The following is a 57,671-nucleotide window of genomic DNA, read 5'->3' as shown; positions in this document are numbered from 1 at the left end:
TACCAGTCCCCACACGAGACTTGATAACGGCCAAGAAAACCTAATGAATCCTGGTCGTTAAAAGAGGCCTTGGCATGCAGAAAGCAAGTTCGCTATGATGTCTAACCAAAAAATACACAACAATTTTCTCCAAGAATTAAAAACAAAGTTGAATTAGCATCAAATCCACAAATTCCCAACTGTTAAAAGACATAACGTACCTACCTAGACGAGTAAACAGTACGCCCTGACCTTCAATGTCTAGTCAATTTAAAAGAGAAATATCAACCCTGAGCGAAAACAGGCTATCTGACCAGTGATTTGGCGATTCCTACCGAACCAACAGCAATTCGCCAAACTGTAATATAGAATATTATGCCAACGAGGCAACCTAACAGAGCATATCTATTGCGTGGGATCTTTGAAGAAGGAAACGAATAAAGGTAAAAAACCAGCTAGAAACTCAGCAAGACCCTCCATCCTTAATAGATTGCCGCAATTTCTTAAAGGGAATATTGGTTTACTCGAAAAAAGAGAACAGGCCTCCGGGGTATATCTCCGATAACAAAGACTCCTATTGGTCAATGTATGGCCCACTTACAGTAATAAATAAATCTAAATATGTCTCGCATCATGAAAAAAATTATTGCAATTATCGTTCTATTGGCCAGTGCAGAAAGCGTATTTGCACAAAGCACGTTTAAACCAGGAGTTGGAGTAAATTTTACAAATATATCTGGAACGGCAGATGATGTCAGTGGCAACATAGGCTGGCAAATCGGTGCTTCCATCGAATTTGGTAAAAAGCTGTATTTCGAGCCTGGGTTATTTTATTTGACTGAAAATGCAGAGGCTTCAACCATCGACAATGGTGTAACTACCTTTACAGATGCCAAATTTAGTGGGCTAAGAGTTCCATTGACTGTGGGTTTAAATGTGCTTGGAAACACCGAGTCCACGTTTGGACTTCGAGTCTTTGGAGGAAGCTCCGCATTTTTATTAACCGGTGTATCGGATGGCTTGAATAAGGATGATTTTAACAGTCCCAAATGGGGAGTATTTGCAGGTGCCGGAATAGATTTGGCCCTATTCTATTTGGATTGGAGCTATCAATGGTCCGTAACTAACATTCAGAAAAGTATTGATGATATTGATTTTGGTAAGACAAACGGCATATTCCTTACCGCTGGATTACGGTTTTAGATTTGTCAACACTATCAGATTAAAGGGTTTTAAAAGCAAACGTTGTATCTCGTTAACCCCATTTTTACTAATTGTCCGGAATGGTGTTCATCAACTCTAGCTTCTACTAAAAAGAAACATACAATTGTACCATTTAGCTATCAACAATGTACACCAGAGGGTTTCTGTAAACTTAATATGTAAATGACTATTATTAAAAAAATATTAAGATTATTAAAAACAAATGCCGCATACTACCTACGCGACTATTATCATGAGGCTTACTATGGACAGGATTACTACCTTGACAATGTTTTTAGACAGCACAAAAAATTAGAAACCTATTTGGAACTGTTGGAGCTTGATAATAAACAACCGTTATTAACAGATGTGAATATTTCATTTTCAGATAATCAAAATTTTCATGAAAATGAAGTTAATTTTTTCAAACTAAAATATGGCAAACCAAACTACAGCATTAGTAATTCTTATCCGTTTGGGGAAATAAAAAAATTATTCTATAGAGTTCACATAGGTACTCATAAAGTTAAAATGGAGCTTAATTTTTTCGAAAACTCCCTATTCCTATATAATTATACATTTTCTCAAATAAAAAATAGTAATGAGAAAATCGAAATACAGAATTTACTGAAAAAGAAATATCAGATTGACGAGAAATACAATCTTCTACCCGATAATTATTATATAATAGACAGGAACCAGTCAGTTATTGTTCTTTCAGATAATGTTAACTTTACTATAAACTATATCTTAAATACTAATTCGAATCTATATAATCAAATGAAAAATGCCCTGAAAAAGGAGATAGGGCAGGACGAACATCTCGCTGATAGAAATAAACAGGAAATCTATAAAAGATTATAAAAAACTATTTGCAGATACCATAAAAAATCTAAATAAGCAGGGTTAATGCATGACCCACCTACAGCAATCAATATATCCAAATATTCCCCTACGCATCGTGAAAAAAATTATTGCAATTATCGTTCTATTGGCCAGTGCAGAAAGCGTATTTGCACAAAGCACGTTTAAACCATGTAGGGGCTGGAGTAAATTTTACAAATATATCCGGAACGGCAGATAATGTCAGTGGCAACATAGGCCGGCAAATCGGTGCTTCCATCGAATTTGGTAAAAAGCTGTATTTCGAGTCTGGGTTATTTTATTTGACTGAAAATGCAGAGGCTTCAACCATCGACAATGGTGTAACAACCTTTACAGATGCCAAATTTAGTGGGCTAAGAGTTCCATTGACTGTGGGTTTAAATGTGCTTGGAAACACCGAGTCCACGTTTGGACTTCGAGTCTTTGGAGGAAGCTCCGCATTATTATTAACCGGCGTATCGGATAGCTTGAATAAGGATGATTTTAACAGTCCCAAATGGGGAGTATTTGCAGGTGCCGGAATAGATTTGGCCCTATTCTATTTGGATTGGAGCTATCAATGGCGCGTAACTAACATTCAGAAAAGTATTGATGATATTGATTTTGGTAAGACAAACGACATATTCCTTACCGCTGGATTACGGTTTTAAAATTTGAGAGAACTAGTAGATAAATGGTGTATTCACGCGTGGATTTCTATCAACATGTATTACCGAAAATAGGAAACGTGGAACTTCCCCTTTTTTCGGAATTGAGAAGACTACAGAAAAACCACAATCTGGCTTGGGTGACTTTGCAGTTATTCGTCAAGGTAAGTAGCTCCAAAGCACCAATTTTTGAGGTAGTTAGGTCTAAATGTAGGGACTCCCTTTCCGATCTCAGGTTTGGAAGGAAAAAGAAGGAGATGCGTATTAATAAAGCCTTTTCCACATTGACACTATGTTATACAATACACCAACTAATATGACCGAATTTTATCTTATTTGTAGTAACGTACCTAAATATTTGCCGAAGACCTTGATTACTTTGGCCGTATTTGCATCGCATTTTTCGATTATCGATGCTTTCTCACTTCCACAACAAGAAGACTCGATAAGCCTAAAGACCAAAAACACTCCCAATCCCCCAGTCCAAAGTCCAGAAGCCAAAGCATTTTTCCAGAGTACGGAAATTTTTGAAAATGCAGAAATTAATTTTCAACAAAGAATCGTCTTAGAAAACATTAGAGAGACCGTTCACGAAGCGAAATTATTATTACGAATGGGCGTGGATTCTATTGGTTTTAAGGAAGATTTAGAAGAAATTGAGAAACGAAGGATTCTCGTTGAAAAGGGTGTGTCGGAAAACGAAGGACACCCCCGGTCAGATAGGAACTTGGCACTTTCAGGAGCAATTATGTCGGAATTATCGGAAAGGACTTTGTCTATCAGAAATAGTTTGAAAGACAAAGGAGACTATCTTTTTCGATTAAGTTACCTCATCGATTCACTTTCCGGATTAGAAGCCATATATATCCTTCCTAGCGATTCAATAGAACAGGCAGCTTACAAGAGAAAATTAGCGTTAGTAGGAAAAGAAGTCAAGCCCACTGTAGAAGACATTAAGGTTACTATTTATGCGTTAGAAAGTCTTGAATCGAAAGCAAATGAATTATTAATTCACTTGCAGCTTACTTCGTTGATGATCGAGAGTGAAAGAGAGGAACTGAACCGTTACTTTTTCAAGAAAGAAATTTCCGAATTGAATTCAAATAATTACCTGAACAGGTCATTTAATGAAATCGTAAAAATCTCTGTTGAAAAGGAAATTTTAGCATTTCTACTTTTCTTGGAAATTTATTTCCTTCGCATTACTTTTATGATTTCCATTATAATTTTTATTTCCATTTTTAACTATAACCTAAAAAAACGAATTATAGAAGAACAGGGAGATGAAGGACTCTATAATAACTATCAAGTACTGAAACATCCGTTTTTGTCATCCGCCATCGTGTCCATTGGTCTGTTTCAGTTCTTTTTCCCATCGCCCCCATTTATCTTTTATTATAATCTATGGGTATTATCAGGTATTGCATTGACATTTGTGTTCAATCGCTTTCTATCTACATATTGGATGAAATTTTGGTATGTAGTCTTTTTATTTTTCATTTTGGTAGGATCCCTCAATATGATTTTGATCTTTTCCAGTTTTGAAAAATACGCTATATTACTACTTTCTATCATCGGCCTAACTTATGGCATGATTATACTTTTTAAAAAGAAATTTAACGAACTAAAAGAAAGAAAAATCGTCTATTTTATCTATTTCTTATGCTTAATGCAATTGTTATCGATCTTCTTTTTTATACAAGGAAATCTCAACTTATCCAAAGCATTGCTGGTTTCAGGTTATATCGGATCGGTATTGGGTGTTATCATGATCTGGACAGTACGTCTTATTAACCAAATGCTTGTATTGGCCTCGAATACCTACAACAAACCCGATAAAAAACTTTTCTTTATAAACTTTGATAAAATCGGAGAAAAAGTACCGAATATTTTCTACATATTCTTGGTCATTGGCTGGTTATCTCTGGTGGGTAAAAATTTCTACAATTTCAGTAATATATCCACCTATTTAAGCGACTTTCTGAATACCCCAAGGGTACTGGGGAGCTATACTTTCACCATTAACAGTATTCTAGTATTTTTGACGATTTTGGCGGTGTCATTTCTGCTATCCAGAATCCTGTCCTTTTTTGGGTCTGACCCTGAAATCCAGCAGGCAAACCAGAAAAAAAGAAAACAAGTTAGTCTGGGCAGCTGGTTACTACTAGTTCAAATTTTCGTGATTAGCCTGGGCCTATTTTTAGCAATAGCTGCCTCAGGTGTCCCCTTGGACAAGATCACGATCGTACTGGGCGCCCTGGGAGTGGGAATTGGTCTCGGTCTCCAGGGACTTTTCAACAATCTGGTTAGCGGTGTAATCATCGCTTTCGAAAACCCAGTAAAGGTAGGTGATTTGATTGAAATCAACGGAAAGGCCGGAATTATGAAATCCATCGGATTTAGGAGTAGTGTGGTAAATATGTTTGAAGGATCCAGCATCATTATTCCAAATGGGGAACTTTTAAGTAACCAAATGGTCAACTGGACGATGGGAAAAGGGAAAAAACTATCATTTTTAGTTGGAGTGGAATATGGAACCAACCTTGAAAAAGCTGTTGGATTGATCAAAGATCTCATAAGTAAGGACAAACGGATTTTAGATTATCCTGTAGCGAGAGTTTTACCGCATGAATTCGCAGATAATCATATAAATCTACAAGTTACTTTCTGGTGCCACAATTATTTCGAACTTCCCTTCCTTAAGGGAGATATCATTATGCAAATCGATGAAACGTTTAAAAAAGAAGGTGTAGTAATTGCATTCCCTCAGCTGGACGTACATATTAAATCCGGATCTGACCAATTAAAACCTTTCGATAAAAACCCGCATAGAGACGTTTAAAAACAAGAATAAACCATGTTCATACAAAGCCTTGCCTAAAAAATGATACCGCAACCAATAAGAAAAAATATCGGCATTATCGTCTTAATTGTTTCCATATTTTTTGTGGGCAGGACGCTGTTACATCTTGCCATGGAATATACGGTCAAAAACTATTTTAAAAATCAAGTAACTTTGTCCGCTAAAACCTCCGTTTCCTACAAGCTAAAAAAGCTGGAAATTTTTTGGACACAAAATATGATTAGGCTAAATGACCTCAGCATTGCTATTACCCAGAGCGAAACCATCGATGACACCACCAAAATCGCATTAACGATACCGGAACTCACGTTAGACCTTCTATCCATCAAAGAAGTTATTTTTGACAGGTCATTGACAATAGAACGTATGATTTTAAATAATCCAACAATTCATTTTTTTTCACCAATAAAAGAAGACACACTAGTAGCACAAAAAGAAGTGGGAAGGTTGCATCAAAAAACGTTAAAATTTTTGCAAGACCTCGAGATAAAAAACTTTAGCACACAGAACGCAACACTATTATGGAGCACAGGGCCCAGTGAAACGCCAACCTATTCCCTAGAAAACATTACTGTCAATTTAGATACCATTGAAATCATTCCGGAAAACCTCTCAGGAGAAAAAATAACGGAGCTTCTTTTGACAGACCATTTGGAAGTAATACTAGGCCAAAATTCCATACAATTACCAAGCTCAAAAAATCTTTTGACCTTCAAAAGCCTAAAAATATCCTCTAAGGAAAAAGAAATACTTCTTGATAGCCTACACTTGGAATACACAGATCAAAAAGATTCTGGCGACAAAAATACACTCCAAAATGATCTGTCGATTCCAAGTCTTCATTTGAAAGGTATAGATTTCCTGACACTCTATTTGAACAACTACCTTTTGGTAGATACTATTTTTGTGGGAGGGTCACAGCTCCATTTCGAAGTAGATAAAAACACACTATCTTTATTTCACCCCGACCAAAAAAGCCCGAGCCACAGTCTAGACAGTCTTCAGATAAATCATGTCCAACTCATACCCACGTATATTTCCATCAACCAAAACAATCAATTTGCAAGGAATAGTATCAAAGCCGATAGTACTTCCGTAACACTAACAAAGGTCAACTACAGCAAAAAAACAGATTCAACGGATTCCTGGAGTTTGGAAAATTTGCAACTTTATTTGAAAAAATATCAGTCAAAACTGAGAGATGCCCATTATTCGTTGAATTTTGAGACACTAAATTGGTCGTTTAAAAATAGAGATTTTGCTTTGGAGGGTATCCAGATTTACCCAATAAAGGATAGTTTATCTCAAACTGAAAACCAACTAATTCAATACCTGGAAATTCCTGCTATTCTTATTAAAAATATAGATTTTGAGGATCTTATTGTCCATGAGCGATTGGACGGCGGAAAGATTACAATCGTATCTCCAGATATCGGCATCTTATTGCCAAAATCCCCCGCTAAGGATCCCAAGGGAATCCCCGAAATATCAACAGCGTTAAACCAATTTTTAGCCGATTTTAATTTAGAATCAGTTGACTTTCAACAAGGAAATTTAGCCCTGTATAGAGGCGGGAGCTCTCCATTTTTAACGTTGAATAATCTCAATATTTCGGGAAAAGATTGGAAAGTTGCAGATACCATTTCCCATCAAATAAATGTAGACCTGATAGCAAGGGTAGGAAATGGAACGCTCTCCCTACCGGAATATAAGGTGGAATTTACAGGTGTTAATCTGTCCAGCAAGGAGGATTTTCTCAGTATCCAGGACATTATTTTACGTCCTTCCTCACTTTCAAAGAATATTAAAGGAGAAGTAAGATTAAACGAAGTCTTTTTAGATGGCTTCCTTTACAATACTCCACATAACAAAATCAACTCGATGAAAATTGGGAAAGCCAAGGTAAACCTGGTCTTCAATGAGCCTTCAACAAACAAGGCTCCACTTAAGGAAAATAAATTTAACCCTTTTTTTATCGATCATTTTAGTATTGGAGATTTAGAAGCAACTATTCAGAAACCAGAAACCGGGACATTGAACGCGAAAGGTCTGGAAGCCTATCTAAAATCGATTCGAATTGGTGGTGCTGACTTTCCTTTTACAATCGATATGGATAATTCGTTTGCAAAAATGACTCAAAGTTCCCTGGCATTCAATTACGGAAAAGTTGAATTTGACTCCTTGGATTTACATAATAGTACCCTTACCATGTACGGCACAACAGCAACTGGTACCGGCCAAAGTGAAGAGGAATTCACTATTTCAACCCCATTAATCTCCGTATCAAAGATACAGTTACCAGATAGTTTAAATGAATTTATCGGAGTCGAACGGTTTTCTATTCAAGGCCTAGACGGAAATTTCAGGTTCAATAAACGGGTTGATTCGGGCAGCGGTAAATCGGATGCAAAAAATATCTCGTCACAAGCGTTCGGTTTATTGCTCGACACCCTCCAAATTAAAAATGCAAATTTTACCTTAGAACAGGAGACAAATGAGGGTGGGAATTTTTGGAAAAGTGAAGTGACAAATATCGATCTATTTGATGTCAGGTATCCCTACAGTCCGTCTAATTATTATGTAGGTGATTTTGATATAAGCCTCAATAAATTTGTCCATAAACAAAAGGATGTAGGAATTCGAGTTGACCAAGCCAACCTTTCAAGCAGAAACAAACTTATTACACTAATCAATAGCGAATTAGATAAGTCCGATAGCTCAGAATTGATGAATGGAACATCGATTAATTTAGACATTCCCCGAATGACTATCCGGACAGAAGAAGGTTTTAACCTCAACCAGCATCAGGATGTGGCGATTTCAGAATTCTTGGTCGATAATCCCACACTTTCCATAAAAGGAGACTTGGAAACCGATAAAATGTCAACTAGTAAGGAAAAGCACGGGGGGAATAATTCCCCAATTTCCTCTCTGGATCTGCGCAAATTTGCTATAAAAAACATGAGTATCGATCTTCAAATACCACAAGACTGTGTAAAAATTTGGTTTGAAGGCCTTGACCTGGCATATGATGACTTTTATTGGAATTCCAAAGTACCGCTTGGTATCGAAGAATTAGTGGCTTCCGGTGATTGGTCTATTGGTTTAAACCAAGGAAAAGCTTCTTTCTCCTATCCCGCGAAAACGGCAGAAATTTCAGGAGTAAGTATTTCCGGTTCTTCCTCGAAAATATCCTGGACTTCAGTTGATTTTAAAACTTCTGATAGTCCGATTTCTTACAGTAGCTTCCTCACGCATCAGGAGACGTGGTTGGGGGTTGAAACCGGCGCAGGTAGTGTTTCGGGAATCCATTGGCGAGAGGTATTGAAATCGGGTGTCAACGCACAAAAGGTGCGCATTGACCAACTCAAATTAATGGCATACCGCGATCAGAGATTGCCATTTCCCGATAATCATTTTCCTCCGATGCTCCATAAAACATTGGTGAACTCCGCCATGCCGGTATCAATAGATACGGTGAAGATAAACGACGGAAATGTACACGTGGAAACCCAGCCTCCTACCGGTGAAAAAACAGCCGGCATCGAATTCTCAAACGTTGATGCCATTCTAACCAACATTACCAACCTTCCGGAGGAAATCGAAGTGAATAACAAACTGAATATGAAAGCAACCGCGATGATTCAGGGTTCAGGAAAACTCAATAACGAGATGGATTTCTCACTTGATGACCCTAATTATTCCTTTTTCATGGATGTGAGTCTGGGGAAAATGGACCTCAAAGTACTAAACAGTCTCGTTGAGCCACTTGCCTCTGTCAGGATCAAAAAAGGCAAAATGAGAAAGATGGAGATAAAGGCTTTAGGCAATGAGGATTACGCCTATGGAAACTTGGATTTTCTTTACAGAAAACTAAGCATCTCAATTCTTGATAAAAAGGAACATGACCACCAAAATTTAGGACATGCCATCGAGTCTTTTCTTGCAAACGAACTTATTATCAGAAGAAATAACGATCATCCTTTTCCCCATCGGCAGGGCCAATTATTTTTTGTCCGTGATCCTACAAAATCCATTTTCAACTATTTTGGAAAAATCGCACTTAGTGGAATATTAACTAGTGTTGGCGTAAAAAGTAACAGAAAGGCTTTAAAGAAAAAACATGAAGAAGAACTTAAATTGATCGAATCCAAGTTAGCAAATAAAAAAAATGCATTACCTGACTAAAAATATATTTGATCCCTTATCGCTCAACCGGTTTCACGTTTGATGGTCTTTTTTTCAATCGGTAATTTGCAAAAAACCTTCAATGATTTCGGTCTCAGAGGAAATTTCGAACTTGAAGCCGGTCTTATTTGGCTAAGATATTTCCCTAATCCATTGTCATCGCAAAACCAATATAACCCCAATCACCAACTCCAACCCAATGTAGTACCCCATACATAATCCGTCATAGCAGCCCCGGGAACAGGTTGGTTGTCATGATTTAAGGTAATACCGGTTTTTATATATAGCTTTAGAGGCAAATTGTATTTTAAATCCAGCCGAAAATCGAGCCGAAACCTTCCGGTTTCTGAAATTCCGTAATAGCCAAAAATATTTGAAAAAAGACCAATATTCCCTGCATTAAAAATGCTTACTTCCGACCCCAACCAAAATTCTGAACTATAACGATCCTCGGGATTATCAGCAATCTGCTCCCAATTGTACGAGCCGCCCAGGGATGCATTCCAGTATAAATGGTTGTTTCTCACAAAATATTTACCACCACCTAGTTTATAGTTTGTTCTTAAATCCAATTTTTGTTCGGTGTTTTTCAGGTAATCAATTTTCCCTTTAATAAAGAAGTCGTTGAGTAAAATCCCTTTTGCTATCAGGTTACCATCTGAGCGATTTATGTTTTCCGTTTGATTTCGGGATAAATGTAAGGTGTTGTAGGCAGCATTAAATAACCAGTATTCAGAAATATATGCAACCCTACTTCGGATTAATAATTGCCTGTTATTCTGGGCCTTAGCCAAATTAAAACCAAAATCCATACTCGCTTTTAGCCGGTCTAAAAATCTTCGGCTAATCGGTTTGAGATAAATGATTTCAGATATATTGTACCTAAATTCCTCATCCTCCTCTGTTTTTATTAAAATTTCACGCAAATCTACGGATGAAATCAATCCAAGAATAACTTGCCCGTCGGATGTGGTAATCATTAGTGGCCTCTCGGAATATATTAAGTGTATTTCTTCCCACTTTATCTTAAAATCATCTTTACTAAAGCTAGTTGACATGGAAAGAACACCTTTTTCCATAGATTTAATCACCCCTACCAATGTCTTCTGATTATCGAAAACCAACGAATCGGTTTGAGTTTTTCCCTGATAATGAATCAAAAAGAAAACCGGAATAATAATGATTATTACTTTCTTCATAAGTCTTGATTCTTTTGAAATCATTTGATTGATGGACGACCAAATTACCAATTTATTAGAATTCATTCTTAAGAAAACTCACTTTCCATTGAGTTCGGGGTGACTTCATCTATCTAGTAAATTACCTTTTTTGCCACGATACGGACCGCGATTGAATCAACCTTAATTCCCCCAAAATAAACTGGTAGTTTCTTTGTATTGCTTTCCCAATGGGAAACAAAACCTCCCGGAAGGCTCCGGTTAATTTCACCTAGCAGGCCCAAACTTTTATTTGCTTTTACCACGAATGTTCGACCGCAATTGCCTAAAATGCTTTAGCGGAAAATTTTTCGGGAGGCTTTTCAGGTTTATCACGCTGCGCTGAAGATAGTGAAGCATTTTTTTTTAGAAGCCAGCGGCGGACGCTCCTCCGGGTAGAAAGCACTACTTCAAACGACCATCAATATCAAAAGGGCGAATTTTTCCAAACAGTTGAGGCTATCGCGGTGATAAAATGTGCAGAAAAGTACGTATGCGGTATGATGACCAACCCATTGCTTAGCTAAATGGTCCCCATCATGGCACATGGCATTTCCATTGGACAACTACGGCCGTTGGGAGCGACAGGCTATTAGGGAAAAGCATTTGGAGAAAAGCAAAGTAGCCGAAAATGCACAATTTCTATATTTCCAAAATTTGGTAGTCATCAAAAAATCTCAAGAAAGTAGTCCCAATACACAAACGGGAGCTTGGGATACGATTCCCTTACCTATATAAAATCCAGGAGTGTCTCGAGCCGCATGCCACGGCTACCCTTGATTAGAATCTGGTGATTTTCAAGCGAGGAGTCCTTTAGCCAATTCCGTAATGAAAAGGGATCCGGAAAGTAGAGCGCTTTGGGTACCTTCGGCAGGGCATGGCGAACCAGGTCGCCGGTCAGACAGACTTTTTCGACGGGCATTTTCTGTAACCGTTCCCCCAATTTTTGGTGTTCTTCTACCGCATGGGCACCCAATTCGAGCATGTCTCCAATGATTACCATCTTGTGTGGCCGCTTGTCCAGCTTCCCAAATGTATTCAACGCTTCCTCCATGCTGGACGGGTTGGCATTGTATGCATCCAGTAAAATCCAGTTACTCCCTTTTTCCAAAATCTGGGAACGCATGTTGGAAGGGGTGTAGGCAGCGGCCGCTGCGGCAGCTTCACGCGCTGGTACGCCAAAAAAAATGCCCATACAAATGGCCGCAGCCAGGTTATCGAAATTATAGTGTCCGATTAATCCTGAGGTATAGCGATGGGGATCGGTCCCCAGACTAAAGACCACAAAGGGATCGGCACCGCGAAACGAGACGGAACAAGAATCGGACTCGCCAGGGAACAAAACCGGATCTTCAAATCTTCGGATCATTTGGGAAAAAACCGGCTGCCGTGTATTGATAAAGACTTTGCCCTTCGCTTCCAACAAAAACTGAAAAAGCTCCGTTTTGGTCTTCAGTACCCCTTCCGGTCCCCCCATTCCTTCCAGGTGTGCCTTCCCAATATTGGTAATCAACCCATGCGTAGGCAAAGCGATCGCACACAATTCGGCAATGTCTCCCTGCTTATTGGCGCCCATTTCAACAATAACCATTTCCGTGTCGGCGGATATACCCAATAGCGTCAGCGGAACCCCGATATGATTGTTGAGGTTGCCTTCGGTGGCATGCACCCGGTACTTTCTGGACAGCACCTGTTGCATCAACTCTTTCGTAGTTGTCTTCCCATTCGAACCGGTAAGTCCGATGACCGGCCCGACAAACTGTTTCCGGTGATATCTGGCCAAATCCTGCAAGGTCTTCAGCACATCCTCCACCAAAAAATACGCATCCCCTTTCACTACCTCCGGATTATCTACGACGACCAACGAGGCTCCTAGATCCAAGGCCTTTGCGGCATAGCTGTTTCCATCAAAATTGGGGCCCTTCAGGGCAAAAAATAAGGCTCCCTTTTTGAGTTTACGGGTGTCTGTCCCTACACCCTTGGCTGACCGAAAGTGCTCGTATAGTTTTCTGATTGTATTCATCCTCAGGTCGGTTTTTTTGAATTACTAAAAATTACGCCTGCCCTGTCGCATTTCCAGCAAAAGTAACATATCCGATTTCAACTTTTATCGTTAAAGAACAAAAATAACTATTATAATGCGTAGCAATCCATTAATTTCACCCGAAGTATTCCAGGCCACCGCCTGTAAATCCTAATTCCCTGATGAGGCAATTCTACCTGATCCTTTTTCTTTCCCTTTTTCTGATCCTACGGAGCACTGCCCAGGATCTGTTTCGCTTGGCAGGTGACACGCCCCAGGTTACGATCTCCGGGGTGGAACTTCCCATGCCCTTTGCCGGCGGCATCAATGCAGCGCAGGTACAGGAATTTGACCTAAACGGAGACGGGCGGGAAGAACTGGTTATCTGGGACATAAACGCAGGACGTATCCATGCCTACGCGTTCACCGAAAGCGGCTACCGCTACTTCCCGGGGGCCGCATACTATTTTCCGGACGATATCAATGGATTCCTGCTACTGGCAGATTTTAATGGGGACGGAAAAAAAGACCTGTTTACGGGCTCTCCTTTTGGAATCAAGGCTTACCGGAACGGAGGTACAACCGCAGATCAGTTTCCTGACTGGGTAGTGGAACGCGATTTCCTCCGCTTGGAAAGTGGATCCAATCTGACGGCCAATATTCTGGATGTCCCCCTGATTGAAGATCTTGATGGCGATGGAGACCTGGACATCCTTACGTTTAATTTTGCCACCGGGGACTACCTGGAGTTTTTTAAAAATACGAGCGTAGAACGAACCGGTCAGCCGTCGGTAGACGGTTTTGCATCCGCAGTTACCCGCTGGGGAAAATTTGAATTTTGTGGATGCGGCGCCATAAGTTTTGGCCTTACGTGTGCAGGCCAGCCCATGGCCGATCGGGAACCGGACGCAGATTTGCTCCGTACCCTGCATTCGGGTGGACACACGCTCTTGTACCGTGATTTTGATAACGATGGGGTAAAGGACTTGCTCATTGGGCAAGACCAGTGCGAGGTGCTGTATTACCTGCCAAACGAGGGATCGGACACCGAGCCTGTTTTTCAAACATTCACAAACGACCTGCCTGGTTTCGGCCCTTTGCCCGAATTCCCGATATTTCATAGCGCATTTGTTTTGGAAGAAAACCTGCTGGTATCCAGTCATTCTTCTGAGCCAATCATCAACACCGGCTCGGATTTTTCCCGAAGCATGTATTTGCTGCAGCCGGGCCTTTCCGGCACTATTGAAACCAGCGGCTTCTTGCAGGATAGGATGGTGGACCTTGGCGAAAACTCCCGCCCCTATTTTCTGGGTAACCGCCTGCAGGGCAGTCTATTCGTAGCTGCCAATATTCTGGACCCCAAAGGAGTGCAGGGGCGGATTTTTGAAATGGAATGGGCAGACAACCAAATCCGGCTGGTCAATGAAGATTACCTTGATTTGTCCGCGCTAGAAGTCCTGGAGCCTTCCTATCAACGCTTTACTTCTGCCGCCAATCAAACCTATCACCTGATTACCGGTGATGTGTATAACGGACAGATTCCCGAGAAGCAAATTTGGCTCTTGCCATTTGATGCCCCCGAGGAAAGGGTTTCGCTACGGATTCCCGATTTCACGCTGCGGGGCATGGACCAGGTATATTTTTTCCACGATTCCAGAGAGGATTACCTGCTCTTAGCCCGACAGACAGGAGAATTGCTGTTGTTTTCGTTGGCCCTGGATGGGAGCCCGGAGGTCAGACTGCTGGAGCGGGAGTTTTTGGGTTTTGCGGATAATCCCGTGAGCCGAAACCTTACCGTGGCCGTGAGTTCCGGACCCGAACCTTACCTGGTGGCCGTCGACCAGCGAGGTGTGTTGTATTCTTCGGTAGACATCCTGGGAGCTCCGGAAACGACACCCGTATCCATTCAGCTGGAAGGCCGGACCTTTGAGAGGACCCGATACGGGAGAAACACCTGGATCAGCCTGGTTCCAGGTCTATTGGGAGAAAAACCGGATTTAATTATTGGCAACCGTGCGGGAGGCCTTGAGTACCTGAGTCGGATACCGAATCCGGACGAAGGTGATGCGGAGGTCCTAAAGGCTCTGGTATTTCCAAACCCGAGCGAGGATAACATAGTCCAACTCGTCGTAAACCAAGCCGGAGTAACTGTTTCGGTCTACGACAGTACCGGTAAACTATTGAAAAGCGGATTGCCCCTTACCGAAAACGAACGAAATGAACTTAACCTGTGGGGATATCCACCGGCTTTGTACCTGTTGGAATTTCAGGCTCCCAGGCAACGGCCGATCCATAAAAAGCTATGGATAGGGCCTTAGGGAAAAGAAAACCTGTCTGCGTCTTTCCAGGCAGGGAATTTCTTTCGGTATTCGCTGAGGGCAGAACCATCGAGTTCTACGTAAACAACCCCTTCCTGCTCTCCGGCACTTGCGAGGCAATTCCCTTTGAAATCGTAGGCCGCCGAATGGCCACAATACGGCACACCATTCCCATCGGTACCGACTCGGTTGACACCTACGGAGTAAGCGAGGTTTTCTACCGCTCTTGCCTGAAGCAAGATGTCCCAGGCCTTCACCCTTGGCGCCGGCCAGGAAGCGACGTAGAAGATCAGGTCGTAATCCATTATCCCATCCGCTGTGGCCCGATTACGTGACCAAACGGGAAACCGGAGGTCGTAACAAATTTGCGGACGAATTTTCCAACCCTTTATTGAAAAAATGGTGTTCGTTTTGCCCATGGAATAATGGTGATCTTCATCAGCCATGCGAAAAAGGTGTCGTTTGTCGTAAGACGCAACCGCTCCTCCCGGTTCTACCCAAAGCATGCGGTTGTAATAGTTGGTATCCGCTTTGATGATGAGGCTTCCCGTAATCACGGTATTCATTTGGGCAGCCATTTGCTTCATCCATTTGGTACTGTGAAGGTTCATCGGCTCGCCCTGACTGACCGCGTTCATGGTAAACCCGGTGGTAAACATTTCGGGCAATACCAAAATATCTACCTTACGCTCGATTTTCCACAACTTTTCCTCGAGCATGGCGAGGTTGGCAGCTGCGTCTTCCCAATAGAGATCTGATTGAACCAATGCTAAGCGGATGTTTTCCATGGGGTTCGTTGGCTCGTTATCCGGGATAGACCATTCGATAATCCGTCGGGACCTTGCCCTTGCTAATATCGAGCAATTTCCCTTTGACCATTCGCTTTTTCAATCCTTTTAGGTAATCGATAAAGAGGATGCCCTCCAAATGGTCGTACTCGTGTTGGATCACACGGGCTGTCAACCCCGAAAACTCTTCTTCCTTAAGGTTCCAGTTTTCGTCAAAATACTCAAGGGTCAGTTTCTCGGGCCGGGTGATTTCCGCACGTACGTCAGGAATACTCAGGCAGCCTTCTTCAAACTCAAATTTTTCGCCGTATTCGTCGAGAAGGATGGGGTTGATAAACGCCTTTCTGACACCTTTTTCCTCGTCTCCGTCCTCCAGCATTAGGCTGCTATCGATGACAAATAGCCGGATGCCTTTGTTGATTTGTGGGGCGGCCAAGCCAACTCCATTTGCCAGACCCATGGTTTCAAACATATCTTTGATTAGCCCTTTTACATCCTCTCCTTCCCGAATTTCTTCGGATTCCTTTTTCAGAATTGGGTTTCCATACGCTACGATGGGGTATATCATTTTTTCTCCAGGTAAGTTTGCAATATAATCGCGGCACTGATTTTATCCAGATTGCCCGCCTTTTCTCTTCTGTCTTTTTTACTGCTTCCCATTTCAATCATGGTTTGCATGGCCATTTTGGACGTGAACCGCTCGTCTACCAGCACGATGGTCTGATTTGGGTACAAGCGCTTCAGCTTTTTCTCCAGAGCCAGAACGGGCTGGGTCATTTGCGTGGCGCTTCCGTTCAGGGATTTTGGAAAACCAATCACAATTGCCGAAACCTCTTCTTTTTCGAAATATAATTTCAGATAATCCAACAAATTATGCGTGGGGATAGTTTCCAGGGGATTGGCCAACATGGCCAGTGGGTCGGTTACAGCCAGTCCGGTCCGCTTGGATCCCAGGTCTATGGCCAGTATCCTGCCCATTAATTATACTTAATTTGAAGGGTGAGTTTGCGCTTAACTTCTTTTTCCAATTCAATTGCTTTAGGGAAAAGCAAATCGTTTTCAATTTTCGCGTGAATCACCAACTCCCTTTCCAACTGTTGAAATTCATGAAAAAGGACCTTCAGGGATACCGTTGCCGTAGCAGGAATCCGGTAGTCGTTGGTCAATTTGCGGATTCCTTCCATTTCGTCATCATGGGCTTCGTGATCGGAAGCCATTCCGGAGATGGAAGGAAGATCAAAAATCTGAATCGCTTCGGAAAGTGGCAACACTGCGGCATCGATGTCCTGCAAGAGGCGAATCCGTTCGAAAAGCGTGTCTTCTTCCTCGTGAATATGGTGAATAAAATCGTCCACAAAAAGAGGGAACATTAGCCGCATATCGGTCATTAGGCTTTTGTGCATGGCACCGAGTTCGATACCTTCTACCATACTGGATAAAAAAGGCAGTGCTTGTCGGACAAAATACCGGTGTTTTTTCTTCAAATAACCCACCACTAACTCAATGGGGTGAAGAAACAACTCCTCCCGTGTGGGTTCTTTGCGCGCAGCCCAATCCTCCAGTGCGGCGATCACCTGGGCAGGATTCACGTTGTGCGCTATGCAGGCCTCTTCCAGGGAATGGTTTTCGTGTTGAAAAAAACTTATGCCAAAATAATGCAACACTCCCGCGAGGACATGGTTCTCGTTGACCAAATCGGCAATGGATTTATTTCGGTTGTTTTCGAGGGAATGCATGGCTACAAAATTAAAATAAATTAACGTAAAAAACGGGAAGTTCCGGCATCGATTTGAATTTTATTGCGTTTATTTAAACGAATCGCTTCCGATACATGTTTAATTGTATATTTGATTAAAATAGGTTACCTTGAAAGATGCAGGGCTTTGCCTGAAAAAATAGTAAACCGAAACGACGTGAGTATAGAGAAAAACACCAAAGCACAGATTAGATTACCCATTTTCCTGGCACTGGGGATCTCTGCTGGAATCTGGATAGGTGCTACCTTTGCAGAACCCAAGACAGATAGAAACGATTTAAAATCGGCTATTTACAAGTTGCAGGAAATCATTACCTACATAAACAGAGACTATGTGGATAGTGTAGATACCAATGAATTGGTAGAGTATGGCATCGAAAAGATGCTTGGCAAACTGGATCCTCATTCCAGCTACATACCGGCAGAAGATGCCGCGCTGGCCAAGTCGCAGTTGGAAGGGGAGTTTGACGGTATTGGTATCGAATTTGGGATTTTACGCGACACGATCTACGTGGTTTCACCGCTCACTGGCGGACCCTCCGAAAAAATAGGTCTCCTACCGGGTGATCAGATCATTAAAGTGGATGGTGAGACCGTAGCCGGAACAGGGATAACCAACCGGGACGTATTTGATCTCCTGAGAGGGCCAAAGGGGAGCCAGGTGGCTGTTGACATTAAACGAAAAAACGAGTCAGACCTGCTTGAATACAAGATTATCCGGGATAAAATACCCCAATACAGTGTCAATGCCTCCTATATGATTGATGGGGAAACCGGTTACATCAAGATTACGCGGTTTGCCGCCAACACTCACGAAGAGTTTCGGTTAGCTCTTCAAAAACTCAAAGCAGAGGGCATGAATCGGTTAATTCTTGATTTGCAAGGAAACCCAGGTGGGTACATGGGTGCCGCAATCAACATCGCTGACGAGATTTTAAAAGACAACGCCGTCATTGTATCCCAGGAAGGAAAACTTCAACGGTATAACCAAAAGGCCAGGGCTGTTCGGCCCGGATCATTTGAAGAGGGTTCGGTGGTCGTATTGGTAAACGAAGGCAGCGCATCGGCCTCTGAAATTGTGGCAGGAGCACTGCAGGACAACGACAGGGGATTGATCGTCGGCAGACGTTCCTTTGGCAAGGGGTTGGTACAGATGCCCATTGACTTATCGGACGGTGCCGAGCTAAGGCTTACCATCGCCCGATACTATACGCCATCCGGACGTTCCATTCAAAAACCCTACGGTGAAGATGATGAAGATTATGCCATGGACTACTATAACCGACTGGAGCACGGAGAATTCTTTAGTGCAGACAGCATCGATTTTAACGACAGCCTGAAATACGAGACGGTTAAAGGCAGAACAGTGTATGGTGGCGGTGGAATCATGCCGGACTATTTTGTCCCGCTAGACACCAGCATGACCAGTTCTTATGTGAATCGGCTTTTCAGCTCTGAGTCTTGGAGAGAGTTTATTCTGGATTACCTGGACACCAATAAGCGGAAATTTGAAAACATGGCCTTTGATGAGTTTTACCACAACTTTGAAATATCCGATGCCATGCTGAATTCCTTGGTAAAGACGGGAGAAAAATACGATGTTGAATTCAACGAAAAAGATTTCAACAAATCCAAGGTGTATCTGAAAACACTCCTAAAGGCGCATATGGCGAGAAATATCTATGACGACAATGCGTTTTATAAAGTCATCAACGATATCAATGAAATTTACCAGCAGGCGGTAAAATTGCTCGACAATGCCGATAATCTGGCATTTTTTGACGAATAGTTGCCGACTGCCCCTAAAAAAGCCAGAAACATTCTTTCTGGCTTTTTTTATTTCTTAGATTTGGCTAGGAACAAAATTCACAACGACCCATGCATCAAACCTTCAGCCGTGCTTGTTTTACCATTCTAGCCTTTATTTTATTTTCCATGAACGCCTTTAGCCAAACCAAGATCAATCATTTTGCCGTCTATGCCAAAGACCTTAAAGAAAGTGCCCATTTTTACGAAGAGGTCGTTGGCTTAACCCCCATTGACGAACCCTTTAAAGACGGTCTTCACGCCTGGTACGCCATCGGGTATGGACTGTCCATGCATCTGATCGAACGAGAAAAACCCTGGAAGGAACCCCTCATCGATAAAACCAATCACTTGTGTTTTAGTGTGGAAGATTTGGAGGCATTTATTGAAAAGCTAGCCCACCACGATATCCCGTTTGAAGATGCGGTAGATAATAAAGGAAAAATCAATATCCGCCCCGATGGCATTCGCCAAATTTACATTCAAGACCCCAACGGATATTGGATTGAAATCAATGACGAGTACTAAAAAAAAGGCTGGCCGGTTCCTGGAGCCAGCCTTTTTTCTTCTAACGTTATTCGTATATAGCAGTCGGCCAGGAGTCATTGGCAATGTTGATATCCGGAAGCAATTTATCTGGATCAATTTCTACTTTCGTCAACTTTTTTGCGCCTTGATGGCGGTAATTCCACCGGTCTCCCCGCTGCCATATTTCTACAGGCAGCATCAGCGACTCCTGGGATCCATCTTCGTAGGTGAGCCCGAGTTTCACCGGCATGGGCACCTCCCCTTTGTTTGCCAGAATAATTACCTGATCATTTCCGTAGGAGACCACGCGTTCGACTGCCAGGTCAATATTTCCTGTTCCGTAAAACCAGGATTTCCAAAACCAAGACAGATTCTCTCCTGCCACATTTTCCATGATATTGAAAAAATCACTTGGTTGAGGATGTTTGTATGCCCAGGCTTCGATGTAAGCAGCAAAAGCATTGTCAAATCGTTCTTCACCCAGGATGTACTCCCGAAGCATTAGCAGGCCCATGGCAGGTTTCATGTAGGCGATCATGCCAAGATTTGCCGTATTGGCCACATCCGGGTAGGTATCAATTCCCTCGCGTTCCTCGCTTGTCAGCCAGCCGAGGTACCTGCGGGTTTGATCCAGATTGGAGCCGTATTCTCCATTATTAAATGCTTCTGAGCTGTAGTGGTTGATAAATGTGTTGAACCCCTCATCCATCCAGGCATACCTTCGCTCGTTTGTTCCTACGATCATCGGAAACCAATTGTGCCCAAACTCATGGTCGGTGACACCCCAAAGGGATCCTTCCCGACTCTTATAGCTACAAAAGTTAAGGCCTGGATACTCCATGCCGTTGATATCAGCTGCCACATTCACTGCTACCGGATAGGGATACTCGTACCATTTTTGGGAGTAGTGTTCGATGGAGGCTTTGCTGTATTCAGTAGACCTGCCCCATGCTTCTTCTCCGTCACTCTCCTGCGGATAGACGCTTTGTGCCATGGCCATGCTTCCGCTGGGAAGCCGGATAGCAGCCGCATCCCAAATAAACGCCCTGGACGAAGCAAAGGCAACGTCCCTGGCATTCTCAATCCGGAAGTGCCAGGTAAGGGTTCCTTCCTGCTTTGGTCGGGTCAGTGCTGGCTTCAACACCTCTTCTGGCCGAACCAAATATACGGTGGTATCGCTGCTAGCTGCCAGGTCCATGCGCTCCTGCAATTCCTTGTTGAGTACTTCTTTGGGATTTTGCAGGGCCCCCGAACCGACCACTATGTGATCGTAGGGTACCGTCACTTTGTAGTCGAAATCACCGTACCCGAGATAAAACTCGCCAGCTCCCAGGTAGGGCTCGATGTTCCATCCTACGACGTCGTCAAATACGGCGACCCGTGGATACCATTGGGCCAGCGCATAAATGGTTCCGTCCTCTACGGCCAATCGGCCCATCCGGTCCATCCCCTTTTGTGGGATTTTAAATTCAAAGTCCATGGAAACGGTGGCTTTACCTCCCTTGGCAGGAATGGGCTCGCTAAAAAAGACCTGCATGCGCGTATCGTTGATCAGGTATCTCGAATTGGGCTCACTTCCCCGCTTGTCTAACTGGGAACGTAGATTGCGAATGGTATAGCCTCCATCGGTATCTCCCGAATAGCGGTTTCCCGAGATGGGAGTGGTAAGTGTTCCCCTCGAATCCGCAGTAAACCGGTTTTGTTCGAGATGAATCCAGATAAACGGCAACGGCTCCGGGCTATTGTTGGTGTACGAAATCTGCACCTTTCCTGCCAATAGGTGTTCGTCTTCATCGAGACTGACCTCCAGCGAATAATCCGCCCGGTTTTGCCAATAATCGGGGCCTGGTATGCCAGAAGCAGATCGGTAGGCTGAGCCCCGTTTGTACATAAAATCATCAAAATCATCCTGGTTATTTTCGGTCACCTGCGCAGAGGCCCAACTTACCGAAAATAGCAGTAGCACTGCCATCCATTTACGGAAACTAGTAGAAGTCATATTTTTTCTTTTTTGCTAATTTAACAGAAATAACCAAATAAAAAGAACGGAACCGATCAAGAAGCTTACGGCGGTTGAATGCGAATAAAACCCACCTTTCTTCTAATATAGAAAAAATATAGCTTGGAAATTTTTTGTTTATTTCAGATTTTATTACAGATGATCCTGTCGCGCAAAAAAATACCTTTATTTTTCGGACTTGGATTTTTGATTTTTTGAGAGGTACTTTGACCTACCTAACCTACTACCCGTCATGAATTACTTCATTTTTACGTTTGTTTTTATTGGACTTGCCATGCCCGTTCTCGGGCAGGAGGACAGTCTATCCCTCACGTTAGAGGAGGTCCTAATCAAAGAAAACCGCATGGAGATCCCCTTTTCCAAAAGTTCGCGGAATATTCACGTCATACATAGAAAGGCCCTCGAGACCACGCCAGCAAGAAGTCTTCAGGAGATGCTCTCGTTTACGCCGGGCGTAGATGTTCGGCAGCGAGGCGTGGGTGGGGTCCAGGCGGATATCGGCATTCGCGGCGGGTCTTTTGAACAAACGCTCATGTTGATCAATGGGATTAAGCTATCCGACCCGCAAACGGGCCACCACATGGTAAATATCCCTGTCCCCTTGGCAGGAATCCGACGTATAGACGTACTAAAAGGACCCGCATCCCGGATTTTTGGACAAAATGCCTACGCCGGAGCGATCAACGTAATCACCGAATTGCCAGAGACCTATAATCTCCATGCCAACCTGTATGGAGGTGATTTTGGTATGCGTGGCGGAACGTTTCAACTGGGTATGCCTATGGGAAAAGTAAAGCAAAACCTGGCGGTATCCCACGACGCAAGCGATGGACACTGGTACAATTCCGATTACGCAGTCACTAACATTTTTTACGAAGGAGGCCTGGCACTGACGCCCTCTCAGGAAGTGAAAGCGATGGTGGCCTATGCCAATCGGGATTTTGGGGCAAATGGATTTTATTCCAGCTCCTTTCCCGATCAATGGGAAAGCATACAGACAACCCTGGCAGCGATAAGCCATACGTTTGAGCATGATCAATCGTACGTTCAAACCCGTATCTACTGGAGAAGAAATCAGGACGAGTTTAGATTACGAAGAAACGAACCCGATTTCTTTCAAAACCAGCACAGCACCGACGTAATGGCCCTGGAAATCAATGGACGCCGGGAACTGGCTATTGGTACCCTCGGTATGGGCTTGGAGGGTAGAAAAGAGCAGATCGATAGCAATAACCTCGGAAAACGCGACCGGACGCTTTTGGGAGCGTTTCTGGAACATCGCCTGGAATTTGCAGAAAAGGGCGATATACGGGCTGGAGTGTATTCAAATTACTATTCCGAATACGGATGGAAACATTTTCCAGGAGCCGAAATTGGCTACCAACTGCGTCCCTGGATGCGCACCTATGCAAACTTTGGCAGCAGCTTCCGGATTCCTACCTACACCGACCTCTATTATTCCGGTCCCACCAATATTGGGAACGAAAACCTGGAGCCCGAAAAAGCTCTAAGCTATGAGGGAGGTATAAAGATTTTCAAAAAAGGTCTTCAAGCGGAGATGGTTTACTTTAGCAGACGTACCACTAATCTGATTGAATGGGCCAGACCGGACACCGACAGCCCATGGCAGCCCCAAAACTTCAACGAAGTAGTTTTCCAGGGACTGGAACTCGGGCTGTTATACGCATTTACTTCGTCCACTTCCTCCGTGAAAATGCAAGAGATCTCCCTAAGCTATAATTTCATCGATGCCAATCTGGTGGAACAGGAAGGACAGGAAACCCGCTATTCCCTAAATGCGCTCCGCCATCAACTTATCGGCGGATTACAAGTCTCTTACGAGGAACACCTCGAGCTAACCGCAAAGAGCCGTTACATTGAACGAATGAAACTTGATCCCTACTTTCTTCTGGACATACGCCTTGATATTAACCGATTAAAAAAAGTCGGTTTCTTTGCAGAAATATCCAACCTTAGCAACACGGACTATATTGAAGCAGGCACCGTACAGATGCCAGGAAGATGGGCTCGGGGCGGTTTGACGGTGAATCTAAGCGAAAAATAGTACGCCGAAAAAAAAATAAGCATTAGGGTTTGCTCCGAAAAAAATTAATCCTACATTTGCAATCCCATCTGGTTAAAAGCGGTAGAGATTTCCCACAATGAATTGGAAATTATCCTAAACTGGAGGGTAACGTCAGGAGTTTAATGCCCCAAATACAGCTGGCGAATTGATTTATTGGGAGTTTAGCTCAGTTGGTTCAGAGCATCTGCCTTACAAGCAGAGGGTCGGGGGTTCGAATCCCTCAACTCCCACAACTAGCCTCCTTGGGAGGCTTTTTTTTGTATGGCCTGCTTTTTCTACATCCTTTTCCCCGAATCAAGCGACAGGTTTTACATCGGTCACTCCTGTGATCAACTCGCTAAACGTATTAGTAAACACCAAGTGAAATAAAGAGGCTCTAGGAAGACTACAGGTCCTTTCATTTCTCCTCTTTCCGCCGATAATTAATCGCATAGAAGCCGATAAATCCAACTATCGCTTAAAATACGGGTAATTCGCGGGACCCTGCCTTCCAACAGTGGTCATGGTAGAAGTGATATCGTAGTCAGACCGCTCCCAGTAATAAAATTGCCCGGTTTCTGTCCCAACCAGCAAATCAGGAACGCCATCTTTGTTGAAATCCGACACTACCGGACCATCGGTGTGCCCCATCAGCGTTTGGGATAGTACCCGACCCATGTACTCCAATACGATTTTCCCATCCTTCTTTCCTTTGTTCTTCATCCAGTCCACTGCCGGTTTGGAGGAGACGATCAAGTCTTCCAAGCCGTCTCCATCCCAATCATGAAAAGTGATTTTCAACCGACCACTACTGGATCCCTGACGCTGGTTGAGAAGAATGGGACTACCGTCGGGGTAGACAAAGTTCCGTTGTGGATGCGATAACATCCATTGGTCTTTCACCTTTATACGAGGGTAAACGGCCAGGAACCCCTCGTGATCCAGCATCACCAAATCATTCAAGCCGTCTTCGTTAACATCCATCATTAGCGGAGATGTTCTCCAGGGTGCAAGAAGCTCGTTGCCATCGGCGACTCCTGGCACCCATGCCGGACGCAGGGGCTCACCTTCCCATATGACCTGCAAGGGCTGCGGATAGTCCAGTACCGGAGAAGTCCTGGTACCAATATTTTTGAAGAAAACAATATTCCCGTTATGCTCATTTGCCAGAATATCTGGCAGGTTATCTTCGTCCCAAAAACCCACATCAATGGTAGAATACCCCCATATAGGCGGCTCTGTATCAGGGAGCGCCTCGTTTTGTATCAGCCGAATCGGCTTCCCATCCACTTCCAACAATTTGGGGGCATCCCAGGATGGTGTTTTTCCTCCCAGGTTTCTGATAAACCCGATGTGCCCAACACCATTTCCACTAATGATATCATCCAGTCCATCGCCATCCCAATCAAAAACCCTTGGTGCCACCAGCGCACCGAAATCTACATACTTGGCTTCCTGCTGAATAAATACCGGTGCTTCAAATTGAGGTAAACCATCTTTGAAATTTCCAGTATGCCTGAGATAGGATATTTTTCCGTCCTCATCACCCGCAAGGATATCTGTAAAACCATCCTTGTTGCAATCCACAGCGGCAAGATGCATGGTAGCTCTGGACTCGAATTGAATAGGAATATCATCAATCGTCAGCACCTTACCGGTCGAAAATTCATGAGCTGCCGCCGAACCGGTATTTTCAAAATAAATAATGAAATCATTGTTCCATTCAATTTCAAAATCCTCGTCAGTTTTACCTATGCTCAAAAAATCGTAGTCCCCGTCGTTATCAAAATCTACAAACATGGGTTTAAGCGAAAGGCCTTCTGCGAGGGAGGAACCATCCGATTTCACTAATCGCTTGGGGTTATCATAATCCGGGATGTCATTTGTTCCGTTGTTTTTAAAAAATAAGACGTGGTTTTTTCCATCGGTCACGTATTCGATTTTCTCCGCCAATTTTCCTACCTTTCCACGGTAAGATCTGGGCCTATCCCTGGTAGCCACTGCCATCAAATCATGAACTCCGTCTGCGTCGAAATCGATAACCTTCCATTCTGTCTTGCAATTGTGCAAGTAATCGTATCCTTCTTCGGGGAGTATCAATTCATTTTCATCCCAAAACACATTTTCAGGAACATCTTTATAAACTAACAATTTTTCCCTTACCCTATCTGGTGTTAGCACATGAATACGGCCTTGAACGTCGGATACCTGAAACCTCGCCCCATCATCCCCCAACCTTCGCCGCTCAAAGGAGACCTTCATTCTCCTTCTGAACAAGGGCATGGGTACATTTCCTGAGATGTTTTCAAAATAGAATATCCCGGATTCCGTGTAGCTAGCTGATTCTGAAATAAGCAAATCAAGGTCCCCATCACCATCAAAGTCCATGGGCATCGGAACGGCTTTGAACCCCGCATCCAAATCCACTAACAGGTCTGGGTTATTGTAGGCAAGTTTATGGAGTAAATTGTCTCCATACATGCTTTCAGCTTCCTTGGTACCTTTGAATTCACAGGAATACAAGAAAAACGAAAAGGCAACGAAAACGAAATATAATCTCCAATAAACCATGATAGAAAATTTAAAGGTTTTTTAATGGGCTTTAAATATATCCCTTTTTTTCGGCTACCCAGTGCATATTAAAGCCACTGAGCTTTTTTGGCTGGTAAGTGAGGTTCTTTTGTTACAAGTTTATCCAGTATCTGTAAACCAAAAAAAAAAGGCTACTCTACCTAAAGAGTAACCTTTCTTGCATTTTTTGATTCAAAAATTACAAGTCCAAATCGTAATACGATCGTTGTCCATTCGGATAAACACCCAAAACGGTCACTTCTTCGCCTTTGTAGTTTTTGAGCGCATTGATCACATCTTCTCCTTTCAGAATTTTTACCCGGCCAATTTTGGTGATGATAAACCCTTCCTTCACGCCAGCTTCTCTCCAGGTTTCGTTATCAATGACAGAGATAGATGCGCCACCTTCGAGTTCAAGTCGCTCTTTAATCCCGGCACTCAGGTCTTCAAAGACCACTCCTTCAAACTCGGTCGTTTTCGGTAGCTCTTTAATCACTACTTTGGTATCACCGGATATGTTTTTCAACGTGGCCTTGGTGGTCATTTCCTTGCCATCTCGTAAAAATTTCACATCTACCTGATCTCCCGGTCGTTTTCTTGCGACTCTTTCCTGGAGAGCGGAGGTGGTGAACGTATCGTACCCATCCACTCCGATAATGATATCCCCTTTTTGCAGGCCTGCTTCTTCTCCCCCACTGCCTTCATTTACCTCTCGTATGTACACGCCGCGGTTCACACCTACGTCTTCTCCGATGAATTCCTCCAGATCGGCATTCACATCCATGATGATGACCCCTAACAAGCCTCTTTGGACAGCACCAAACTCCAGCAGATCATCCATCACTTTTTTGGCTATCGAACTGGGGACTGCAAAGGAATACCCGCTGAATCCACCTGTTCTGGATGCGATGGCCGTATTGATACCAATTATTTCCCCATTCAGGTTTACCAAGGGTCCACCGGAATTACCGGGATTCACCGCAGCGTCGGTTTGAATAAAAGACTCTACCTGAAGACCACTTTCATCCCGGAGGATCCCGATGTTTCTGGACTTGGCGCTTATTATTCCGGCAGTTACGGTAGAGTTGAGCTCGTAGGGATTTCCTACGGCCAGTACCCACTGCCCAATTTTTGCCTGGTCCGAATCTCCAAATGGAATGAACGGGAGGTTATTTGCCTCAATCTTCAATAAAGCCAAATCGGTGGTCGGGTCCGTTCCTATCACCTTTGCCGTAAATCGCCGGTTATCTTCTAAGGTTACGTCCACTTTGGATGCATTTTCGATAACGTGATTATTGGTGACAATGTACCCGTCTCTGGAAATAATGGCTCCCGAGCCGGAACTCCTGCCCTCTCTCGGCGGCGCTTCCCCTCTTGGTGAACGGAAACCGAAGAATTCTTCCAGGGGATCCACTCCGCTTTCACGACTCCCCATGGTAACCGTACTCCTTACGTGAACCACAGCCGGGGTCACTTGCTCTGCCGAGGCTACAAAATTAATCCCCTCTGGAACGACAAACCGATCGTCTGCCAGCCAGTTCACAAGACTCGTATTTTGCTTCTCTGTGAAATTGGTGGATGAATCTTGATTGTTTTGCAACAAACTCACACCCAGTATGGCTACCATACCCCCGATTAGCGAGGCGAGGACCATTCCCAGGAAAAACTGTTTTCTATTCATTGTATACCTTTCTTTTAGATGACTCAATTATACACGACAATTTGCAGAATAAGTTGCTTCCAAAACAGTGCCACATCACAAGAAACAACTGTTTTTAACAGCAATTAACATCGAATCGCCCCGATTTTGTACCTCACTGGCAAAAAAGCAGTTACCAATGGGGTGAGTATCGGTGTGCTTCATTTAGTAAACAAAAAACTTCTCAAATTAAATCGAATGATGTGACAAATTTCTAGTAAATTTATTTGACGATTATCTGAATCCGTTTGGTTTTCCATGTAATTCTTAAAATGAGACCCAACTTCCCCTCAAGCACCACATGTGCAAAAAAAGGCATACCCTATCTCTTCATCGGAACCGTCTGGCTACTTTTTATGGCGTTTATGCCTACGACAAATGCGCAGAACAGCAGCCAACTCTTTGATCTCCTGCCGAAAGCAGCTTCCGATACTGTCACTTTGGCGGACTCCTCGGTTCGTAAGCCTATAAGCATCGAGCAACGGATCCAACAAAACCAACAATTTCTCAACACGGTACAAGAAATTAAGGCCGGTTTGATGAAAGCCCCGGATACAGCATTCATGCAAAACCAAATTCCTGTGATTGAATTGGTACTGCAACGCATTCGGGAGCAATCCTTGGCGGAGCAAAGCACCGTCAATTTACGTTTTCTCAACGAACTGGAAAATCTGATCATCGGCTACAACCAGCAGGTCAACAAATGGCAGCAACAAATCGATACAAAGGCAATTGACTTCATCGAGCTGGGAAAAAAATTGAATCGTATTCAGGAATTTTTGGATCAAGAAAAATCCCTGGTTGTTACCGATGGCCTGCAGGCATACTTCGAGCAAAAAGAAATCCTGCAACAAAGATTTAGCTCCGTAGACAGTATGTATGCCACCAAACGCATGGCTGGACTCCGTATTCAAACGCAACTTTCCGGCGTAAAAATCCAACTCAATGAATTGCTGGAATCGGTTCGGTCACGGCAAACAAGTTTTAGGCGAGACCTCTTGAAAAGAGATAGCCCCTACCTTTGGCAAAGCCACGCGATCACATCAGAAAAACCTTTTTCGCAGGTAATCGAGGAAACCCTGATACTCAACCGGGTTATCCTCCGGCACTACCTGGAAACAAAATACGGTTGGCTAATGCTTGTTGTGGTCATTTTCATTATGGTTTATTTTGGCATCCGAAACATGATCGGCAAGATTTACCGAACCAAAGATTTTTCCAACCTTATTTTGGACCGAAGCAAATACCTGAGGTATTCTCCCTTTCTGGGAGCGGCCCTGATTCTGCTTGCAATTGGCCCTTACCTGTTTTCCTTTCCTCCCTACTTGTTGATTCTTAGCTTTCTATTTGGGAGTATACTGGTGACGACTTTCCTGATTCGAATCGTCTTAGACCGGCAATCCATGCTTCTTTGGTACCTGATGGTGGTGTCTTTCTTTGTATTTGGGGCCAGTAATTTAATCACCCAACTAGCCCAGCAGGAAAAATGGTACCTCATGGGTTTTTCCATTTTGGGAATCGGTATTGGGTACCGATTATTAAAGCTAATCAAAGAAAAACAAGAGCTATTTCCTGTGAATTTACCCTACCTGGTTTATTTTTTCATAGGCATGCAACTTCTGGCTGTTGGGTGTCAGATTATCGGGAGGTTTAGCCTGGGAAAACTGCTAGGTATTGCCTCTACCCTGAGCACCATGCAGGGCATTTCCCTGTATGTGTTTGTTCTGGTGCTCATGGAGGCCATTTACCTGCAATCCGAACTGAGCAAGGAGAATCAAAAGGACTATGCGAATTACCTGAACTACCAGGCTATTTACAGCCGGTTGAAAAAGATTTTCTCTTTCCTGGCCCTGCTGATGTGGTTGTATTTGCTGCTGGTCAATTTTTCCGTAAACCAGGCGCTGGCGGATCTGGTGCTTGCATTCCTTCAGGAGACCCGTACAATCGGAAACACGAGCTTCACCTATGGAAGCATCCTCGTTTTTTTTCTATTGATATGGATTTCGTCCGTGTTAGCGAAAAACATTGCCTATTTTGCCTCTATACGCGATAGCCAAAACCTGCAGCAGCGAAACAAACGGCTGGGGTCCTCCATCCTGCTAATCCGGCTTGCCATCCTTACACTGGGCTTCTTCCTGGCTGTCACTGCATCGGGATTGTCCCTGGACAAGTTAGCCATCGTCTTGGGTGCGCTCAGTGTCGGCATTGGTTTTGGCTTGCAAACAATCGTCAATAACCTGGTTTCGGGAATCATTCTTGCGTTCGAACGCCCCATACAAATCGGCGATGTGATCGAAGTAGGAGGCCGCTCGGGAATTGTGAAGGACGTCGGTATCCGCTCGAGTACCTTGCAAGCTTACGATGGATCGGAAGTGATCATTCCAAACGGCGATCTTTTGTCTCAACACCTCGTAAACTGGACCCTATCTGACAAAAGCCGTAGGGTGGAATTACTGGTGGGTGTGGCCTATGGCTCCGACCTGGAAAAGGTGCATGCAATCATCGAAAAAATTATCGCTCAGGATGGTATCCTTTCCTTTCCAGTGCCCAATATTCTGGTTCACAATTTTGGGGACAGCGCCGTTGAATTCCGGATTTTATTCTGGGTAGCCAATTTTGATCAATGGCTGCAGGTAAAAAACAAGGTACTGCGGGAAATATACCTGGCCTTCGCCAGGGAAAACATTGAAATCCCCTTCCCCCAACGAGACGTACACCTTAAACATAAAGAAGTAACGAAGCATCCGCCTGCGAGCGAACTAGAATAGGCCTTATTTTTTTACTAGCGACCGGTAGGTATAGCCCTGCGGCTGGCTCCTTCCTTTCGGAAAAAAAAGGCTGGCAACATAGCCGATCGCGAAACAACTGATAACTCCGATCGCTCCATAAAGGTAGCCGTTTACATCGCTAAATCGGCTAATCATAAATGTGATTCCCGCCCCGCAAAGTGTGCCGATGATAGCCCCGGTAGCATTGGCACGTTGGGTAAAGATGGCCAACATAAAGACCCCGGCGAGGCTTCCCCCGATCATTCCAAGCAGCTTTTGGAATAAATCAAAAATATATCCAATGTCTGATGAGGCGATCCACATAGCCGCGAGGGTCCCGAATAGACCCATAAGAACCGTTATAATTTTTGCCAAACGTAGGGATTTACGATCATCCGTTTGGGGATTAAAATAGGAATGGATATCGGTGATGTATGCGGTGGCAATGCTATTCATACTGCTATCAAGAGAAGACATACTCGCCGCAAATATCCCGGCGATCACCAGTCCCGCTATACCCACCGGAAGCTCTGCAACGATGAAATAGGGCAGCAATTCTTCGGGATTCGTACTCCCGATTTTCTGTGGATTACTGAGGTAGTAGACATACAGTACCGTACCCAACCCAAAAAACAGCAAAATTCCCGGCAATGTTAGGATACCGTTGGTCCAGAGGCTTTTGGCCGCCGCCGCTTCGCTTTTTACCGTCAGGTACCGCTGTATGACCACCTGGTCTGAGGTATAGGAAATCAGGTTTAAGAAGAAAAAGCCGATCACCGCAACCCAAAAAACCAATTGAGTATAGTCCCAGGACCACTCAACCAGGGTAAATTTCTCGTGCGCTACGCCCACCTGTATCACCTGTGCCAGCCCCCCGTCGATTTGCCCAATGGCCAAAAACAGGGAAAACAAAGCTCCTCCCAAAAGCACCACCACCTGTACCACATCCGTCCAGATAACCGCTTCCATTCCTCCCAGGACCGTGTAGGCGGTGCTAAATACCCCCATGATGGCAATGCACAAGTAAATATTCATCCCGGTCACCGAGGAAATGGCAATGGCAGGAAGAAATACCACTACCCCCATTCTGGCTAGTTGCAACAAAATAAAGGTCAAACTACCCAGCAAACGAACCTTCACGTTGAAGCGCAATTCGAGGTATTGATAGGCGGTCGTGATACGCAGTCTACGGAAAAAGGGCAGGTAAAACCGTATGATGATCGGTACGATGGCAAAAATCATAAAGGAACCCAAAGCCAACCGCCAATCGGTGGCGTACACGATCACGGGAATGGCCATAAAGGTGATCGCGCTTAACTGGGTGCCGTAAATACTTAAACCGGCTGCCCACCAGGGAATCCGACCTCCGGCAAGAAAAAACTGGGCCGTTGACTTATCTCTTTTGGAAAAGTAAAATCCGATTCCCAACATGCAACAAAGATAAACGCATAGAGAAGTCCAATTGGCCCATCCGAATTGGTTTTGGGTTTGTAACCCCAGTACTGCCGGTGATCGGACACCCGGACCTTTTTCTCCGTTAGGTACGATCCAGTATCCCTTCCAATACGCCGTGGGTGCCGTCACTCGCGACGTCCCTCCCGGCATGGCACCCATTTGTACCCATTCTTCTGCCCGGCTATTGTAAGCCAGCATTTCGTCCAAAAACCCAGGATGTGTGGCTGGATCCGAGTGCGTGAGTGTTTTTTCGTCCAGCCCTCCGGAAATCAGAATATGGGAATTGCCCAGGCTAAAAGCCGGAGAAGGTGCTGCCGCGACGCCTCGCGGTAGGTCTTTCAGCCGCTCCCATTTCCCATCAACCAACCGGGCTCCAGGAAGGTATCGATACGCATCACGCAGCAATTCCCTGCTATTACCACCGGCTTCATTCGTTGTCAGGTGAAAGCCACTGAACAAGTAAAACTTTCCTTCCTGAGCGGCGGCCACAGCCTGAATACGGCTAACTCCGGGAAATGATGGGCCTGCCAGCCACTCCATCTCGGAGCGTCCATCCCGAAGGTCCAGCATAAAAAACACCTCTCTGGCCAGGCCTTCGGGGCTTTCCTGACCACCTTGAATGTACAGCACCCCGTCTACTACCGCTCCAGCCATATTGGCAAGGGGCACCGGCAGGCGTGGGTAATCGGTATCGATCCGAATTTCCCCAGCCTGATACGACAAGGTTAGTACCTGACTTACATGTCCGCTTGCGTCATTGCCGCCAATGATCCAAACTTTATCCGCATAGGTTACCGAAACACCATAAGCGAGGGGCTGTGGCAGTTTTTGCCCGGACTTTTGCCAGACGCCATCCACCGCGTCTAAAAAATAAATGTGGTCGTACCAAACCTTTTGCCCGCCTTCCCAGGGCCTTTTGCCAGGAAAGTTCGCTCCTCCAGCCACAATGAGGCGGTCATCGCTTACTCCGGCAAACATTCCGGCAAAACCTTCCTTGTCTGGAACGGGGGGAAAATTCCGCCAATTGATTTCACCCGCCAGCAAGGAGCTTACCGAAAAAATCAACACTAACAGGCTAAAGATCCAAGGTGATGGTTTCGTATTCATGATGCGTGATTTGTTGTGATAGTTTCAACTGAGGGTACGACAATTTCCTTCCCACTCGCCGCAGAAGCCTTGGCCGCAAACAGAACTTGCATCAAATACAAACCATGCTCGCCCGATACCTGCGGAACCTCGTTCTTCGCTACGGCATTGGCAAAGGCGTTCCACTCGGCTTCCAACGCCTCTTCCATCCAATTCACTGTATAGGACCCCGGTAATAATTTCCATTTTTGATCTTTCCCGTAAAAAGCACCCTCGGAGAAACCAATCTTCAATGTGCCATTATCGCCGTAAATTAGGACCTCAACCTGGTTCACTCCATTCCTGAATCCGGAAAAATGAAGCGAGGCTTGAAGGCCGTTGTTGCATTTCATGGAAAGAATGCCGCTATCATCCACTTCATCCCGATGAAAGCCATTCCCAAGCAGGGCATGTACACGCCGAATTTCCGAGGGGAGTAGCGCACACAGCACATCCAACTGGTGAACCGCCACGGTAAAAAGGTAGCCCCCGCCGGACTCCTTTCGCAGGTGCCATTCCTTCCGGTCGGCGTGCTTCCAAAGAGAGGCCGATACGGCATGGGCGGCACGAATAGTTCCCAGCTCACCGGACTGCAAAAAACGCTTTGCCGCCAAAAATGCCGGCGTAAACTGTCCTACCTGAGCGAGCATCAATGTTACCCTATTTTTTTTGCAAGCATCGTAGATGGCGAGACAGTCCGTCCAACGAGTTGCCATCGGTTTCTCGAGGAGAATATGTTTGCCGGCATGGGCTGCCGCAACGGCTATTTCGGCATGGAGGTGATGGGGGGTAGCAATCAACAGGGCATCGATGGCAGGATTTTCCAGAAGTTGGCGGTAATCGGTAGTCCCATCCACTTGGTACATTTTTATCAGTTGAACCAGCGACGGGGCATCCCGCCTACAGATAGCTGCCAGCCGGAGCTGTGGAACCCGCCGAATGGCTTCGATGTGCCGCGTACTGAAATTTCCAGCCCCAATGATTCCGACGGATATCCTACTTTCCTGCTTTTTCATTCAACTAATCGGGTATCCTTCAATGCCCACACGTAATTTTGTCAGGCTTCCCGGTCCAGGTTCGGAAAACCCACCTGTGATCCAAACCTCGTCATCCACAAAACAAAGATTACTGGTCAAAGGGATGCCTGAATCGTAGGTTGCCAGCAATTTCCCTTCTCGTGAAAGGACCTGAACGGCCTGCATGCCATAATGCGCAACCCAGAGGCGCTCCTCGGCATCCATGGCCAATCCATCCGGGAGATTTCCGGTCAGCCGATTGGTAGGATGGTAGGGTAGGGATGCAAAAACCTGCCGATAATCTGGATGATCCGCAGGGAGTTTCAGGTCAAATTTCAAAATGCGATTTTTATAGCTTTCTGCAACCCACAATACCTGCGATTCTCGCAGAAAAAAGAGCCCGTTCGGATAATCCAGATTTTTTGCAACACAGTGAGCCGAACCGTCCCATCCGACGAAATATACCCTGCCCACTTCGCGTACCGAATCCGAAAAATAAAAACCTTTGCCGGAATCCAGCGAAATGTCGTTCGGACAATGTACCCTTTCCCCATCGATCCTTTCCGGGGAAACCGCACCGATACGTTTTCCGTCTGCCGCGTAGCGCACCACGTGCCCGGAACCGCTATCACAGACCAAATGGCCCCCTCCGGGAAGGATGGCCTGACCATTGGGACGGTTCCCGTCGGCCCAATGTGAAACCGAACCCTTTTCGTACTTTAAAATATGCTTTCCGAGCAGATCGGTAAAATACACGCTTCCTTCGCTACCGACCACCGGCCCTTCTGTATAATATTCCCAATTGTGGAGCAATTCAGGTTTCAACTGGGCCGGCTCTGGCAAACCTGCTCCGCGTCCCTTGGGAAACGAAAGCACATCCAGTGGAAACAGGGGATGTCTCCGGTTTCGATACTCGAATTGACGCATGTCTGCGCAGGTGACCCCAGGCGTATTGACGCGAATGACGCTTTTACAAACTGCCTGGTATGCGGCCAGGGGAGCCTGTACCCCCTTTGCTACTAAAATCTCAAACTGTGCCGGGTCTATTCCAAAATGCACCAACTGCTGTAAACTAAACGGAACTGTTCGCAAGGATGTCAGCATCAGGGTATTTCCCCCCCGAGTTTTGACAATAGCCGTTTCCCCCATCGTGAAATGCACCTGTCCGCCATGCCTGGGTTCTTTTTCGCTGAACTTCCCATCCACCATGCCCAATAATTTGACGGCCATTTTCTGCGGTTTCCCGTGAAGTCGGTCCGTCTTGCCGCCGACGGTGAGCGAAATGAATCCGGAACCCGGGCTATCCCGAATCGTCGCGACCGCTTCCGGGTCGCATATACACATAAAGCCGTTGGTATCCGGGGATTCCTCCAATAATTCCAGCAAGAATGTACTGTCTCCGGGGCCGCCTCCACCGACATTATCACCCATATCCAGAAGCAGCAGGGGTTTTTGTGCCTGCCGCATGGCCTCGGGCAACGCATCCAGATCCATTTTTTTTCCGGAAAACTTCCGGTGGTTTTCCAGGGCATACTCGTTCAGCTTATGCAAGCCGGCTCTCGCAGCATGGTCTACCCTATCAGCGATAACGATAAAACTGGTGCCCATTTCCGGCACATCTGCATAAGGAAAGCCCAAGACAATACTGGTAGAAAGGATGGCTGACTGTTTGGCTATTTCTTCGGCCACCTGGTACAATTCCTTGCAGGGACTGGATGCCGTATGCTGCATTTCTATGCTAATGGCAAACCGGCACTGAATCGCATGCATTGTTGGAGATATTCGGCCTTTTAATGCCCCTACCAGTAAACTCGCCGCTTCCCTTCCCACCGCTCGCTGATCCACGTGCGGGTTGGTTTTATAGGCCACGAGGGCATTCACCGCGGCCACCATCTCGTAGCTGAGGTTGCAATGTGGATCAATGGTCCCCATGATGGGTAGCCGGGGTCCTAGGATTTCCCTGGTCAGGCGTAGCCAATATCCATCAAAATCGGAGTACGCCTCGCTGACCGCGGCACCATGCGGCACCACCAATAAGCCGTCTAGCGGGAGCGCCCCGGTCAGCAGATGTTTCACCTCTGCCAAAAGAAAATCAGTAACATCAGCAGACAAACTTCCTCCCGGGGTAGCTTCTGCATAAAAGAGTGGCACGATTTCAAAATCCGGCTCGCTATCCATTACCTCCAGCATGCCCCCGATCTCGTGATAGGCATCCCGGTACTCATCCAAAAGTGCCGCTCCATAGAGAAGGTGTCCGTTTTCGAAATCCTCCCGTGTAGTCTGCTTTTCCAGAAAGGTATTGGACTCGTGGTAAATACCCAAAAGACCGATCCGCTTTGGACGTTTATTCTGCATACGCGATCAAATCTACTTCAAACTTCAACAAAGTACCCAGACAGCCGATTAAGGTTGTTCGGGCCGGGTAGGGCGGTTGAAAATAGTCGGTGTAAAGTTGGTTAAAGGTTGCGAGATCCTCCTGTCTGGCAACGTAGTTTCTCACCTGCACTACGTGGCTAAAGTCAAGCCCCGCCGCGGCAAGAATTTTTCGGGCATTTTCAAACGATCGTCGTACTTCTCCCTCAAAATCGTCCGAAACAATTTTTCCCTGTTCGTCCACAGAGGCCTGGCCTGAAACAAATACCAGCTGATTGACTTTTAGTGCCGGTGAGAACGGCAATGTGCTTTGGGGGACTCCTTCCCCTGAAATAACTTCTTTTTTCATAACCTATCCAAAATACTCCTTTTTTTCGTGCAAATGGGTACGCCCGTCAAAGAATGCCATATTTTTTATAGACCTCCGTGGCCTTCATCCCGTTTTTTATCGCTTCTCTACTGGTGTTTTCGGCATGCACCTTTTGCATGGCATTCGTCAGCACCAGCCCCTCCACTTTCTGAGGTACCACCACCACCCCGTCTTCGTCGCATACTACCAAATCTCCCGAGCAAAAACGTACACCTCCGATTTCGACGGGAACGTCGATGGCCACTACACGTTGCCGGTTTTGGCTGTCATACACCCGTTTCCCTTTTGCAAAAACGGTGAAACCCATGTCTCGGATTTTTGCTATGTCCCGAATGCAACCGTCCACCAGTGCTCCAACGCATCCCCGGTTTTTTGCCGCCGTGGAAAGCAGTTCTCCCCAGATGCCCGATCGGGTGGAACCTGCTGCTGCTGCAATGAAAACGTCACCCGGCATGCAATCGTCTACGGCCTTTAACTCCAATTCGTAGGGGTTTGGGTCCGTGTGATACATGTCCGACCATAGCGTGGTTTTACACCTACCTGCCAACCGGGATTTCCCAACCTGAATGGAAAATTCCCCCTCGGGCGACTGATTGGGGTACCCCAAGGCGTCCAGTGCATCCGAAATAACTGCGACGTAGAGGTTTTCTTCGATTTCTTTCAGGGAATAGCTTGCTTCTTTCATTTTGATTCGGTTGGTTCGTTGACTTTTGCTGCATCGATGATCCGCTCCAGCAGGGCGACCACTTTTTCTTCTTTCCAGGGACGGTTGGTATTGCCAACCGGCGGGATCGCCGGGCCGATGTCTAATAGATAATAGCCGGACAAAGTTTGCCTATTTTTTCCCAGCATGTCAGCGATAGCAAAGGCTGCAAACCAGTCTTTGTACGAGCCGAAAGGATTGGCTGTCTCCAGTTTAAAATACAAGTGCCCCTGTCCCTGATCCGGGCCGATGGTTTTTGACCGAATCAGCGGGGTGGACCCTTCTCCCAGGGTAAATGGAAGCAGCTCCTGGGGCAAATCCATCCATTTTTGGTATTTCCAGATTCCTCTCAAAACTCGTTGGGAAATTGTGATTTTTTATTGGTGTAACTACTGAAATTGTGACTAAATCCTCCATCCATCTGAATGGAAGTACCGGTGACAAACGAGGCCTCGGACGAGCAAAGCCAAAACACGCCGTTTGCGATTTCTTGCGGCGTTGCGCTTCGTTTCAAGGGAGTCTGGTTTTCCATATCCTGAACAAGTCGTTGACTGATATTATTACCCGCTCGATCCATGAAATCCGTACTCATGGCTGCATGAACGTTCCCCGGACAAACGGCAACCACCCGAATTCCCGAGGGTCCGTACAAGGCTGCCATTTCGTAAGTCATGCTCAGCAAGGCCCCCTTGGAGGCCACGTAGGCGGGACTGGTTCCTCACGCTCGTTCCGCCATGATGCTGCTGATGTTTACGATTACGCCTGTGGATTCCCTGATTTCCATGTTAGCAGCGACCCGTTTGCTCAAAAAAACGGGAGCGGTCAGGCAAATTCGTAGGCTTTTTTTTCCCAGGTATCCAATGAGATCGGCCGCAAGGTTTCCAGGGTATGCCAGGCGGTATTGTTAATTAAAACATCCACCCTCCCCCATTTGGAAAGGGTTTCGGCCACAAGCTCCTGTAGAAAGACCTAATCTGCATAATCTCCCAGCAATACCAGGCTGGTGGTTCCTGTACTTTGTTGCTGATTTGATAAGCAGTGTATTTTGAAATGTTATCACCATTATTTTCGGGGCAGTTGCATTCCTTTTTTTCCCAACCCTACTGCCAGCGATATAGCTTTTTAAATCACAATTGAGTACTGGTGCCCGACATTCACGTAACAACCATGAATCCAGAGTATGTATGGTTGAACTACTGCTACCCGAAGTAGTTATGGATTTCAGCAACGAATGAGCCCTTTTGGACAGTCTAGAGGGCCGAACGAAGCATTCGGGGAAAATTAGTTTACCATGTAATTAAACCGAACTGGACCAAATTTAAACTGTTCTAATCTATTTCAATATTTTCTCATTCAATTTTTTATGCAGATCGTGGCAACAAAAATACTTAATCTAGAAAGAATGATCTGAAACAAAAACGATTTATTCAATGCTATCAATTTTGTTCATACAGCCAATCCATACTCACTTTACTTAGGTTGGTCACCGACAGGCCTGTTCCAGCGGGCCGGTTTCCGGCACAATACCCTAGCATCACTTCCTCTCCCACAAACTCCATGGCGATGTAACAATACCATCCGTCCGGGTCGTCTTCCAGGGTTTTTACGTTTTCCCAGGTTTTACCATCGTCACGGGAAATGGCTGCATTTAACGGCGTTCGGAGCTTTGCCCGATCGGGATCCTCCGATAGGTTGTTGTTCCAGACGGCCAAAAGGTCCCCGGTACCGGGAATTCGTTCAATCGTGGCTGGTGATACGGGAGACACCAGGCTGCTCTTTTCTACCTGGGACCAGGTTTTCCCCCGATCTCGGGAATAGGAATAGCATTGTACGCCCGCGTTGGAGCGAATGACCATCAAAATGGAGCCATCTTTCAATTCTACCAGACCGGGCTCCTGGAGTACAATGCCCTCCGGATTGGGAACTTCCTCACTGCTTTGCCAGGTTTGTCCGTTATCGTCCGAGTAATAGGAGAAGATGTCCCCCTTGCCGCTCCATTCCATACCGGGTCCGGCGTGCCTGGCCACAGCGAGCAATAATCTACCATCCGCTACCTGAATCACCCGGTCGTTGTTTAGCACAAAATACCCTTCTTTGTCTGTAATACAAGGAATGGGTTCCGACCAGGTTTTGGTTTCGTCTTTTGAAATCCGCATCATGGGGATACAATCATCGGTGTCGTTCTTGCGTAGGTAAAAAAGCGCTATATCCCCATTTTGCAGGCGAAGCAGCGATACCGACATGACGTTCATCCCTCCTTCGTTAGGAAGAATTTCCTCGTCCTCGGTTGTCCAGGTCTCCCCCTGATCGGAGGAATACCTGCCCGCAAGAAAGGCGGTGGCATGGTCACTAGAAGATTCTCCATAGTAATGGGAATACACAAAAAGGAGTCGACCGTCTTTCAATGCAATGAAGTCGCCCTCACTATTTCGGGGATTATCTTCACCCGGATTCAGCACTAATTTCCGCTCAATTTGTCTTTCCGATGCAGAGACCTTGCTTCCCTGCCTGGAATCTCCACCTCCACAGGCCTGTATCGCCAGGGCAATCAGCAAAAGAATTTCTAAGGTAAATGCACGTTTTTTCGTTTTCATAGGTTGGATGGCTTAGTATAAAACTCATGTAAAGGCAATTTACAAAGCAGCAGGCTCTTTTGGCCAATTCTGTTCGTTTGACAGCCATATGGCCTAAAAGCACCAAATTGTTGTAATATAAGGGTAAAAAAAATTATCCGGTAACCAAACCCTACTACGCTTTCAAAAAATGGTGTACCCCATTTTTAATCTGGTCCACAGCGGGCAAATCATTGGCAAAACTGCCGTTAAGAATGCCGTTTCGCACCGGGATTTACTGCAGGACCTAAAAGTAGGCACGCCCTCCAGCTTTCGGGAAAAAATGAGTGTGCATGTAAAAGTCTATTTTGATAACGTCGACGAATAAAGAGAAGGCAAACATGGTGTTGCCTTCTCGTTCCTGTATTGCTTCGCGCGATCACGCGTTTGCCTACGGTGCCTCTACACGCTGCCTGGAAACCCCCAGACCATCTATGCCCAATTCTACTTCGTCGCCTGCCTTCAAATACCTCGGTGGCTTGAGCCCCATTCCTACCCCGGCGGGTGTTCCGGTGCTGATGATGTCTCCCGGTAACAGGCTCATGTATTGGCTAATGTAACTTACCAGCTGCGGTACGTTGAACACCAGATCAGAGGTCGTACTGTCCTGCATGGTCTCGCCATTTACCTTCAACCACAGGCGCAATTGGTGGGGATCCGCTATTTCATCCCTACTCACCAGGTACGGACCCAAGGGGGCGAAGGTGTCGCAGCTCTTTCCTTTTACCCATTGCCCGCCATGGTGCAATTGAAAATCCCGCTCGCTGACGTCGTTGTGCAGCACGTAGCCAAATACATGATCCATGGCGTCTTCCTCTGAAACATAACTCGCCTTCTTACCGATAACAATTGCCAACTCCACTTCCCAATCCGTGGCCTTGGAATTTCTGGGAAGCTTGATGGGATCAAAGGGACCGGTCAGCGCGGAGGTAGCTTTCATAAACAAGACCGGCTGCTTGGGAACCTCCATCCCGCTTTCTTTGGCGTGCAGGGAATAATTCAATCCCACGCACATAATTTTCGAGGGGTAGGGAACCGGCGATCCCAACCGCTCGGAAGGAGCGATCTCCGGGCAGGAAGCAGCGTTGACTGCAAGCCACTGCTTAAGTGCCTCCAGGCGATTCGGATCACCCAAAAATTCAGCGGTCCAATCGGCGCCGAAAGCCGAACAATCCAGCAATTTTCCCGAGTCAGTAACAATTCCGGGTTTTTCATTCCCCGCTTTTCCAAAACGAATCAGTTTCATGTGTTATCTTAGTTTTATAGTATAGGTTACATTTTTAATTTACAAAAGCCGCCGTCTACCAGGTAATCCGCCCCGGTCAAAAAAGCAGCTTCGTCGGATGCCAGGAAAAAGGCCATATTGGCCACTTCCTCCGGGCTACCCATTCTTCCTACCGGTTGTGTGGCTGCCAGTTGATCGAAAACTTCCTTTTCCTTTCCGGGATAGGTTTTGGCCAGGTAGTCATCCACAAAGGGCGTATGAATCCGTGCGGGAGAAATGGCGTTGCACCGGATATTGTCGGTTACATAATCCCGGGCAATGGTCAAGGTCATATTCAATACGGCCCCTTTGGACATGGAATAGGCAAACCGGTCGGGTATGCCCATGGTCGCTGATACCGATGCCATGTTGATGATAACGCCCCCTCCCTGGGATTTCATCCGTCCAATAACCGCTTTGGAGCAATGAAACACCCCCTTGATATTTACGGCATACAAGCGATCCAGGTCTGCCTCCTCCGTGCTTTCCAGGTTTCCAATATGGGAAATGCCGGCATTGTTTACCAGAACATCGATGTTCCCGGGAATGCTATCCATTACCTCCTGCACCTGTGCCCCCACGGATACATCTGCCTGCCGGAATTCTACCTCCAACCCCGTTTCTTGTAATTCCCTACTGACTTTTTGCCCGCTGGCCTCATTGAAATCCAGCAGGTACACCCTGGCACCTGCGCCAGCAAATTTTTTAACGATAGCAAGTCCAATGCCACTGGCCCCGCCGGTGACGACGATCGTTTTTTCGTTCATAAAGTTTCTTTCGTTTTCTAGTTGCGGATGAGTTAAAATCTTATTTCCCCAGCATGGGAAAAAGTCGCATTAGGTCCTCCTCGGTTGGCTGTGACCCGTATTCACACACTTCAAATGCTTCCGCGTACCCAACCTGCTCCGCCCGGGCAGACCCGTACCACTTTTCCAGGTTGCTTCTGACCGCAGGTGTAATGCTTCCAAATCGTTTTCCCTTGAGCCATTCTTTTCGCTCCTCTTTCCCTTCGGGAACTTCGTCTGCATAGCCACCAATCCAGGGAAGCCATTCATAAAACTGGGACACGTGTGCGTCCATGCCGTCAATCTTTTTATCGATCACCTGGGTAATATCAATCGCTACGTGTGGTTCAAAGGGGTTGGGCTTTTGGAAATGATCCTGGAAGTACAAAAAGACCGGGTTTTTCCGCAAGGGAGGCGTATCGGGAGCCACGTTGGGTACGCCGACCATGTAGGCGGCATCCTGCACCAACACACCCGTATAGCGGTGGTCAGGGTGGTAGTCATTTGGGCGTGGCGCGATGACTACATCCGCATCCCATTCGCGAATCTTACGGATTATTTGAAGACGGATTTCAAGCGTTGGAAGCAATTCACCGTCGTGGTTATCCAGTACGTCATAGTCCACGCCCAGCCGCCGGGCTACTTCCTGGGTTTCCGCAATACGCCTTTTCGCCAGCATGCCTCCTCCCTCTTCCATGTGTCCGGCATCGCCATTGGTCACCGAAACAAATTTGACCTTGTGCCCCATGGCTACAAACAAAGCGGCGGTACCGCCACCTTTAATGTCACAATCGTCCGGGTGGGCGCCGATCATGATGATCCGAAGGGGATCTTCCTGGGCCTGAACCCCAGCAAACGATACGAGGAATACGGCTAATGCAAAAACAGTAAATTTCATACGCTGATTAATGGGTTAAATAAAAGATAAAGTTTGAAGATAGTCAATTCGCACAATTTTGCCAATCCGCTATTCCAAAATATCCGGAATATACCCCTTGCCCGGAACTTATTCCTTATCTTTGCAGCCTAAAATTTTCAACGAAAAAAGCCCCATACACATGCTTCAGGTAAATGAAATCAGAGATCATTTCGATCGTGCCTGCGAAGGATTGAAAAAAAGAAACCTTCCTGAACCCGAATCTTTACTTCAGGAAGTGCTGAAACTGGACGATAAACGGAAGCAGACCCAGGTAGAGCGGGACGGCCTGCAAGCCGAGTCCAACGCCATGGCCAGACAAATCGGGCAATTGATGAAAGAAGGTAAAAAAGAGGAAGCCGAGGCCGCCAAACGCCAAACAGCAGCAATTAAATCAAAGGTAAAAGCGCTGGAGGAGGACTACGCGACCTGCGAGGAATCACTAATCCGTCTGCTTTATACAATCCCCAATGTTCCACACCCATCCGTCCCGGCGGGAAAATCTGCTGAGGATAACGAAGTAGTTTTGCAAAAGGGAACCATTCCCGCGTTAACAGGTACGCAAAAAATGCCCCATTGGGAGTTGATCAAAAAATACGATATCGTGGATTTCGAATTGGGTGTTAAAATAACTGGCGCTGGGTTTCCTGTATACAAAGGCAAAGGAGCCAAATTGCAACGAGCGTTGATAAACTTTTTCCTGGATGAGGCCGAAAAGGCAGGCTACAAGGAGGTACAACCCCCAATCTTAATCAACGAAGAAAGCGGCTATGCCACAGGTCAATTACCGGACAAGGAAGGGCAGATGTACTTGGCTGGCGCGGATGGGCTTTACCTGATCCCCACGGCCGAGGTACCCATCACCAACATGTACCGTAATGAGGTGCTTAGTGAAAGTGATCTTCCCAAAAAAAATGCCGGGTACACACCTTGTTTCAGAAGAGAGGCCGGAAACTGGGGAGCACACGTGCGGGGGCTAAACCGGCTGCATCAATTTGACAAGGTCGAAATTGTTCAAATCACCCACCCCGACCAATCCTATCCGAGTCTGGAGGAGATGAGCCTGCATGTGCAGGGGCTGCTGCAAAAATTGGAGCTGCCCTACCGCGTGCTGCGCCTTTGCGGAGGAGACATGGGGTTCACGGCTGCCCTTACCTATGACATGGAGGTCTTCTCTGCAGCGCAGGAACGCTGGTTGGAGGTGAGTTCGGTGAGCAATTTTGAAACCTACCAATCCAATCGCCTAAAACTCCGCTTCAAAAATCAGGACAAAAAGACCGTATTGGCGCACACGCTTAACGGCAGTGCTTTGGCATTGCCTCGAATTGTGGCAGCTCTACTCGAAAACAACCAAAGCGACCAGGGCATACGCATGCCGCAGGTATTGGTGCCCTACCTGGGCTTCGAATGGATTAGCTGATTCCCAGCCTTTCTTTCCACACCTGTACTTCCGCATAGGCCCGGTCGACGACAAGCCGTTGATCGGGGGTAAGCGGTTGGTTGGCACCCCGGCTTGTCAACTCCAGTTGCAAACCCGATTTGTTTAGGTAATACCGGGAAGATAGCTGGTAATTTGCGGTAATCCGGGTCTCCATCTCCCGAACCTTCTCCTGAAGCCAATCCACGTCTTCCCTTCGTTCTGGGTCAGTGGCATGTTGACACATCCAGGCGATCACTTCGGGGTAATAATTCCCCGCTATTGGAGACAAGCCGGCCGCTCCTTCGCGAAGCGAGCCCACGGCACTTCCCATATGAGCGTTGTACAGGTCCAATCCACTACCTCGGGATGCGGCCAATTTTTCACGAATGGCATCGATATCTTCCGTGGTATCTTTGTGGTATACCAGACGATCCGTTTCCAAAAGAAACGCCAATACCTTCCGGGACAAGATCCGTTTGTAGGGCCTTGGACATTCGTAGGTTCCCAAGGCCAGGGATTCGGTTTGGCCGAGATAATCCTCCAAACGGCGAATCATTGCCTCGTCCGTTTCGGCGGCCTCTGCAAAATGAGCGGTAATGCAAATGACCGCATCCACGCCAGTGTCCGCAAGCCGCTTGGTAAAATCAGCTTTTTCCCCGGCATTGCTGCCAAAGGATCCTGTGGAAACTACGGGAAACCGACCATTGACCCGTTTTACAACGGTTTTTGTGACCCTCAGGCGTTCTTCTGGAGTTAATTCATACATTTCGCTACTCAGGCAGTTAGCAAACATGCCCTTTGCTCCCGCTTCCAGGTAATGGTCGGTCAAAGCTTCCAATCCCTTGTAGTCGATGGATTTGTCCTTTTTATACGGCGTCAGCATGACCGGTACAAAGGACTTTTGATCGGCTGGAAGGGTGGTTGCATTCTTCGCCTGCAGCCTAGGTAGTGGGGCTGTACCTGCGGCCATTCCTACGATGAGGTGCTTTAGAAATCTTCTCCGTTGGGCAAGTCCTGTGCTCTGCTTTTCGTTCATCTCAATTAGCTAAGGTTTGAAATTTGTTCCGTTCAGCGTCAGCCGGAAAAAAACGCGGAAACTTCTGCTGTACACGTAGGATACTTTTTTTTTGCAATTTGGGCTAATCCTCACTCGCCATGGAGTAAATTAATCCCCTATCTGCCCGAAAGTATATCGGGCTATCCCTATCTTTGTCCTGTATGTGGAAGGAGATTATTCTATTGGTAAAGAAAGAGGCGGTACTGGAATGGCGCCAAAAATATGCCATCAATGGCATCCTCCTGTACGTGGTTAGCACCATTTTTATCGCCTATCTTAGTATGGGAGCGGGTAAGGGAAACCTGGGAGTTCCCGTATGGAACGCGCTGTATTGGATCATCATCCTGTTTTCTTCGGTGAATGCCGTGGCAAAAAGCTTTATACAGGAACACCAGGGAAGGCAATTGTACTACTACATGATTGCTTCCCCGGAAGCGATCATCCTGTCCAAAACCATTTACAACACCCTTCTGACGCTGGTGCTGGCCTTACTCGGTTACCTGGTATTTGGCCTGGTATTTGGCAACCCGGTTGCCGATCAACCGCTGTTTTTGCTCAACCTACTCCTGGGAGCCATTGGCTTCTCGGCTTCGCTTACCATGGTATCTGCCATTGCTTCGAAAGCCAGCAATAACGGCACCCTGATGGCAATTTTAAGTTTTCCCGTCTTGATTCCCATTTTGCTAATGGCCATTCAGGTTTCAAAAAACGCGATCGATGGCTTGGACAGGGAAATAAATCTGGATAAAATCCTTACCCTCCTTGCCATCAACGCCATCGTAGCCGTTTCTTCGTACATTCTTTTCCCTTACTTGTGGCGCAGTTAGTACGCCTTTTAGCAGCAAAAGGAGCCACCTTCTCGGATGCTTTGACCGATAAGCAAATAAACCAGACAAATGTGAATAAATCACGTATAAACCTTTAATTTTGCCTGTGGTTATACCAGGTAATACCTGCCTTTTTTCAAGCAGCGCGGCCCTCCGAAAACCCTTCCTTACCCGAAGATCGTTTACCGGAAGTAAGCGTTCCAGAAAAGGCAATATTGCTCAAAATTTGATCGTCTATGAAAACTTACTGGTGGAAAATTCTGGCTATTCTCTTACTGGCTTACACCATCGTAGCGGGACTGCTGATAGAGGTGCCTCGACTTCCGATTCTAAACGAGACCATTCGCGCGCTTTTTTTTCACGTCACCATGTGGTTTGGGATGCTGCTAATGCTGATGGTTTCGGTGTATTACGGCGTCAAGCATCTTCGCACCGGAGAATTAAGGTACGACGACCTGGCAGTGGAGTTTACAAACACGGCCATTCTCTTTGGGGTGGTAGGGATTAGCACAGGAATGATCTGGGCAAAGTTTACCTGGGGCGACTATTGGACCAATGACCCAAAATTAAACGCTTCCGCCATTGGCTTGCTCATGTATTTTGCCTATTTGGTCTTGCGTAACTCGTTGACCGACGTGTACCAACGGGCCAAAATAAGCGCTGTATACAGCATTTTTGCATTTGCCGCATTCATCCCCTTGATTTTCATTTTACCCCGCCTGACCGATAGTCTCCATCCGGGAAACGGTGGAAATCCAGGGTTTAACGCCTATGACATGGATAGCAAGCTGCGAACGGTATTTTACCCCGCCATTATCGGGTGGACCCTATTGGGAGCCTGGATCAGCACCCTTCGCGTCCGTTACAGACGTCTGGAAAGAAAATTAGAAGACCATTTGATCAATCAATAACATGAAAAAATACATCGTTGCAATGCTTTTACTGGCAAGCATCAGTCTGAAAGCGCAGGACAAAATAGGCATCACTGAGGAAGATTATCAGAACTCCTCCGTTCAAATGGCAGATGGAATGCGCTCGGATGGAAAAATATACGTTTTAGTAACCATAATTGGAATTGTTTTGGGGGGAATTCTGGTTTATGTCATACAGACAGACCGGAAGATCAGCGGACTGGAGAAAAGATTTAACAAATAAACCATGAAAAGAGGACATATTATCGGCCTGGGAATCATTGGGCTGGCCATTATCATCATCATTACCTCCATCGGAGATGCCAGCACCTACGAAAGTTTTTCCACGGCTAAAACGATGGCAGTCAACGGCAAAACCGAGGCTATCCACGTGGTGGGCGAGTTAAAAAAAGACCGGAATGGAGAGGTAGTGGGCATCGAAGTTGGTCAGGACAAAACCTCCTTTACCTTCATTATGGTTGACAATGACGGGACGGAACAGCAAGTGTACTACAACGAACCGGTTCCGGCGGATTTTATCCGATCCGAACAAGTGGTAGTCATCGGCACCTACAAGAGCGAGGAAATGTTTGTCGCGGACAAAATCCTCATGAAATGTCCTTCCAAATACCAGGAAACGGATGTCAAAACCGCCTCTTCATAAGACTGCCGAAATTTCGCACACCTTTAAAATTACGTAACACATGATGAATACCTTTATGGGTAACCTGGGCCATTTCATGGTAATTCTGGCTTTTGTCAGTGCCTTGGTATCGGCTGTTTCTTACTATTATTATACCCGTGCAGGCGAATTGGAAAAGGCATCCTGGCGAAATTTCAGCAGGATCACGTTCTACATCCACGGAATTGCATCGGTAGCCATCGCGTTTTCCTTGTTCGAAATCATATACAATCACCGGTTTGAATATTTTTATGCCTATTCGCATTCCTCCATGGGATTGCCGGTTCATTACATGATCTCGAGTTTCTGGGAAGGGCAGGAAGGAGCATTTATCCTCTGGATTTTCTGGAACGTGGTATTGGGCCTGGTCGTTATTCACACCAATAAATTTTGGGAAGGTCCTGTCATGCTGGTTTTTATGCTGGTACAGGCATTTCTCGTTTCCATGATTCTGGGTGTGGTCATCGGCGACCTAAAAATCGGAAGTTCCCCGTTTATGTTGCTACGGGACGTATCCGAAGCCCCGATCTTTCAGATCAATCCGGAATTTGTCCCCGAGGACGGCACGGGATTAAATCCGCTTTTGCAAAATATTTGGATGGTCATACACCCTCCCACGCTTTTCTTAGGCTACGCTTCCACCCTGATCCCCTTTGCCTTCCTGATGGCCGGTCTTGGGCTAAAAAAATACTCCGAGTGGATCCGTCCAGCGTTGCCCTGGGCCATATTTTCTGCCATGATTTTGGGAATGGGCATCATTATGGGGGCTTACTGGGCCTATGTTACGCTCAATTTCGGCGGATACTGGAATTGGGACCCTGTTGAGAATGCCGTGTATGTTCCCTGGCTAATCATGGTAGCAGCTATTCACACCATGATCACGTTTAAAAAGAGTTCCACTGCTTTGAAAACCTCCATGGTACTGGTGATCAGCTCCTTTATTTTGGTATTGTATGCCACGTTTTTGGTCCGAAGTGGGGTATTGGGTGACTCTTCGGTGCATTCCTTTACCGATTTGGGCCTCTCCGGGCAGTTATTGATTTACATGCTCTTCTTTTTAGCCGTGGCAATCTTCCTGGCGGTCAGGGAATGGAAACACATCCCGACTTCGGAAAAAGAAGCTTCTGTGTATTCCCGGGAATTTTGGATTTTTATCGGTGCAACTACCTTGGGTTTAATGGCTTTTCAGGTCATCGTACCTACCTCCATCCCGGTTTACAACGCCCTGGTGGAGAGCTTTGGTGGGCTCTCTAATTTGGCGCCTCCAGCCGATCAGATTGGTTTTTACACCAAGTTCCAACTCTGGTTTGCCGTGGCTTTGGCCTTGCTTACCGGTATCGGGCAGTTTTTCTGGTGGAATAAAATGGATAAACAGGATTTGAAAAATGCCCTGATTACGCCCTATATCGTATCCATGGTACTGGCCGCCCTGATCATTACCATTGGAAAAGTTTACGATATCACCTACATCGTGATCGTTTTGGCAGGGGCTTTTACCATCGTAGCCAATAGCACCATACTCATCAAGCTTCTTAAAAAGAAAACATTCAAACTCTCCGGAGGCTCCCTCGCACACATTGGACTGGGCATGGTGCTAATTGGGGTGATGTTTTCTTCCGGGTATTCGGACACCATTTCCATCAACATGTCCGGCTTGACCTATAAAAAAGACTGGGAGGACGAGTTGAACAAAGAAAATGTCCTTCTCTGGATCAACAAGCCCCTGCAGATGAAAGAATATGAGGTCATCTACCGAGGCAGGTACAAGAAGGTAGTAGGCGTCCCTGGATATGTCAAAGCGGATGCGCTGGAAGCCACCGGCGAAATTAACCAATCCATAGCCGTACGAGACATCGCTATAAATGACCAACTGTACCACCAGAAAGGAGATACGGTGAAGTTGGTACTAGAAGAAAACTCCTATTTCAAAGTGGAGTATTACCAGGAAGACGATCTGAAATTCACCCTGTTTCCCATGTCTCAGCCAAACCCCACCATGGGGTTGATCTCTTCGCCGGATTCCAAACGATACCTCACCCGGGACCTCTACACGCACGTTTCCGCAATCAACGACTACGAAGAACCGGAATGGAAAGAAGGCGATCGGGTAAATGCAGCTCCCGGGGAACAGTTTTTCATCAACGATTTTGTTACCCGCTTTGAGGGAGCCGAGGTGGTCAACGAGTTGGATGGCCTGCCGCTGGAAGAAGGAGACGTGGCGGTGAAGGCCAACCTTACCATCCTAGACTACGACGTGGAGAAAAAGCTGGCGCCCATTTTCCTGATTCGAGGAAATCAGGTAGGCAAAATTCCGGACATCGACAATGACCTGGGAATTCGGGTAGAGGTGGAAAACATTGTCCCCGAGGAAAACAAGTTTGTCTTCAAGGTAGACACCTACCAAAAGGACTACGTGGTCATGAAAGCGGCGGTGAAGCCCATGATCAATGTGCTCTGGTTGGGCACCATCGTGATGCTCATTGGGTTTTCGGTTGCGATTTTCCGTAGGTTTGACGAATTTCAGAAAATGAAAAAGAAGGGACTGGAATAAATGCCGGTGCTTTACTTGAACGATTATCCCAACCCCCAATTAATTTTGGGGGTTATTTTTTTTAATTTGCCGGCATGAAATCAAGCCGGCCGACCGCATGGCATACCGCAGGCCATAACCTTAAGGGAATTTATGCCGCATGCGAGATGCAACCGAAGGTCGGGACAGGCATAGTACCGCTTAACGACAATAATAAACCCCATGAAATACAAGCTAGCAATTATCGGTACCGGAAACGTGGCCTACCACCTTTCAGCAGCCTTGGAAAGCGCAGGGCACGTCGTGACCGAAGTCTACGGAAGAAACCTCGCTGCTGCCGGGCAACTTGCCTCCCGGCTTTACGGGACCGAGGCATGTGACAGCCTGGATTTCACCGAAAGTGCCGCACGCATCTACATCCTTGCTGTCAGCGATGCCGCCATCCCCGACATCGCCGAAGCCATTCTGCTCCCGGAGAGGAGTACCCTGCTGCATACCAGCGGAACACTTCCCCTGGATATTCTGGCCTACAGTTCGGCCGATTATACGGGGATCCTCTACCCCCTGCAAAGTCTAAGCAAAGGAAGAGAAATTGGTTTTGAAGAAGTCCCCTTTTTATTGGAATCCGAAGAGCCAGAAACCCTGAAAATGCTCAAAAACATCTGTAAAAGCCTTTCTTCCCCCAGTTATCTGGTCTCTTCCGCCAAGCGCCGGTCCATTCATATCGCCGCTGTTTTTGCCTCAAATTTCACAAACCATATGTTGCTACTGGCAGAATCTCTGATGAGGCAGCAAGGACTCGATTTCAACATGCTGAAACCACTGGTGGTGGAACAAATCAACAAAAGCCTGCAGATGGGGGCGCGCGCTGCCCAGACAGGTCCGGCGGTACGAGGCGACTTCGACACCCTGGAAAACCACCTCCACTACCTTTCCTCTGACGAAAAACTGGCAGAAATTTACCAAGTGATCTCTCAAAACATCATTGACAGTCACTGATATTCCATCAGCAGTAGCCATTTTAATTAATCACAAATGATGGGGATTTTTTCCGGGAAATAGTATCCTCATTGGTCCTTTTGTCGTTATTTTGTACCATGAGAAAATTGCAGGCATCCCCGGTCTTTACGTTTAGTGCCTTTGTGAAGATTATTCGCCCGGGAAACCTGCTCTTGGTGGCATTTGCCCAGATCATGACCGCTTTTTTCCTGATCGAAACCAGCCGCTCGGGGCAGCCGGTTTTGCTGGATTATCACCTATACCTCCTGGTCACTTCCACGGTGATTCTGACTGCCTCCGGGTACATGATCAACGATTACTACGATGTGAAGATCGACTACGTAAACCGACCCAAAGCCGTGGTCATTGGGAGAGGAATGAAGCGGAGAATGGTCATGATTCTACACACCGTAATGAATCTAGTGGGTATTTTACTAGGGGTGCTGGTGCACCCAAAGATCGGTGCCATTACCTTTATTGCTGCTTTCCTGCTTTGGCTGTACAGCAATTCACTCAAGCGCCTCCCCTTTATTGGCAACCTTACCGTCGCGTCACTTACCGGCCTGGCCATTTGGATTGTAGGACTCTATTACCAAAAAGCAGAGCTACTGATCCTTACCTACGCCTTGTTTGCCTTCTTTATTAATCTAATCCGGGAAATTCTGAAAGACATCGAAGACCGAAATGGGGACCGAAAACACGGCTGCCGGACCCTCCCCATTGTATTGGGCTTCAGAAAGACGAAACAAGTTATTTTCATCATCGCTTTCTTTTTCGTCGCAGCCATTCTCATCGTGACCTTCCGGCTTAACGAACCGCTTTTATTCTTTTATTTTGGCATTCTAAGCATATTTTTCTGCTTGTTCATGTTTAAAATTTACAAAGCCGACCGCAGGTCTCATTTTACAGAATTGAGTAAACTGTCTAAACTACTCATGCTAACTGGTATTCTAAGCATGAGCTTTCTTTAATCTTTTCGCACATTACTGTATATTGGAGGATGAAACACGTTTTGATACAATTCGCCTTCTTTGTTCTTGGTTTGCTTTTCTTTGCTTGCCGATCCGAATCCGGCGACACAGAAAACGGTGACCCTGCAGCCACCAATCCATTCCCCAAAGAAATCATCTCCTTTTCTCCTCTGCCTGACAACCCCATATTTAGAGGTACAGGTGAAGATACCTGGGACCGAAAGATCCGGGAAAGGGGGTTTATCCTAAAAGAGGAAGACGGGTATCACCTGTGGTATACGGGTTTTGAAGGATACGATCCGGGTACCATCCTCAAACTGGGCTATGCCTTTTCGGAGGACGGTTTTCATTGGGAGCGTTCCGACGCCAATCCCATTTTCGAAGCAAGCTGGGTAGAAGACATGATGGTTTGGAAAGAGGGAGAAACGTACTACATGTTTGCTGAAGGAAAAGACGACATTGCGAAAATGCTGACCTCTACCGATAAAATCCATTGGGAAAACCAGGGTAGCCTGGATATCCGAAAAACCGACGGGTCACCCTTGGACGAAGGTCCCTATGGTACGCCCAGTGTTTGGGTGGAAGACGGAACCTGGCACCTGTTTTACGAACGAAACGACCAGGGCATCTGGTTGGCCACCTCCACCGATCGTAAGGTATGGACCAACGTACAGGACGATCCGGTGATCCGTATGGGGCCGGAAACCTACGATCAGTACGGGTTGGCAGTAAATCAGGTAATTCGCTACCAAGGCTACTATTACGCCTTTTACCACGGTACCTCACTGGAAGACTGGAGTGATTGGACGATGAATGTTGCCGTGTCCAGCGATTTGATTCACTGGACAAAATATCCTCAAAATCCCATCACTGGGGACAACAAATCAAGTGGTATATTGGTCCACGACGGCGCCCGGTTTCGGTTTTACACCATGCACCCTGAGGTAGTGGTTCATTTCCCTTCGGAGTAGCCGCTGGTTTTTTCCACACGTGACCTAAACGCCGTTCATTTTCCTTTGTAATTTTGTAGCTGAACCAAAACCACCGCTTATCTTGAAAAACATTGCCATTCTAGCCTCCGGAAGTGGGACCAACGCCCAAAAAATCATGGAATACTTCCGCCAATCTCCCAAAGGAAAAATTGTCTTGCTCGCCTCCAATAAAAAAGAGGCCTACGCACTGGAGCGAGCAAAAATGTTTGACGTTCCTACCGTTGTTTTTTCTAAAGCCGACCTGAAAAACGGAGGCTTGGCAGAAACACTTCGACACCACCAGGTGGATTTGCTCGTTCTTGCCGGGTTTTTGCTGCAAATCCCACCTGCGCTGATACAGCAATTCCCGGACAAAATCGTCAACATCCATCCTGCCCTACTCCCCAATTATGGTGGGAGAGGTATGTACGGGATGAACGTTCATCAGGCTGTGAAGCAAGCAGGAGACAGGGAAACCGGTATCACGATTCATTTGGTCAACGAGAATTACGATGAAGGAAAAATCGTTTTTCAGGCAGCCGTTCCGATTGCCGAGGCGGACAGTCCCGAGCAAATCGCCGAAAAAGTACACGAACTCGAACACAAATACTACCCAAATGTGATCGAAAGCCTGATTTAATGCCCTGATTTTTCTAACTTTGCCCTCTTAAACGAATCAAACTAGTTTACTTACCGATGAATTTTCCGAACTATTGGCGGTAAAGAGTTGGATCTATTGCCTGCTTTGGAAAAGGAAAAAAATAACGAACCTAATGGCTGAAAAGAAAATACAATCTGCACTAATTTCTGTCTTTTATAAAGACAACCTTGAGCCCATTATTGCCCTTCTCAAACAACAGGGCGTGAAAATATATTCTACCGGAGGCACCCAGAAGTTTATCGAAGAGCAAGGTGCCGACGTCACTCCTGTAGAGGAACTTACCGGCTATCCCTCCATTTTTGGAGGAAGGGTAAAAACCCTCCACCCGAAGGTATTTGGAGGAATCCTCCACCGAAGGGCAAACGACGCGGATGTGAACCAGGCAAAAGAATATGCCATTCCAGCGATCGATTTGGTCATCGTGGACCTGTATCCGTTTGAAGAGACCGTGGCATCGGGTGCACCGGAAGAGGCCATCATTGAAAAAATCGATATCGGCGGAATTGCCCTTATTCGTGCTGCTGCAAAAAATTTTCAGGATGTGACGATCGTAGCCTCCCGGGAACAATACGGAGAATTGGAAGAAAAGCTCCGTTCCCAAAATGGAAGCCTTTCCTTAGGAGACCGAAGGTACTTTGCTGCCCGGGCTTTTCATGTTTCTTCGCATTACGATAGCCAGATCTTTACCTATTTCAACCGGGAAGAAAAGATTCCGGCATTGAAGGTCAGCGAAAACAAGGCCAAACAGCTTCGATACGGAGAAAACCCCCATCAGAGCGCTCACTTTTTCGGTGATTTAAGCGAGTTGTTCGACCAATTAAATGGAAAAGAGCTCTCTTACAACAACCTTGTTGATGTAGATGCTGCTGTGGCACTAATCGATGAATTTCCAGACGAAACCGCATTTGCCATTCTCAAACATACCAACGCCTGTGGGGTAGCATTGGGGCAAACGGTGAAGGAAGCCTACGAAAAGGCCTTTGCTGCGGATACGATTTCTGCTTTTGGAGGGGTATTGATTACCAACAAGCCAGTAGACCTACCGGCAGCAGAGGCCATGCATGGCCTGTTTTTTGAGGTGTTGATAGCACCGGACTATGAGGAAGCTGCATTGGATCTCTTGAAAGGGAAGAAAAACCGAATTCTGCTGAAGAAAAAAATCAAACTCACTGGGACACATCAGGTAAAAACACTTCTGAATGGCTTTGTTCAGCAAGACAAAGACCTGAAAACGGAAAGCAAGGCTGATTTTGAGGTGGCAACCAAGAAAGCGCCTACGGCCGACGAGATGGACGCCCTGGTATTTTCGCTGAAAATTTGCAAACATACCAAGTCCAATACGATCGTTCTGAGTAATAAAGATCAGTTGTTTTCCAGCGGGGTGGGTCAAACCAGCCGAGTGGATGCGCTGAAACAAGCCATTGAAAAAGCACGGGAATTTGGCTTTGATCTGCAAGGTGCAGTGATGGCCTCCGACGCCTTTTTCCCTTTTCCAGATTGTGTAGAAATAGCCGATCAGGCGGGAATTCGGGCAGTCGTTCAGCCAGGGGGCTCTATAAAAGACAAAGAAAGTATCGACTACTGCGATGCACACGGTATGAGTATGGTAATGACAGGAGTCCGTCATTTCAAGCATTGATACGCCGTATCCTTTTGCCAGCTGCAACCTGTGGCACAGGCTGAAAAAAAATTCAGCGAAGGTTTTCCCCTTCGCCGAATTTTTCCTGGTTTCCAAATAATTACGAATAAATAGGGGAATGCTTAACGGAATAAATCCGAAATAAGGTACTATTTTTGTGAGCACCCGTTCTTTTAAAGGGCCGAAATGTGCTAACTTTAAAGAACCAATAATCATTTAATTTAGAAAGGACCAAGATGGGATTATTTGACTTTTTTTCCAGTGACATTGCCATTGATTTGGGTACAGCCAATACACTTATAATTCATAAAGAGAAAATAGTGGTGGACGAGCCATCGATCATTGCGATCGATAAGACCAATAATAAAGTGCTCGCCGTGGGCAGGGAAGCCATGAACATGCACGAGAAAACGCATGAAAACATCAAAACCATCCGTCCCTTAAAAGACGGTGTGATCGCCGATTTTTACGCGGCGGAACAAATGATCCGGGGCCTCATTAAGATGATTCCTGGACACAACAAGGGCATGTTTCCCCAATCCCACCGGATGGTGATCTGTATTCCGTCTGGCATTACGGAAGTAGAAAAAAGAGCCGTACGGGATTCGGCCGAACATGCGGGTGGAAAAGAAGTCTACATGATCTACGAACCAATTGCCGCTGCTATAGGTATCGGGATTGACATCGAAAAACCGATGGGTTCCATGATCGTTGATATTGGAGGAGGTACCACAGAAATCGCCTTGATCGCCTTATCCGGGATTGTGGCGGATCAATCCATCCGGGTGGCCGGCGACACGTTTACCAAAGACATTTTGGACTACATGCGCCGGCAGCATAACCTGCTGATCGGTGAACGCTCTGCAGAAAAGGTCAAAATTGCGATTGGTTCTGCCCTGACCGAATTGGACGATGCGCCGGAGGATTACGAAATCCGGGGTAGGGACTTGATGACAGGTATTCCGAAAGTCATCAAAGTCTCGTATTCCGAGATTGCCTTTGCATTGGACAAATCGGTTTCGAAAATCGAAGAAGCCGTTTTAAAGGCATTGGAGATTGC

The 57,671-nt window shown here is 46.0% G+C and carries 44 protein-coding genes and 1 tRNA gene (1 of these 45 running past the window's edge); 24 read left to right on the top strand and 21 right to left on the bottom strand.

Going from position 1 to position 57,671, the window contains the following annotated elements; genetic code table 11:
• Positions 1 to 612: 612 nt before the first annotated feature.
• The 5 genes from BMW71_RS09485 (at position 613) to BMW71_RS09465 (ending at position 9,765) form a co-directional block, all read left to right on the top strand.
• Positions 613 to 1,182, top strand: coding sequence for an outer membrane beta-barrel protein (locus tag BMW71_RS09485; RefSeq protein WP_177179602.1), 570 nt, complete (start codon positions 613 to 615; stop codon positions 1,180 to 1,182).
• A gap of 183 nt (positions 1,183 to 1,365) precedes the next feature.
• Entirely contained in the window at positions 1,366 to 2,046 is a 681-nt protein-coding gene (locus tag BMW71_RS09480) for a hypothetical protein (protein ID WP_092172624.1), read from the top strand.
• 149 nt (positions 2,047 to 2,195) lie between these two features.
• Positions 2,196 to 2,717 carry a hypothetical protein gene (locus tag BMW71_RS09475; protein ID WP_218145571.1) on the top strand — a complete coding sequence of 174 codons (522 nt, stop codon included), beginning with the start codon at positions 2,196 to 2,198 and terminating at the stop codon, positions 2,715 to 2,717.
• Between the two features lie 313 nt (positions 2,718 to 3,030).
• Entirely contained in the window at positions 3,031 to 5,556 is a 2,526-nt protein-coding gene (locus BMW71_RS09470; RefSeq protein WP_177179600.1) for a mechanosensitive ion channel family protein, read from the top strand.
• Between the two features lie 42 nt (positions 5,557 to 5,598).
• Positions 5,599 to 9,765 (top strand): DUF748 domain-containing protein, encoded by a 4,167-nt coding sequence (locus BMW71_RS09465; protein ID WP_092172615.1) that lies wholly within the window; start codon positions 5,599 to 5,601, stop codon positions 9,763 to 9,765.
• Positions 9,766 to 9,947: 182 nt separating this feature from the next.
• Here BMW71_RS09465 and BMW71_RS09460 read toward each other — a convergent pair whose 3' ends face one another.
• Together BMW71_RS09460 and BMW71_RS09450 are read right to left on the bottom strand one after the other, a co-directional pair.
• Entirely contained in the window at positions 9,948 to 10,964 is a 1,017-nt protein-coding gene (locus BMW71_RS09460; RefSeq protein ID WP_177179599.1) for a DUF481 domain-containing protein, read from the bottom strand.
• Positions 10,965 to 11,712: 748 nt separating this feature from the next.
• Positions 11,713 to 13,005: a UDP-N-acetylmuramoyl-tripeptide--D-alanyl-D-alanine ligase gene (locus BMW71_RS09450; RefSeq protein ID WP_092172606.1), complete on the bottom strand. Its 1,293-nt coding sequence runs from the start codon at positions 13,003 to 13,005 to the stop codon at positions 11,713 to 11,715.
• Between the two features lie 182 nt (positions 13,006 to 13,187).
• On the opposite strand from BMW71_RS09450, the gene BMW71_RS09445 reads away from it, so the two are divergent.
• The gene (locus BMW71_RS09445; protein ID WP_092172602.1) at positions 13,188 to 15,323 is read left to right on the top strand and encodes an FG-GAP-like repeat-containing protein; all 2,136 of its coding nucleotides are present in this window, start codon (positions 13,188 to 13,190) and stop codon (positions 15,321 to 15,323) included.
• Here the strand turns inward: BMW71_RS09445 and BMW71_RS09440 are convergent.
• Genes BMW71_RS09440 through BMW71_RS09425 form a run of 4 tightly spaced genes read right to left on the bottom strand, consistent with a single transcriptional unit; the run spans position 15,320 to position 17,847 of the window.
• Positions 15,320 to 16,111: an amidohydrolase gene (locus BMW71_RS09440; RefSeq protein WP_092172599.1), complete on the bottom strand. Its 792-nt coding sequence runs from the start codon at positions 16,109 to 16,111 to the stop codon at positions 15,320 to 15,322. The two genes, BMW71_RS09445 and BMW71_RS09440, sit on opposite strands and share 4 nt — an antisense overlap.
• Positions 16,112 to 16,127: 16 nt before the next feature.
• Positions 16,128 to 16,679: a peptide deformylase gene (def, locus tag BMW71_RS09435; RefSeq protein WP_092172596.1), complete on the bottom strand. Its 552-nt coding sequence runs from the start codon at positions 16,677 to 16,679 to the stop codon at positions 16,128 to 16,130.
• Positions 16,676 to 17,089: a Holliday junction resolvase RuvX gene (gene ruvX / locus BMW71_RS09430; RefSeq protein WP_092172593.1), complete on the bottom strand. Its 414-nt coding sequence runs from the start codon at positions 17,087 to 17,089 to the stop codon at positions 16,676 to 16,678. The genes def and ruvX overlap by 4 nt, the downstream gene beginning before the upstream one ends.
• Positions 17,089 to 17,847, bottom strand: a complete 759-nt coding sequence (locus BMW71_RS09425) for a hemerythrin domain-containing protein (RefSeq protein ID WP_092172590.1) — start codon at positions 17,845 to 17,847, stop codon at positions 17,089 to 17,091. The genes ruvX and BMW71_RS09425 overlap by 1 nt, the downstream gene beginning before the upstream one ends.
• Positions 17,848 to 18,024: 177 nt before the next feature.
• On the opposite strand from BMW71_RS09425, the gene BMW71_RS09420 reads away from it, so the two are divergent.
• Together BMW71_RS09420 and BMW71_RS09415 are read left to right on the top strand one after the other, a co-directional pair.
• Positions 18,025 to 19,656, top strand: a complete 1,632-nt coding sequence (locus BMW71_RS09420; RefSeq protein WP_092172847.1) for a S41 family peptidase — start codon at positions 18,025 to 18,027, stop codon at positions 19,654 to 19,656.
• An 89-nt stretch (positions 19,657 to 19,745) separates the two neighbouring features.
• Complete coding sequence (locus BMW71_RS09415) at positions 19,746 to 20,201, top strand: VOC family protein (protein ID WP_092172587.1); 456 nt, start codon at positions 19,746 to 19,748, stop codon at positions 20,199 to 20,201.
• 46 nt (positions 20,202 to 20,247) lie between these two features.
• On the opposite strand, the gene BMW71_RS09410 is transcribed toward BMW71_RS09415, so the two are convergent.
• On the bottom strand, positions 20,248 to 22,200 hold the full coding sequence (locus BMW71_RS09410; RefSeq protein ID WP_092172584.1) for a M1 family metallopeptidase: 1,953 nt from the start codon (positions 22,198 to 22,200) through the stop codon (positions 20,248 to 20,250).
• A gap of 253 nt (positions 22,201 to 22,453) precedes the next feature.
• Between BMW71_RS09410 and BMW71_RS09405 the strand changes: the two genes are divergently transcribed.
• Together BMW71_RS09405 and BMW71_RS09400 are read left to right on the top strand one after the other, a co-directional pair.
• Entirely contained in the window at positions 22,454 to 24,286 is a 1,833-nt protein-coding gene (locus BMW71_RS09405; protein WP_092172581.1) for a TonB-dependent receptor plug domain-containing protein, read from the top strand.
• 176 nt (positions 24,287 to 24,462) lie between these two features.
• Positions 24,463 to 24,537 (top strand) — tRNA-Val (locus BMW71_RS09400).
• A 220-nt stretch (positions 24,538 to 24,757) separates the two neighbouring features.
• On the opposite strand, the gene BMW71_RS09395 is transcribed toward BMW71_RS09400, so the two are convergent.
• Positions 24,758 to 26,857: an FG-GAP repeat domain-containing protein gene (locus BMW71_RS09395; RefSeq protein ID WP_092172578.1), complete on the bottom strand. Its 2,100-nt coding sequence runs from the start codon at positions 26,855 to 26,857 to the stop codon at positions 24,758 to 24,760.
• A 199-nt stretch (positions 26,858 to 27,056) separates the two neighbouring features.
• Positions 27,057 to 28,538 (bottom strand): Do family serine endopeptidase, encoded by a 1,482-nt coding sequence (locus BMW71_RS09390; protein ID WP_092172575.1) that lies wholly within the window; start codon positions 28,536 to 28,538, stop codon positions 27,057 to 27,059.
• Positions 28,539 to 28,828: 290 nt separating this feature from the next.
• On the opposite strand from BMW71_RS09390, the gene BMW71_RS09385 reads away from it, so the two are divergent.
• Positions 28,829 to 31,324, top strand: a complete 2,496-nt coding sequence (locus tag BMW71_RS09385) for a mechanosensitive ion channel family protein (protein WP_092172572.1) — start codon at positions 28,829 to 28,831, stop codon at positions 31,322 to 31,324.
• Between the two features lie 3 nt (positions 31,325 to 31,327).
• Here the strand turns inward: BMW71_RS09385 and BMW71_RS09380 are convergent, their stop codons facing one another.
• The 8 genes from BMW71_RS09380 to BMW71_RS09345 all read right to left on the bottom strand — a co-directional run bounded on the left by BMW71_RS09380 (position 31,328) and on the right by BMW71_RS09345 (position 40,960).
• A complete protein-coding gene (locus BMW71_RS09380; RefSeq protein ID WP_092172569.1) occupies positions 31,328 to 33,886 on the bottom strand; it encodes a sodium:solute symporter family protein in 2,559 nt (852 codons plus the stop codon).
• Positions 33,883 to 34,920: a Gfo/Idh/MocA family protein gene (locus tag BMW71_RS09375; RefSeq protein WP_092172566.1), complete on the bottom strand. Its 1,038-nt coding sequence runs from the start codon at positions 34,918 to 34,920 to the stop codon at positions 33,883 to 33,885. The genes BMW71_RS09380 and BMW71_RS09375 overlap by 4 nt, the downstream gene beginning before the upstream one ends.
• Positions 34,921 to 37,275 (bottom strand): M81 family metallopeptidase, encoded by a 2,355-nt coding sequence (locus tag BMW71_RS23695; RefSeq protein ID WP_177179598.1) that lies wholly within the window; start codon positions 37,273 to 37,275, stop codon positions 34,921 to 34,923.
• Positions 37,265 to 37,642, bottom strand: a complete 378-nt coding sequence (locus BMW71_RS09365) for a RidA family protein (protein ID WP_092172563.1) — start codon at positions 37,640 to 37,642, stop codon at positions 37,265 to 37,267. Before BMW71_RS09365 ends, BMW71_RS23695 begins: the two co-directional genes overlap by 11 nt.
• 46 nt (positions 37,643 to 37,688) lie before the next feature.
• Entirely contained in the window at positions 37,689 to 38,348 is a 660-nt protein-coding gene (locus BMW71_RS09360) for an RraA family protein (protein WP_092172560.1), read from the bottom strand.
• Positions 38,345 to 38,719 carry a pyridoxal-phosphate dependent enzyme gene (locus tag BMW71_RS09355; RefSeq protein ID WP_092172557.1) on the bottom strand — a complete coding sequence of 125 codons (375 nt, stop codon included), beginning with the start codon at positions 38,717 to 38,719 and terminating at the stop codon, positions 38,345 to 38,347. The genes BMW71_RS09360 and BMW71_RS09355 overlap by 4 nt, the downstream gene beginning before the upstream one ends.
• Entirely contained in the window at positions 38,716 to 39,066 is a 351-nt protein-coding gene (locus BMW71_RS23855; protein WP_218145570.1) for an SDR family NAD(P)-dependent oxidoreductase, read from the bottom strand. The genes BMW71_RS09355 and BMW71_RS23855 overlap by 4 nt, the downstream gene beginning before the upstream one ends.
• Before the next feature lie 736 nt (positions 39,067 to 39,802).
• Positions 39,803 to 40,960, bottom strand: a complete 1,158-nt coding sequence (locus BMW71_RS09345) for a sialidase family protein (RefSeq protein WP_092172553.1) — start codon at positions 40,958 to 40,960, stop codon at positions 39,803 to 39,805.
• Positions 40,961 to 41,129: 169 nt separating this feature from the next.
• On the opposite strand from BMW71_RS09345, the gene BMW71_RS09340 reads away from it, so the two are divergent.
• Entirely contained in the window at positions 41,130 to 41,306 is a 177-nt protein-coding gene (locus BMW71_RS09340; RefSeq protein ID WP_177179597.1) for a hypothetical protein, read from the top strand.
• Between the two features lie 63 nt (positions 41,307 to 41,369).
• Here BMW71_RS09340 and BMW71_RS09335 read toward each other — a convergent pair whose 3' ends face one another.
• From BMW71_RS09335 to BMW71_RS09325, 3 genes are read right to left on the bottom strand one after another with little or no spacing between them, the layout of a single operon-like run.
• Entirely contained in the window at positions 41,370 to 42,224 is an 855-nt protein-coding gene (locus BMW71_RS09335) for a fumarylacetoacetate hydrolase family protein (RefSeq protein ID WP_092172550.1), read from the bottom strand.
• Positions 42,225 to 42,250: 26 nt separating this feature from the next.
• On the bottom strand, positions 42,251 to 43,009 hold the full coding sequence (locus tag BMW71_RS09330) for an SDR family NAD(P)-dependent oxidoreductase (protein ID WP_092172547.1): 759 nt from the start codon (positions 43,007 to 43,009) through the stop codon (positions 42,251 to 42,253).
• Positions 43,010 to 43,049: 40 nt separating this feature from the next.
• A complete protein-coding gene (locus BMW71_RS09325; protein WP_092172544.1) occupies positions 43,050 to 43,925 on the bottom strand; it encodes a PIG-L deacetylase family protein in 876 nt (291 codons plus the stop codon).
• Between the two features lie 160 nt (positions 43,926 to 44,085).
• Between BMW71_RS09325 and serS the strand changes: the two genes are divergently transcribed.
• Positions 44,086 to 45,363, top strand: a complete 1,278-nt coding sequence (gene serS / locus BMW71_RS09320; protein ID WP_092172844.1) for a serine--tRNA ligase — start codon at positions 44,086 to 44,088, stop codon at positions 45,361 to 45,363.
• Here the strand turns inward: serS and BMW71_RS09315 are convergent.
• On the bottom strand, positions 45,356 to 46,399 hold the full coding sequence (locus BMW71_RS09315) for a dihydrodipicolinate synthase family protein (RefSeq protein ID WP_244891127.1): 1,044 nt from the start codon (positions 46,397 to 46,399) through the stop codon (positions 45,356 to 45,358). The two genes, serS and BMW71_RS09315, sit on opposite strands and share 8 nt — an antisense overlap.
• A 182-nt stretch (positions 46,400 to 46,581) precedes the next feature.
• On the opposite strand from BMW71_RS09315, the gene BMW71_RS09310 reads away from it, so the two are divergent.
• The 11 genes from BMW71_RS09310 to BMW71_RS09260 form a co-directional block, all read left to right on the top strand.
• Positions 46,582 to 47,247, top strand: coding sequence for a heme exporter protein CcmB (locus tag BMW71_RS09310; protein ID WP_092172541.1), 666 nt, complete (start codon positions 46,582 to 46,584; stop codon positions 47,245 to 47,247).
• Positions 47,248 to 47,483: 236 nt separating this feature from the next.
• Positions 47,484 to 48,158, top strand: a complete 675-nt coding sequence (gene ccsA / locus BMW71_RS09305; protein ID WP_092172538.1) for a cytochrome c biogenesis protein CcsA — start codon at positions 47,484 to 47,486, stop codon at positions 48,156 to 48,158.
• A gap of 1 nt (position 48,159) precedes the next feature.
• A complete protein-coding gene (locus BMW71_RS09300) occupies positions 48,160 to 48,402 on the top strand; it encodes a CcmD family protein (RefSeq protein WP_092172536.1) in 243 nt (80 codons plus the stop codon).
• Between the two features lie 3 nt (positions 48,403 to 48,405).
• Positions 48,406 to 48,822: a cytochrome c maturation protein CcmE domain-containing protein gene (locus BMW71_RS09295; protein ID WP_092172533.1), complete on the top strand. Its 417-nt coding sequence runs from the start codon at positions 48,406 to 48,408 to the stop codon at positions 48,820 to 48,822.
• Between the two features lie 40 nt (positions 48,823 to 48,862).
• Entirely contained in the window at positions 48,863 to 51,391 is a 2,529-nt protein-coding gene (gene ccsA / locus BMW71_RS09290) for a cytochrome c biogenesis protein CcsA (RefSeq protein ID WP_092172530.1), read from the top strand.
• Between the two features lie 201 nt (positions 51,392 to 51,592).
• Positions 51,593 to 52,369, top strand: coding sequence for a Rossmann-like and DUF2520 domain-containing protein (locus tag BMW71_RS09285; protein WP_092172528.1), 777 nt, complete (start codon positions 51,593 to 51,595; stop codon positions 52,367 to 52,369).
• 98 nt (positions 52,370 to 52,467) lie between these two features.
• Complete coding sequence (locus BMW71_RS09280) at positions 52,468 to 53,340, top strand: geranylgeranylglycerol-phosphate geranylgeranyltransferase (protein ID WP_092172526.1); 873 nt, start codon at positions 52,468 to 52,470, stop codon at positions 53,338 to 53,340.
• Between the two features lie 29 nt (positions 53,341 to 53,369).
• Positions 53,370 to 54,311 (top strand): glycoside hydrolase family protein, encoded by a 942-nt coding sequence (locus BMW71_RS09275; protein WP_092172523.1) that lies wholly within the window; start codon positions 53,370 to 53,372, stop codon positions 54,309 to 54,311.
• A gap of 82 nt (positions 54,312 to 54,393) precedes the next feature.
• Positions 54,394 to 54,951 (top strand): phosphoribosylglycinamide formyltransferase, encoded by a 558-nt coding sequence (purN, locus tag BMW71_RS09270; protein WP_092172520.1) that lies wholly within the window; start codon positions 54,394 to 54,396, stop codon positions 54,949 to 54,951.
• 133 nt (positions 54,952 to 55,084) lie between these two features.
• Entirely contained in the window at positions 55,085 to 56,611 is a 1,527-nt protein-coding gene (gene purH / locus BMW71_RS09265; RefSeq protein ID WP_092172838.1) for a bifunctional phosphoribosylaminoimidazolecarboxamide formyltransferase/IMP cyclohydrolase, read from the top strand.
• Positions 56,612 to 56,847: 236 nt separating this feature from the next.
• Positions 56,848 to 57,671, top strand: partial view of a rod shape-determining protein gene (locus tag BMW71_RS09260; RefSeq protein ID WP_092172517.1) — the 5' portion only. The gene runs 205 nt beyond the window's last position; 824 of the gene's 1,029 nt are visible here — the first part of the coding sequence; the start codon lies at positions 56,848 to 56,850; its stop codon lies beyond the right edge, outside the window.

The organism is Cyclobacterium xiamenense, from assembly GCF_900109255.1.
In the GTDB taxonomy this organism is placed as follows: domain Bacteria; phylum Bacteroidota; class Bacteroidia; order Cytophagales; family Cyclobacteriaceae; genus Cyclobacterium; species Cyclobacterium xiamenense.
This window is presented reverse-complemented; position numbering and strand designations above follow the sequence as displayed.

Excerpts from the sequence above, each read along its gene's own strand:
- BMW71_RS09485 (WP_177179602.1), top strand. The coding sequence starts at position 613 with ATGAAAAAAATTATTGCAATTATCGTTCTATTGGCCAGTGCAGAAAGC.
- BMW71_RS09480 (WP_092172624.1), top strand. The coding sequence starts at position 1,366 with ATGACTATTATTAAAAAAATATTAAGATTATTAAAAACAAATGCCGCA.
- BMW71_RS09470 (WP_177179600.1), top strand. The coding sequence starts at position 3,031 with ATGACCGAATTTTATCTTATTTGTAGTAACGTACCTAAATATTTGCCG.
- BMW71_RS09465 (WP_092172615.1), top strand. The coding sequence starts at position 5,599 with ATGATACCGCAACCAATAAGAAAAAATATCGGCATTATCGTCTTAATT.
- BMW71_RS09460 (WP_177179599.1), bottom strand. The coding sequence starts at position 10,964 with ATGAAGAAAGTAATAATCATTATTATTCCGGTTTTCTTTTTGATTCAT.
- BMW71_RS09450 (WP_092172606.1), bottom strand. The coding sequence starts at position 13,005 with ATGAATACAATCAGAAAACTATACGAGCACTTTCGGTCAGCCAAGGGT.
- BMW71_RS09445 (WP_092172602.1), top strand. The coding sequence starts at position 13,188 with ATGAGGCAATTCTACCTGATCCTTTTTCTTTCCCTTTTTCTGATCCTA.
- BMW71_RS09440 (WP_092172599.1), bottom strand. The coding sequence starts at position 16,111 with ATGGAAAACATCCGCTTAGCATTGGTTCAATCAGATCTCTATTGGGAA.
- def (WP_092172596.1), bottom strand. The coding sequence starts at position 16,679 with ATGATATACCCCATCGTAGCGTATGGAAACCCAATTCTGAAAAAGGAA.
- ruvX (WP_092172593.1), bottom strand. The coding sequence starts at position 17,089 with ATGGGCAGGATACTGGCCATAGACCTGGGATCCAAGCGGACCGGACTG.
- BMW71_RS09425 (WP_092172590.1), bottom strand. The coding sequence starts at position 17,847 with ATGCATTCCCTCGAAAACAACCGAAATAAATCCATTGCCGATTTGGTC.
- BMW71_RS09415 (WP_092172587.1), top strand. The coding sequence starts at position 19,746 with ATGCATCAAACCTTCAGCCGTGCTTGTTTTACCATTCTAGCCTTTATT.
- BMW71_RS09410 (WP_092172584.1), bottom strand. The coding sequence starts at position 22,200 with ATGACTTCTACTAGTTTCCGTAAATGGATGGCAGTGCTACTGCTATTT.
- BMW71_RS09405 (WP_092172581.1), top strand. The coding sequence starts at position 22,454 with ATGAATTACTTCATTTTTACGTTTGTTTTTATTGGACTTGCCATGCCC.
- BMW71_RS09395 (WP_092172578.1), bottom strand. The coding sequence starts at position 26,857 with ATGGTTTATTGGAGATTATATTTCGTTTTCGTTGCCTTTTCGTTTTTC.
- BMW71_RS09390 (WP_092172575.1), bottom strand. The coding sequence starts at position 28,538 with ATGAATAGAAAACAGTTTTTCCTGGGAATGGTCCTCGCCTCGCTAATC.
- BMW71_RS09385 (WP_092172572.1), top strand. The coding sequence starts at position 28,829 with ATGAGACCCAACTTCCCCTCAAGCACCACATGTGCAAAAAAAGGCATA.
- BMW71_RS09380 (WP_092172569.1), bottom strand. The coding sequence starts at position 33,886 with ATGAATACGAAACCATCACCTTGGATCTTTAGCCTGTTAGTGTTGATT.
- BMW71_RS09375 (WP_092172566.1), bottom strand. The coding sequence starts at position 34,920 with ATGAAAAAGCAGGAAAGTAGGATATCCGTCGGAATCATTGGGGCTGGA.
- BMW71_RS23695 (WP_177179598.1), bottom strand. The coding sequence starts at position 37,275 with ATGCAGAATAAACGTCCAAAGCGGATCGGTCTTTTGGGTATTTACCAC.
- BMW71_RS09365 (WP_092172563.1), bottom strand. The coding sequence starts at position 37,642 with ATGAAAAAAGAAGTTATTTCAGGGGAAGGAGTCCCCCAAAGCACATTG.
- BMW71_RS09360 (WP_092172560.1), bottom strand. The coding sequence starts at position 38,348 with ATGAAAGAAGCAAGCTATTCCCTGAAAGAAATCGAAGAAAACCTCTAC.
- BMW71_RS09345 (WP_092172553.1), bottom strand. The coding sequence starts at position 40,960 with ATGAAAACGAAAAAACGTGCATTTACCTTAGAAATTCTTTTGCTGATT.
- BMW71_RS09340 (WP_177179597.1), top strand. The coding sequence starts at position 41,130 with ATGGTGTACCCCATTTTTAATCTGGTCCACAGCGGGCAAATCATTGGC.
- BMW71_RS09335 (WP_092172550.1), bottom strand. The coding sequence starts at position 42,224 with ATGAAACTGATTCGTTTTGGAAAAGCGGGGAATGAAAAACCCGGAATT.
- BMW71_RS09330 (WP_092172547.1), bottom strand. The coding sequence starts at position 43,009 with ATGAACGAAAAAACGATCGTCGTCACCGGCGGGGCCAGTGGCATTGGA.
- BMW71_RS09325 (WP_092172544.1), bottom strand. The coding sequence starts at position 43,925 with ATGAAATTTACTGTTTTTGCATTAGCCGTATTCCTCGTATCGTTTGCT.
- serS (WP_092172844.1), top strand. The coding sequence starts at position 44,086 with ATGCTTCAGGTAAATGAAATCAGAGATCATTTCGATCGTGCCTGCGAA.
- BMW71_RS09315 (WP_244891127.1), bottom strand. The coding sequence starts at position 46,399 with ATGAACGAAAAGCAGAGCACAGGACTTGCCCAACGGAGAAGATTTCTA.
- BMW71_RS09310 (WP_092172541.1), top strand. The coding sequence starts at position 46,582 with ATGTGGAAGGAGATTATTCTATTGGTAAAGAAAGAGGCGGTACTGGAA.
- ccsA (WP_092172538.1), top strand. The coding sequence starts at position 47,484 with ATGAAAACTTACTGGTGGAAAATTCTGGCTATTCTCTTACTGGCTTAC.
- BMW71_RS09300 (WP_092172536.1), top strand. The coding sequence starts at position 48,160 with ATGAAAAAATACATCGTTGCAATGCTTTTACTGGCAAGCATCAGTCTG.
- BMW71_RS09295 (WP_092172533.1), top strand. The coding sequence starts at position 48,406 with ATGAAAAGAGGACATATTATCGGCCTGGGAATCATTGGGCTGGCCATT.
- ccsA (WP_092172530.1), top strand. The coding sequence starts at position 48,863 with ATGATGAATACCTTTATGGGTAACCTGGGCCATTTCATGGTAATTCTG.
- BMW71_RS09285 (WP_092172528.1), top strand. The coding sequence starts at position 51,593 with ATGAAATACAAGCTAGCAATTATCGGTACCGGAAACGTGGCCTACCAC.
- BMW71_RS09280 (WP_092172526.1), top strand. The coding sequence starts at position 52,468 with ATGAGAAAATTGCAGGCATCCCCGGTCTTTACGTTTAGTGCCTTTGTG.
- BMW71_RS09275 (WP_092172523.1), top strand. The coding sequence starts at position 53,370 with ATGAAACACGTTTTGATACAATTCGCCTTCTTTGTTCTTGGTTTGCTT.
- purH (WP_092172838.1), top strand. The coding sequence starts at position 55,085 with ATGGCTGAAAAGAAAATACAATCTGCACTAATTTCTGTCTTTTATAAA.